The sequence below is a fragment of the uncultured Thalassolituus sp. genome, from assembly GCF_950066645.1.
Classification (GTDB): Bacteria; Pseudomonadota; Gammaproteobacteria; order Pseudomonadales; family Oceanobacteraceae; genus Thalassolituus.
The window spans coordinates 1-57671 of the sequence record NZ_CATMFB010000014.1; the positions used below are offsets into that span (position 1 = coordinate 1).

General features: G+C 52.9%; 42 protein-coding genes and 4 tRNA genes. 25 read left to right on the plus strand and 21 right to left on the minus strand.

Translation table 11 applies throughout. The annotated features are described in order from the left end of the window. Position 1: 1 nt before the first annotated feature. From Q1L85_RS12940 to Q1L85_RS12965, 6 genes are all read right to left on the minus strand, one after another. Positions 2-75 (minus strand) — tRNA-Asp (locus Q1L85_RS12940). Positions 76-80: 5 nt separating this feature from the next. Beyond that, positions 81-156 (minus strand) — tRNA-Val (locus tag Q1L85_RS12945). Positions 157-325: 169 nt separating this feature from the next. After that, positions 326-402 (minus strand) — tRNA-Asp (locus Q1L85_RS12950). A gap of 42 nt (positions 403-444) precedes the next feature. Further along, positions 445-520, minus strand: a tRNA-Val gene (locus Q1L85_RS12955). 90 nt (positions 521-610) lie between these two features. After that, a complete protein-coding gene (locus Q1L85_RS12960) occupies positions 611-3721 on the minus strand; it encodes an efflux RND transporter permease subunit (RefSeq protein WP_300427696.1) in 3111 nt (1036 codons plus the stop codon). Beyond that, a complete protein-coding gene (locus Q1L85_RS12965; protein WP_300427697.1) occupies positions 3718-4884 on the minus strand; it encodes an efflux RND transporter periplasmic adaptor subunit in 1167 nt (388 codons plus the stop codon). The genes Q1L85_RS12960 and Q1L85_RS12965 overlap by 4 nt, the downstream gene beginning before the upstream one ends. 206 nt (positions 4885-5090) lie before the next feature. Between Q1L85_RS12965 and Q1L85_RS12970 the strand changes: the two genes are divergently transcribed. Next, the gene (locus tag Q1L85_RS12970; protein ID WP_300427698.1) at positions 5091-6992 is read left to right on the plus strand and encodes an ATP-binding cassette domain-containing protein; all 1902 of its coding nucleotides are present in this window, start codon (positions 5091-5093) and stop codon (positions 6990-6992) included. Continuing rightward, positions 6989-7465: a hypothetical protein gene (locus tag Q1L85_RS12975; RefSeq protein WP_300427699.1), complete on the plus strand. Its 477-nt coding sequence runs from the start codon at positions 6989-6991 to the stop codon at positions 7463-7465. The genes Q1L85_RS12970 and Q1L85_RS12975 overlap by 4 nt, the downstream gene beginning before the upstream one ends. A gap of 9 nt (positions 7466-7474) precedes the next feature. Here the strand turns inward: Q1L85_RS12975 and Q1L85_RS12980 are convergent, their stop codons facing one another. Then, positions 7475-8263: a hypothetical protein gene (locus Q1L85_RS12980; protein ID WP_300427700.1), complete on the minus strand. Its 789-nt coding sequence runs from the start codon at positions 8261-8263 to the stop codon at positions 7475-7477. A 323-nt stretch (positions 8264-8586) separates the two neighbouring features. Between Q1L85_RS12980 and fadB the strand changes: the two genes are divergently transcribed. The 11 genes from fadB to Q1L85_RS13035 all read left to right on the plus strand — a co-directional run bounded on the left by fadB (position 8587) and on the right by Q1L85_RS13035 (position 19809). Then, a complete protein-coding gene (fadB, locus tag Q1L85_RS12985; RefSeq protein WP_300433360.1) occupies positions 8587-10734 on the plus strand; it encodes a fatty acid oxidation complex subunit alpha FadB in 2148 nt (715 codons plus the stop codon). Between the two features lie 23 nt (positions 10735-10757). Beyond that, positions 10758-11936: an acetyl-CoA C-acyltransferase FadA gene (gene fadA, locus Q1L85_RS12990; RefSeq protein WP_300427703.1), complete on the plus strand. Its 1179-nt coding sequence runs from the start codon at positions 10758-10760 to the stop codon at positions 11934-11936. A gap of 676 nt (positions 11937-12612) precedes the next feature. Further along, complete coding sequence (locus Q1L85_RS12995) at positions 12613-13164, plus strand: chlorite dismutase family protein (protein WP_300433363.1); 552 nt, start codon at positions 12613-12615, stop codon at positions 13162-13164. Between the two features lie 75 nt (positions 13165-13239). Next, positions 13240-13872 (plus strand): hypothetical protein, encoded by a 633-nt coding sequence (locus Q1L85_RS13000; protein WP_300433365.1) that lies wholly within the window; start codon positions 13240-13242, stop codon positions 13870-13872. 83 nt (positions 13873-13955) lie between these two features. Then, a complete protein-coding gene (locus tag Q1L85_RS13005; RefSeq protein ID WP_300433366.1) occupies positions 13956-14423 on the plus strand; it encodes a hypothetical protein in 468 nt (155 codons plus the stop codon). A 393-nt stretch (positions 14424-14816) separates the two neighbouring features. Beyond that, positions 14817-15812 carry a transposase gene (locus tag Q1L85_RS13010; RefSeq protein ID WP_300433367.1) on the plus strand — a complete coding sequence of 332 codons (996 nt, stop codon included), beginning with the start codon at positions 14817-14819 and terminating at the stop codon, positions 15810-15812. A 388-nt stretch (positions 15813-16200) separates the two neighbouring features. After that, complete coding sequence (locus Q1L85_RS13015) at positions 16201-16833, plus strand: hypothetical protein (protein WP_300426627.1); 633 nt, start codon at positions 16201-16203, stop codon at positions 16831-16833. A 231-nt stretch (positions 16834-17064) separates the two neighbouring features. Further along, positions 17065-17268, plus strand: a complete 204-nt coding sequence (locus tag Q1L85_RS13020) for a hypothetical protein (protein ID WP_300426629.1) — start codon at positions 17065-17067, stop codon at positions 17266-17268. Between the two features lie 697 nt (positions 17269-17965). After that, positions 17966-18775, plus strand: a complete 810-nt coding sequence (locus Q1L85_RS13025) for a hypothetical protein (RefSeq protein WP_300426631.1) — start codon at positions 17966-17968, stop codon at positions 18773-18775. A gap of 86 nt (positions 18776-18861) precedes the next feature. Next, the gene (locus Q1L85_RS13030; RefSeq protein ID WP_300426632.1) at positions 18862-19365 is read left to right on the plus strand and encodes an RNA methyltransferase; all 504 of its coding nucleotides are present in this window, start codon (positions 18862-18864) and stop codon (positions 19363-19365) included. Between the two features lie 75 nt (positions 19366-19440). Beyond that, complete coding sequence (locus Q1L85_RS13035) at positions 19441-19809, plus strand: hypothetical protein (protein WP_300426634.1); 369 nt, start codon at positions 19441-19443, stop codon at positions 19807-19809. A 56-nt stretch (positions 19810-19865) separates the two neighbouring features. Here the strand turns inward: Q1L85_RS13035 and Q1L85_RS13040 are convergent, their stop codons facing one another. The 3 genes from Q1L85_RS13040 to Q1L85_RS13050 are packed head-to-tail and all read right to left on the minus strand — an operon-like array spanning position 19866 to position 22206. Further along, positions 19866-20195, minus strand: coding sequence for a DUF3325 domain-containing protein (locus Q1L85_RS13040; RefSeq protein ID WP_300426635.1), 330 nt, complete (start codon positions 20193-20195; stop codon positions 19866-19868). After that, complete coding sequence (locus Q1L85_RS13045; RefSeq protein ID WP_300426636.1) at positions 20192-21928, minus strand: PepSY-associated TM helix domain-containing protein; 1737 nt, start codon at positions 21926-21928, stop codon at positions 20192-20194. The genes Q1L85_RS13040 and Q1L85_RS13045 overlap by 4 nt, the downstream gene beginning before the upstream one ends. After that, complete coding sequence (locus Q1L85_RS13050) at positions 21925-22206, minus strand: hypothetical protein (protein ID WP_300426638.1); 282 nt, start codon at positions 22204-22206, stop codon at positions 21925-21927. The genes Q1L85_RS13045 and Q1L85_RS13050 overlap by 4 nt, the downstream gene beginning before the upstream one ends. A gap of 281 nt (positions 22207-22487) precedes the next feature. On the opposite strand from Q1L85_RS13050, the gene Q1L85_RS13055 reads away from it, so the two are divergent. Beyond that, positions 22488-23792 (plus strand): hypothetical protein, encoded by a 1305-nt coding sequence (locus Q1L85_RS13055; protein ID WP_300426639.1) that lies wholly within the window; start codon positions 22488-22490, stop codon positions 23790-23792. A 90-nt stretch (positions 23793-23882) separates the two neighbouring features. Then, positions 23883-25988, plus strand: coding sequence for a TonB-dependent receptor (locus tag Q1L85_RS13060; protein ID WP_300426640.1), 2106 nt, complete (start codon positions 23883-23885; stop codon positions 25986-25988). Between the two features lie 53 nt (positions 25989-26041). On the opposite strand, the gene zigA is transcribed toward Q1L85_RS13060, so the two are convergent. The 3 genes from zigA to Q1L85_RS13075 form a co-directional block, all read right to left on the minus strand. Next, complete coding sequence (gene zigA, locus Q1L85_RS13065; RefSeq protein WP_300426642.1) at positions 26042-27286, minus strand: zinc metallochaperone GTPase ZigA; 1245 nt, start codon at positions 27284-27286, stop codon at positions 26042-26044. 259 nt (positions 27287-27545) lie between these two features. Beyond that, a complete protein-coding gene (locus Q1L85_RS13070) occupies positions 27546-29297 on the minus strand; it encodes a hypothetical protein (protein ID WP_300426644.1) in 1752 nt (583 codons plus the stop codon). A gap of 341 nt (positions 29298-29638) precedes the next feature. Then, positions 29639-30805 (minus strand): DAPG hydrolase family protein, encoded by a 1167-nt coding sequence (locus Q1L85_RS13075; protein ID WP_300426646.1) that lies wholly within the window; start codon positions 30803-30805, stop codon positions 29639-29641. A gap of 152 nt (positions 30806-30957) precedes the next feature. On the opposite strand from Q1L85_RS13075, the gene Q1L85_RS13080 reads away from it, so the two are divergent. After that, positions 30958-31572, plus strand: coding sequence for a TetR/AcrR family transcriptional regulator (locus Q1L85_RS13080; RefSeq protein ID WP_300426648.1), 615 nt, complete (start codon positions 30958-30960; stop codon positions 31570-31572). Positions 31573-31741: 169 nt separating this feature from the next. Then, complete coding sequence (locus Q1L85_RS13085; protein WP_300426650.1) at positions 31742-32524, plus strand: hypothetical protein; 783 nt, start codon at positions 31742-31744, stop codon at positions 32522-32524. Positions 32525-32529: 5 nt separating this feature from the next. Here Q1L85_RS13085 and Q1L85_RS13090 read toward each other — a convergent pair whose 3' ends face one another. Beyond that, positions 32530-33726: a DUF3089 domain-containing protein gene (locus tag Q1L85_RS13090; RefSeq protein ID WP_300426652.1), complete on the minus strand. Its 1197-nt coding sequence runs from the start codon at positions 33724-33726 to the stop codon at positions 32530-32532. 195 nt (positions 33727-33921) lie between these two features. After that, positions 33922-35058: an alkane 1-monooxygenase gene (locus Q1L85_RS13095; RefSeq protein WP_300426653.1), complete on the minus strand. Its 1137-nt coding sequence runs from the start codon at positions 35056-35058 to the stop codon at positions 33922-33924. Positions 35059-35226: 168 nt separating this feature from the next. Between Q1L85_RS13095 and Q1L85_RS13100 the strand changes: the two genes are divergently transcribed. The 4 genes from Q1L85_RS13100 to ligA all read left to right on the plus strand — a co-directional run bounded on the left by Q1L85_RS13100 (position 35227) and on the right by ligA (position 43146). Further along, positions 35227-35895 (plus strand): GntR family transcriptional regulator, encoded by a 669-nt coding sequence (locus Q1L85_RS13100; RefSeq protein ID WP_300426655.1) that lies wholly within the window; start codon positions 35227-35229, stop codon positions 35893-35895. Between the two features lie 93 nt (positions 35896-35988). Beyond that, on the plus strand, positions 35989-39492 hold the full coding sequence (gene smc / locus Q1L85_RS13105) for a chromosome segregation protein SMC (RefSeq protein ID WP_300433372.1): 3504 nt from the start codon (positions 35989-35991) through the stop codon (positions 39490-39492). A 235-nt stretch (positions 39493-39727) separates the two neighbouring features. Continuing rightward, positions 39728-41077 (plus strand): cell division protein ZipA C-terminal FtsZ-binding domain-containing protein, encoded by a 1350-nt coding sequence (locus Q1L85_RS13110; protein WP_300426245.1) that lies wholly within the window; start codon positions 39728-39730, stop codon positions 41075-41077. Further along, positions 41074-43146, plus strand: a complete 2073-nt coding sequence (gene ligA, locus Q1L85_RS13115; protein ID WP_373915037.1) for an NAD-dependent DNA ligase LigA — start codon at positions 41074-41076, stop codon at positions 43144-43146. Before Q1L85_RS13110 ends, ligA begins: the two co-directional genes overlap by 4 nt. A 15-nt stretch (positions 43147-43161) precedes the next feature. Here the strand turns inward: ligA and Q1L85_RS13120 are convergent, their stop codons facing one another. Genes Q1L85_RS13120 through Q1L85_RS13145 form a run of 6 tightly spaced genes read right to left on the minus strand, consistent with a single transcriptional unit; the run spans position 43162 to position 50111 of the window. Beyond that, the gene (locus Q1L85_RS13120; protein WP_300426247.1) at positions 43162-44811 is read right to left on the minus strand and encodes a BatD family protein; all 1650 of its coding nucleotides are present in this window, start codon (positions 44809-44811) and stop codon (positions 43162-43164) included. After that, a complete protein-coding gene (locus tag Q1L85_RS13125) occupies positions 44805-46763 on the minus strand; it encodes a VWA domain-containing protein (RefSeq protein ID WP_300426248.1) in 1959 nt (652 codons plus the stop codon). Before Q1L85_RS13125 ends, Q1L85_RS13120 begins: the two co-directional genes overlap by 7 nt. Then, the gene (locus tag Q1L85_RS13130; RefSeq protein WP_300426250.1) at positions 46760-47746 is read right to left on the minus strand and encodes a VWA domain-containing protein; all 987 of its coding nucleotides are present in this window, start codon (positions 47744-47746) and stop codon (positions 46760-46762) included. Before Q1L85_RS13130 ends, Q1L85_RS13125 begins: the two co-directional genes overlap by 4 nt. After that, a complete protein-coding gene (locus tag Q1L85_RS13135; protein WP_300426251.1) occupies positions 47739-48230 on the minus strand; it encodes a DUF4381 domain-containing protein in 492 nt (163 codons plus the stop codon). Before Q1L85_RS13135 ends, Q1L85_RS13130 begins: the two co-directional genes overlap by 8 nt. A 1-nt stretch (position 48231) precedes the next feature. Next, entirely contained in the window at positions 48232-49152 is a 921-nt protein-coding gene (locus Q1L85_RS13140; protein ID WP_300426252.1) for a DUF58 domain-containing protein, read from the minus strand. Beyond that, positions 49152-50111 carry a MoxR family ATPase gene (locus tag Q1L85_RS13145; RefSeq protein ID WP_300426253.1) on the minus strand — a complete coding sequence of 320 codons (960 nt, stop codon included), beginning with the start codon at positions 50109-50111 and terminating at the stop codon, positions 49152-49154. Before Q1L85_RS13145 ends, Q1L85_RS13140 begins: the two co-directional genes overlap by 1 nt. A gap of 208 nt (positions 50112-50319) precedes the next feature. Between Q1L85_RS13145 and Q1L85_RS13150 the strand changes: the two genes are divergently transcribed. From Q1L85_RS13150 to Q1L85_RS13165, 4 genes are all read left to right on the plus strand, one after another. Beyond that, complete coding sequence (locus Q1L85_RS13150) at positions 50320-55155, plus strand: NAD-glutamate dehydrogenase (protein ID WP_300433376.1); 4836 nt, start codon at positions 50320-50322, stop codon at positions 55153-55155. 89 nt (positions 55156-55244) lie between these two features. Beyond that, entirely contained in the window at positions 55245-56315 is a 1071-nt protein-coding gene (locus tag Q1L85_RS13155) for a hypothetical protein (RefSeq protein ID WP_300426255.1), read from the plus strand. Continuing rightward, positions 56312-56536 carry a DUF2835 domain-containing protein gene (locus Q1L85_RS13160; protein ID WP_300426256.1) on the plus strand — a complete coding sequence of 75 codons (225 nt, stop codon included), beginning with the start codon at positions 56312-56314 and terminating at the stop codon, positions 56534-56536. The genes Q1L85_RS13155 and Q1L85_RS13160 overlap by 4 nt, the downstream gene beginning before the upstream one ends. Positions 56537-56622: 86 nt before the next feature. Beyond that, positions 56623-57642: a quinone-dependent dihydroorotate dehydrogenase gene (locus tag Q1L85_RS13165; RefSeq protein WP_300426258.1), complete on the plus strand. Its 1020-nt coding sequence runs from the start codon at positions 56623-56625 to the stop codon at positions 57640-57642. Positions 57643-57671: the final 29 nt, after the last annotated feature.

A 57671-nucleotide genomic window follows, 5' to 3' on the forward strand; every position in this document is an offset into this window, starting at 1 on the left:
GCGGACTGGACGGGACTCGAACCCGCGACCCCCGGCGTGACAGGCCGGTATTCTAACCAACTGAACTACCAGTCCACATTTGGTGGGTGATGACGGGATCGAACCGCCGACCCTCTGCTTGTAAGGCAGATGCTCTCCCAGCTGAGCTAATCACCCACATTTGAGGTGCTTATCTTTTTCCGTACTGCTGCGTTGTTCCTCGTTCGCCCCTTCGCCTACCAGGTGGTATGTCTCAGGGTGCTCACTGCGGTACGCCTTGCATTACGAAAAAATTTATCGCACTTCGAAAGCGTTGTTGAGGTTAAGTACTCAACATATTGAAAGTTGGCGGACTGGACGGGACTCGAACCCGCGACCCCCGGCGTGACAGGCCGGTATTCTAACCAACTGAACTACCAGTCCACTTTCAAAAACTGAGTCTTTTCAGACTCTTGCATCAGGATTTGGTGGGTGATGACGGGATCGAACCGCCGACCCTCTGCTTGTAAGGCAGATGCTCTCCCAGCTGAGCTAATCACCCATGTCCTGAAGCGAGGTCGCATTCTACTCGTGTGACCTCGTATGTCAAACACTTATTAAATATTTTTGTACTTTTTTCAGTAACTTGCGCTCAGTCTTTGCGTTTGTCCCGCCACACCAGAAGCGACGGCGTCAGAATCAGTGTCAGGACGGTTGCGAAGGTCAGGCCACCGGCAATTGCGGTCGACAGTTGCGTCCACCATTGCGATGACGGAGCCCCCATACTGAACTCGCGATGCAGCAGGTCGATGTTCCACTGCATAACCATAGGAATCAGGCCAACGACGGTGGTCACCGCGGTAAGGAGAACCGGTCGCAGACGTATCGCTCCTGTGCGTAATGCCGCGTCAAAGGCGTTCAGGCCACTGCTGCGCATACTGTTATAGGTATCGATCAGTACAATGTTGTTATTCACCACAATGCCCGCCAGTGAAATCACCCCGACACCACTCATGACGATGCCGAAAGGTTCGCCACGGATCAGCAGCCCCATGAGTACGCCAGCAACTGAGAGCACAATCGCACTCATGATCAGGCCGGCCTGGTAGAAGCTGTTAAACTGAGTCACCAGCAGGGTGACCATCATAAAAATGGCGATAGAGAAAGCTGACATCAGGAAAATACCGGTTTCCATCTGCTGCTCGAAATCACCACGGAATTTCGGCATTACATTCTTTTCCTGCCAGTCGATGTCTTTCAGTTGCTCACCCAATTGCGCGATTTTCTCGTTGGAGTTTACTCCTTCGTTCACGTTGGCGGTGATCAGATAGCGCCGCTTACCATCTACGCGGACGATATCTCCGGTTTTTGGTATCGCGGTACGGGTAACAAACTGGCTCAGAGGGATCAGTCCCTTCGCCGTTTTAATATTTACATCGGTAAACAGATCAATGGTGCGCTTGCTGGCAGGGTAGCGCAGCAGTATATCCAGCTCTTCGTCAGAATAATCCGGTTGGAATTGCGTGATGATCTGACCACCCGTAATCATACGGACCAGTGAGCCGATTTCAGCAACGCTGGCGCCATAACGCACGGCTTCTTCCCGGTCGATATCAAGACGCCACTCAACACCATCTAAAGGTCGGTCATCACGCACATCTTTGAGTTCGTTGTCGGCTTTCAGCAAGGCCAGCATTTCATCGACGACAGGGTTCAGTTCGGCTTCGGATCGTCCACTCAGTTGCAACTGGATCGGAGGTCCGCCTGCTGGCCCGCCTTCTTTCTTACGGGTTTCGATAATAATACCGGGTAAGTGCGCTGTGCGTTGTTCAATTTCACGCAGAATTTCATCGGCGGTACGGCGTGATGACCAGTCGATGAGTTCCAGCTGAATACGTCCAACCAGATCAGGTGGGGAAGATTCCATGCCGCCCTGAGGTGGACGCACAAACACGGAGGTATAAATGGCATCGATTTCGGCGATGTCGAACAATTGGTATTCCACTTCGCGAACGATCTCTTCGCGTTCGGCAAATGACAGGTTGCCTCGGGCACGAACATCCACCATTGCGACGTCGACGTCCACATCCGGGAAAAATTCGGTGCCGTGTCCGGCCACCCAATAAACCCCAAAAGACATCAAAACGAACAACAGTACCGCGGCACAGGTTTTACCCGGATTTTTCAGGGCAGTGCGCAGTACCCTGACGTATGAAGCAGAAAAACCAGAGAGTTTTTCGAACTCTCCTTTTTCTGCGGCCAGAATTTTATCCAGAGCTTCCTGATCGTGATGGCCAGGTCGGCCAACCACTTTGCCCACCGCCGGTATAACAATCAACGCCATGATTAAAGAGCCAGAAAGCGTAAACAGCAGCGTCAGCGGCAGATATTTCATAAACCCGCCCATCACACCTGGCCAGAACAGAAGGGGGAGGAAAACAGCCAGTGTGGTCGCCGTCGATGCAATTATTGGCCAGGCCATACGGCTTGCCCCTTCCTTATACGCATCGCGTGGGCAGGCTCCTTCTGCCAGTCTGCGGTCGGCGTATTCCACAACGACAATAGCGCTGTCGACCAACATACCGACAGAGAGAATCAGAGCAAACAGAACAACCATGTTCAGGGTGTCGCCCATGCCATTGATGGCCATAATTCCCATCAGGAAAGCGCCAGGAATTGCCAGCCCCACTAATAACGAACTACGTACGCCGAGACTGCCGAGAATAATTATAAATACCAGCAGAGTTGCGACTAGCACGCTGTTAAACAGGTCGTTAAGCATGGTGCGGATCTGCTTAGATTCATCCTGAATTACGCCGATTTTTACGCCCTGCGGCAGCATGGCTTCCGCGGCTTTGGTGATTGCCCGCACTTCATCGAGTGTTTCAATAATATTTGCGCCAATGCGCTTTTTGATTTCCAGAGCGACGGCGCGTTCGCCATTAACGCGGGCACCCGTGCTGGGATCTTTGAAAGCAAGGCGACCGACGGCCACATCCTGAAATAACACAACTTCGTCGCCAACGCTTTTTACCGGCAGGCGTAATAAGCCCTCGATATCTTCGATACGGCCGGGAATTTTGACCGAGAAACGGCCTTCTTCATTATTCAGGTCTTCGGTGGCGACGAGCAGACTGTTGTTTCTCAGCAGGTTTCCGACTTCAGTCAACGACAGGCCATAGTTATCCATCTTGGCTGGATCAATAATTAATTCAGCCACCTGTTCGCGTTTGCCCTGAATATTGACTTCAAGAACACCCGGGAGTGACTCAATACGCTTTTTCAGTTCATCGGCAGCGAAATACAGAACATTTTCATTCACATCACCGGCAAGGGTGACCACCATCACCGGAAAAAGGGCAACGTTAATTTCACGTACGACCGGCTCTTTACTGTCGACCGGTAATTCACCCACGGCGTCATTTACTTTGTTGCGAACATCGTCGAGGGCGTCGTCAATATCAACGTTGCTGTAGAACTCCAGCTGAATCGACAGGTGACCAAAGGTCGCTGTCGAAATCATCTCTTTCAGGCCTTCAAGACCCTGCAGCTGGGTTTCCAGAGGCTCGTAAAGAAGGCTGTCGGCATCTTCTGGTGAAATACCATCGTGGGTGACAGACACATAGACGTTGGGGATGGTGACGTCCGGTGAGCTTTCTTTCGGAATGGTCATCAGGGTGACCGACCCAGTGATCAACAGCAGTGTAAACAGCATGATCACCGTGCGGTGACGGTTAATCGCCGCTTCAATCATGGCTCTCATTGGTCAGCGGCCTTTTTATCAGTATTATTTTTTTCAGAACTGGTTTCTTCGGAGCTATTTTCTGCTGTGCTGGTGTCAGCGGGTACATCTTTTTGCGATTTACCAGTGTCGACAGCATTCACCTGGGTGCCATCAGGCACAAAGCCCTGGCCGCTGGTGATCAGGCGCAGCTCGCCATGCGGTCCGATAATCCAGATTCCTGTGGTGCCAGCCTCCAGAATTGAAACGTCCACCACCTGTACGCGATCTTCGTCGTCCAGCACTTTAAGTCCCAGTCCGCCCTGGTCATTAACGATCAGCAGGGCCGGGGAGATTTCATAGGCATCGTGAGTCCCCTGAGGGATGTAAAGCGTGGCAGTCTGGCCGTCGAACAGGCGTGAATCCGGCTGGGCTACTTTCATCTCAACCGGGTAAGTACGGGTGTCCGGAGATGCCGAGCTGGCGACAAATGTCAGAGTGCCATCAATGCGGGTGCCATCGGTCAGCAGGGCATATGCCGGCGTGCCGGCTTCCACTGAGCGGATAATATTTTCAGACACCGCTCCTTTCACCAGCATAGTGCGGTTATCAATCACGCGGATAAGAGACTTGCCCGGAGACACGTATTCGCCAGCTTCGACGTAGCGCTGGTCATAAATGCCGTCAAATGGCGCGCGGATTTCTGTTGCCTCAAGATCAAGACGGATAGCCGTGAGGGCGGCTTCGGCTTCTGCCAGTTCAGATTCCGCAAGCACGACGGCTGACTGGTTAGTCAGATCGCGTTTGAACAGGTTTCGGGTGCTTTCGGTTTCCAGCTGGCGGCGTTTCAGTTGTGCCTGTGCCTGCTTCAGGCGCTCGGGCAGATCACGCTGATCAATTTTCAGAATCAGGTCACCTTTATTGACCTGGCTGCCACGGGATTTGCGGATTTCAGTGACTTTACCACTCACTTCTGCCACGACATCGACGGTACGGTTCGCAGCAACATGCGCAGAAATTCTGACGGAATGTGCTTTGGATTCGGGCTGCAGCGTCTTATAACCCACATTGAAAGCCGTGCTTTCCGGGGTTAGTGAGCGTTCAGTGCTGTCAGCATCAGGTGCACCACCGGAGAGTACCCAGAGAACGATCAGAAGTGCGATAACGATCGCTAACATGTGCGAGCGGTTCAGGGAGCGTGTCATTGTCATTGTTATCCTGTACTTGAGCGCAAAGTTCCGGGTTGTAACTTACTCTACTGACTAAAACAATGGCCTGTACGGCAGAGTTTAGTTACAGATTGTTGCAGAGTCAGAACAATCATAGCCTGACTGCCGGCATCTGTATGCGACATCCGGACTTTATCTGCGCGCCCTGATACTATGCGCCGCAATTATGAGGGTACCGAAACATGGCAATTTTACGTTTACAGCAGGTGGAGCTGGCTTTTGGTGACCACGTCCTGCTGGACAAGGTGGATCTTGATATTCAGGACGGTGAGCGCCTGTGTATTGTCGGGCGTAATGGCGAAGGCAAATCAACACTGTTGAAGATACTGCTGGGCGAAGTGTTGCCCGACGATGGACAGGTAGTACGCCGCGACCTGTTGCGTATGTCATCGTTACAGCAGGAGTTGCCGAAATCAGTCAGCAGTCGCGTCTACGACATTGTTGCTGAAGGTCTGGGAGATCTGGGAAGTGTCATCGCCGCCTACCACGATGAAAGCGCCCGTGGTGCTGACGCTGATCTGAAAAAGCTTGAGACGCTACAGACACGTATTGAGGCGTCCGATGGCTGGCGCTGGCAGCAGAAGGTTGATGCGATCATCCAGCGTCTTAACCTGCCTGCAGAGACCAGCTTTGCCGAGCTGTCCGGTGGTTGGCAGCGCCGGGTGATGCTGGCCCGGGCACTGGTGACCGAGCCAGAACTGCTGGTGCTCGACGAGCCAACTAACCACATGGACGTCGAAACCATTGAATGGCTGGAAGAACAGCTGAAACAGTTTAACGGCGCACTGGTATTTATCAGTCACGACCGGGCCTTCGTGCAGGCGCTGGCAACCCGGATTGTGGATCTGGACCGTGGCCACTTATATAACTGGCAGGGCGACTATCGCGGGTTTCTGGAGTTCCGTGAGAAACGTCTGGAAGACGAAGCGACCCAGAACGCGCTGTTCGATAAACGCCTTGCCGAAGAAGAAAAGTGGATTCGTCAGGGCATTAAAGCCCGACGTACCCGTAATGAAGGTAGGGTAGAGCGCCTGAAAGAAATGCGCAAAGAGCATCGCGCCCGGCGTGATCTTACCGGGACTGCCAACCTGGCCATGACCTCCAGCGAAAACTCGGGTAAGCAGGTGTTTGAGATCAACAACGTCAGCTACACCTGGAAAGACTCACCTCAGGTGAAAGACTTTTCGTCGCTGGTGATGCGTGGCGATAAAATTGGTCTTGTTGGTCCGAACGGTGTGGGTAAAAGTACACTGCTTAAGCTGCTGCTCGGTCAGATGCAGCCGCAGGAAGGTAACATCCGCACCGGTACTAAGCTCGAAGTTGCCTACTTTGATCAGTCGCGTAACGTGCTGGACGAAGACAAATCCATTGCCGACAACGTCGCTGATGGCAAAGATCACGTCATCGTGAACGGCCAGAGCCGTCACGTCATCGGTTATCTGGGAGACTTCCTGTTCCCGGCGGTGCGCGCGCGCACTCCGGTGAAAGCGCTGTCAGGGGGAGAGCGTAACCGCGTTATGCTCGCCAAACTGTTCCTGAAGCCATGCAACCTGCTGGTGATGGACGAGCCGACCAACGACCTCGACATCGAAACGCTGGAACTGCTTGAAGAAAAGCTGATGGAGTATGACGGTACTTTGCTGCTGGTCAGTCACGACCGGGAGTTTATAGATAATGTCGTTACCCAGCTCTGGGTGTTCGAAGGTGAAGGTCTGATCGACGAGCAGGTCGGCGGCTACAGCGACTGGCAGGCCCGTAAAGCCAGCCGTCCAGTCGCTAAGTCCGAAAACAAAGCGCCCGTAAAAGCCGACAAAAAACCTGCCGTCGCGCCTGAGCCAGTGGCCCGCCCGGTCGAGAAGAAAAAGCTGTCGTACAAACTTCAGCGTGAGTTAGACATGTTGCCTGATGAGATTGCCAAAGCCGAAGCAGAGCGTGATCGCCTGGTCGCGATTACTCAGGCCGGAGATTTTTACTCAGGTGATCAGGATAAGGTGCAGAAGACACTGGCCGAGCTGGCTGCTGTCGAAGAAACGCTTGAGGAGCTTGAAATGCGCTGGTTAGAACTTGAGGAGATGACCGAATGATCTGGCCTGTGATGCTTCTGGTCGGCCTGGTGGTGTTTGGCTCGGTGTATTGGCTGAAACCCAGCCCGAGAGACAAACGCCTGGCAGAGCTTCGTCTGGATGCGATTAAGCGCAAACTTCAGGTGCGGCAGTTTACTTATAAGCCCGACAGCGCAAAGACGGGTATCCGGGATGACATTACCGGCACCAGTTATACCCTGATGGACAACGCTAAGCGGAATGACTCCGGGTTGCGCTGGCGTGTTGCCGGGCAGGGCGGCTGGGATACCGAAGGCCTGCCGGAAGGGCTGGCCTGGCACAATCAGGGCACCGCTGACGACGCTGCGCGTCTGACAGCGGCTCTGGCAGAACTCAATGATGATCTGTTGCTGGTCGAAGTATTCGGCAACCGTGTGACTATGATTCCGGCCGAAAGAAAAACCGCGACCGCTGAATCCTATCAGCGGTTTCTGGAAGCCCTCCTGCCGCGTTGAGGCAGGAGGTTATTCGTAGTGCTCACCCAGCCCGGTCAGGCTGGAGATAATGCTGTCGTTGTAATTCAGCACCAGAAAAGGCACTGAGTTCTCGTTGTAGTTTTCGATGGAGCGACGCAGAAAACCCCATTTGCTGCGGATGTTGCGGACCGTGCGCTGATCGCGTTCAGAGACCTGATTGTCCAGGTTGCTGAGCAGAGTATCAAAACGATCTGCCATCTCGCTCGGTGTGTTCTTGTGGTAGCCGACAAATACCTGCCCAAGGTTGCTTGTGCCCCGTGCGGTGTACTGTGCGGTGATATTGGCCATCTGGAACGACAGATCGCGGATCAGCTGAGCGGTCTGTTCTTTTTTGTCTGACGGCGTTGTATGACTGCTGAGGTACACAGCGGCAGCTTCGTCTACCTTCAGGCAGGCGTCGCCCATCTCATCCACCAGTCGGATATCCGGGTAGCCACGCGAAACGATATCGCGGCGGTTGTCGGTCATCAGGCGGTTAAATTCATTCCAGGCTTCGGTCAGGGTTGTTGCCAGCGCCTGTTCTTCTTCCGATTCTGCACTATTCTGTACCCTCACCAGAGCCGCATAGACATTTTCGAGATTGAGATCGATCCGGTTCGCGTACTTAATATCCGCTTCCAGCCCGTTGTACATATAGAAGCTGGTCATAGCATCAGTGGTTTTCAGCCTGATGGTGTGCAGATCTTCCGGCGCAGGCGGAGCGGCCTGGACCAGAGCAGAATACAGACTCCCCAGGATTAAGGCCGCGTGCGCTAATGGCTTTATTATTGTTTTCATGAAAGTCACTTAACATCCTTAATACAGGTTTGATTGTATGGATCGGTGGCCTAATCGCCATAGCAGCTTACAAAGGTTAACAATTTTTTCCTGTTGCCCGGCAAAGTGCTGTTAAGGCCGTCACAGAAGTCGCCAGTCTGTCAGACGCGAAGAGGCCATCTATTGACTTTCAGGCCGCTTTCTAGGAAGGTGTGCCACTCAGATTCAAACGCCCGTATGAATTGTTTGAATTTTAAACAGCGGGCGTTGATTCACCAACCGGCAGTGTCCATCGGAAGACAGACACGGCAGCCAACAGCAAACCACCATGTGGAGATCAGTTGATGATTTACGAAGGTAAAGCCATCACGGTAACCCTGATCGACGGCGGAATCGCCGAACTGAAATTCGATCTGCAGGGCGAATCAGTAAACAAGTTCAACCGTGTAACACTGGAAGATCTGGACGCAGCTGTAAAAGCGATCCAGGGTAACAGCGATGTTAAAGGCGTACTTGTTACTTCAGGCAAAGACGTATTTATCGTAGGCGCGGACATCACCGAATTCGGCACGACGTTCAAAGGCAGCGAAGAAGAAATCGCAAGCTGGACTCTCGAAGCCAACCAGATCTTCAACGCGGTTGAAGACCTCGAAGTTCCTACTCTGACTGCGATCAACGGCATCGCACTGGGTGGCGGTTTCGAAATGTGTCTGGCGACTGACATGCGTGTAATGTCTGAGAAAGCCAAAATCGGTCTGCCAGAAGTGAAACTGGGCCTCATGCCTGGCTTCGGTGGTACCGTTCGTCTGCCACGCGTTATTGGCGCAGACAACGCAATCGAATGGATCTGCATGGGTGCAGAGAACAAGCCTGAAAAAGCTCTGAAAGACGGTGCGGTTGACGCAGTTGTTGCAGCTGACAAGCTGAAGGAGCAGGCCGTTGAGATGCTGAAAGCGGCAATCGCTGGCGAGATCAACTGGCAGGCACGTCGCGAAGAGAAGAAAGCAAAGCTGAAGCTCAACGCGATGGAAGCCATGATGGTATTCGAAACTGCGAAAGGTTTCGTTGCGGGCCAGACCAAAGGTCACTACCCAGCGCCCATCGTTGCAATCAAGACTATGCAGAAAGCTGCAAACTCTCCACGCGACAAGGCTCTGGAAGCCGAAGCAAAAGGCTTCGCGCAACTGGCTAAAACTTCAGAGAGCAACGCTCTGATCGGTCTGTTCATGAACGACCAGCTGCTGAAGAAGAAAGCAAAAGACTACGACAAGAAAGCCAAGCCTACTAACAAGGCTGCGGTACTTGGCGCAGGTATCATGGGTGGCGGTATCGCTTATCAGTCTGCACTGAAAGGCACCCCAATCATGATGAAAGACATCAACGAAGCAGGTATCGAGCTGGGCTTGAACGAAGCCAACAAGCTGCTGGCCAAGCGCGTTGAGAAGAAGAAAATGAAGCCTGCTGCTATGGGTGAAGCGCTGAACCGCATTCGTCCTACTCTGTCTTACGGCGACTTCGGTGACGTAGACACTGTGGTAGAAGCCGTTGTTGAAAACCCGAAAGTGAAGAAAATGGTTCTGGCTGACCTGGAAGACCAGGTAACTGAAGACACCATCATTACTTCTAACACCTCGACTATCAGCATCGACCTGCTGGCAGCAGACCTGAAGCGTCCTGAGAACTTCCTGGGTATGCACTTCTTCAACCCAGTGCACATGATGCCTCTGGTAGAAGTTATCCGTGGTTCCAAGACCTCTGAAGAAGCGGTTGCTACCGTGGTTGCTTACGCGAAGAAAATGGGTAAAACCCCAATCGTTGTAAACGACTGCCCGGGCTTCCTGGTTAACCGTGTTCTGTTCCCTTACTTCGCTGGTTTCGCTGGCCTGGTTCGTGACGGTGGTGAATTCACCAAGATCGACAAAGTCATGGAGAAGTTCGGCTTCCCAATGGGTCCTGCTTACCTGCTTGACGTTGTTGGTATCGACACCGGCGTTCACGCTAACGAAGTAATGGCTGAAGGCTTCCCTGACCGTATGAAGGGCGACTTCAAGTCAGCCATGGAAGTGATGTTCGAAAACGAACGTTACGGCCAGAAGAACGGCAAAGGTTTCTACGCATACGAAACCGACAAGAAAGGCAAGCCTAAGAAAGTTGTTGATCCAACAACTTACGAGCTGATCAAGCCTGTTGTTGCCGACGCGAAAGACTTTGACGCAGAAGAAATCATCGCACGCTGCATGATTCCAATGTGTATCGAAGTAGCACGTTGTATTGAAGAAGGCATCGTAGACACTGCTGCTGAAGCAGATATGGGCCTGATCTTCGGTATCGGCTTCCCTCCATTCCGTGGTGGTGCGTGCCGTTACATGGATTCCATCGGTATGGCTGACTTCGTTGCTCTGTGCGACAAGTACGCTCACCTTGGCAATCTGTACAAAGCAACCGATCGCATGCGTGAAATGGCAGCGAACGGCGAAAGCTACTTCGGTTAATAGCGCACAGGAGAATTTAAACCATGTCTTACAATCCAAAAGACGTAGTTGTAGTAGATGCAGTGCGCTCACCAATGGCTCGTTCCAAAGGTGGCGCATTCCGCAACGTACGTGCAGAAACTATCTCTGCAAACCTGATCAACGCTCTGTTTGAGCGTAATCCAGGCGTAAACCCAGCACTCGTAGAAGACATCATCTGGGGCTGTGTAAATCAGACTCTGGAACAGGGCTTCAACGTTGCTCGTCAGATCGGTCTGATGACTGTTGTGCCAAAAGAAGCAGGCGCACTGACTGTTAACCGTCTGTGTGGTTCTGCCATGTCTGCTATCCACACTGCCGCTCAGGCGATCCAGACTGGCAACGGCGACGTGTTCGTTGTTGGTGGTGTTGAGCACATGGGCCACGTGAACATGCAGCACGGTTTCGACCACAACCCACAAGCCTCTAAGTACTCTGCAAAAGCATCCAACATGATGGGCCTGACTGCAGAAATGCTGGGCAAAATGCACGGCATTACCCGTCAGCAGCAGGACGAGTTCGCAGCGCGTTCACACCGTCTGGCTCAGAAAGCGACTGACGAAGGCAAGTTCAAGAACGAAATCGTTCCTATGTACGGCCACGATGCAGATGGCAAGCAGGTTCTGATCACTCAGGACGAAACCATCCGTCCTGAAACCACTGCAGAAAGCCTCGGCCAGCTGCGTCCTGCGTTCGATCCTAAAGGCGGTACCGTTACTGCAGGTACTTCCTCACAGATCACCGACGGCGCTGCCGCTATGCTGCTGATGAGCTACGAAAAAGCTCAGGAACTGGGCCTCAAGCCACGCGCACGTATCGTGGGCATGGCCGTTGCCGGTGTTGACGCTGCAATCATGGGTTACGGCCCGGTTCCAGCGACTAAGAAAGCACTGAAGCGCGCGGGTCTGGACGTGACTGATATTGACTACTGGGAACTGAACGAAGCGTTCGCAGCACAGTCACTGCCATGTGTTAAAGACCTGAAGCTGACTGACATCGCTGAAGAGCGTATCAACATCCACGGCGGCGCAATCGCCCTGGGTCACCCACTGGGCTGCTCTGGTGCACGTATCTCCACCACGCTGATCAACGTTCTGGAACAGAACAACGGTAAGTACGGTGTGAGCACTATGTGTATTGGTCTCGGTCAGGGTATCGCGACTGTATGGGAGCGTATGGACTGAGCGCTACTGCGCTCGCCTGACCTTTGTTAAAGGCTCTGAGTATGTGACTGCCATGGATGGCAGGAATGGAGATTTTGCAGGAGCAAAAATCTGCCTCATGTAGGACAACTACACTCCGCATGCTCAGAGATCTTTGCCTCGGTCAGCCATCGCTCGCGACGCGCTCCTAACCCGAGACGTTGCATAAAGAACCGGCCACTTGGCCGGTTTTTTGTGGGTGGGATTTGGGTGAGGGTGGGGATCTGTAGGAGCGAATCAGCCGGAGGCTATTCGCGATATTGTTTTTACTCCCCCGGATCTTGATACTCAATGTCACATGAGAAATAACTGGGTATATAAACAGTATATTTCTCAGCAGGCCGCAAATCGTGCGCGTTTGAACGAACAGAAGAAAACGAGCCTGCTCAATATGAAATCTATCAATAAAGAATAACCTTTATAAATCAGATAGTTGAAAACACGGGTGGAGTGATAGTGTGCCAAATGTAAAGGCGACACCGGGGTGCAAACGAGCACGCACGTATTTACACTGACAAAAGGCGTCGCCTGAGGCACTTTTCATAGTGGTGGTGGGGAGTTATGCTCGGAACGTCAATAGGGACACAGGTGTGCAAATGAGCACGCTCACGAATAAACTGTTATGTGTTCGAATTCGAATCAAGCGGAGTTTCAACGTATGGGTAACTATTATTCGTTTGTTGGCGGTGAAGAAGGTCTGTGGGAAGTTACCAGTTGCGAAGCAATTGTTGGTGATCCACTAGAAAAAGTAAAAAGACTAGACATGGTAAACCTACCTGCTGCATCACTCACTGATCGTGGTGTATGGGTACTTCAAGGCTTCACCAGTAATCTACGGTATGCTGAGCGCCACGAAGTTGAAAAATTAAAAGCCATTCAGGAAGGGTTAAATCGGTCGTCAGCAACATGTGCTGCGCTCATTCCGATAAAGAAAAGTGCAGCATGGTGGGCTTTGTCTCAGGACGAGAGGCGAGAAATATTCGAAGCTCAGTCGCACCATACAGAAATCGGATTAGCCTATCTTCCTGAAGTGGCCAGACAGTTACACCATTGCCGAGATTTAGGAGAGCCATTCGATTTTGTTACATGGTTTGAATTTGCGCCTGAACATACTGATGAGTTCAATAAGTTGTTGGTCAGCCTACGAGCTACACCGGAGTGGGAGTTCGTAGAGCGTGAAGTAGATATACGTCTGATCAAGCATGGCTAACCTACAAAGACTTTTTGTTATCAACTCAGAAGTTAGACAGTCACATAACAAGTTGCTGCTGCGGACGTGGCATATTTGGCAACCTTTGTTGCGCTGCTTCGCAGGCAAAAAGGCCGCCAAATATGCCACGCCGTAGAGCAAGGCGTTACATTTATTGAGTGTCCAATGAGTCGAATTTACAAATCCAATCATTCGGATGGAATAACGATAAAGATAGGATCTACCAAGCCGGGAATACTAATAGTTATTTTTGGCGTTTTTTGGTTGACTGGTTGGTGGGCCGGTTTAGTTGCTGTATTGAGTAGCTTGATTGAGCAAACCGCAGGTATTCAGACACCTTTAATCCTTGTCTGGGCTGTGGGGTGGTTTTTTGCAGGATGCTTATTTGTTTTCCTGTCAGTTTGGCACATGTATGGTTACGAGAGGATTCGAGTCAAGAAGCATGGACTTGTTATTGATTACGTTCTTCTTGGGTTCTCTTTTGGGAGAAAGTTTAGGGATGATATAGAGAAGTGCACTAATCTACGTGCGGTTGGATACTTTGATGGTCACAAAAATAATTCTTCTTGGCTATACAATGTTATGGGAATTGGTGATGGCGTGATTACTTTCGAATACTTATCTCAAAGGTTTCGTTTTGGTAGGTTTTTGAGTGAGACCGAAGCAGACGAAGTAGTGTGTCTATTGAAACCCTACTTTAAAATGTAACAAGAAGTTGGTGTTTGCCCCTGTGGGGGCGGGACGCTTCGCGCCCCACAACTTAGCGTTATAGCTACAAGGAATATTCAGCAATGTATAAAAATAAATTTATAGCATTCATCGACATTCTAGGATTTGGGTCATTAGTTGAAAAAAGTGCTGACATTCCTGATATAGCAGAAAGTATTCAAGATGCTTTAGTCTCAATGAATCCCAAGCTTCTCCATCAAACAATGTTCGGTTCACTTCACGAAGAAAAAATACCAGAAGAGAGAATGGAACATGCACAAATGGTACTGGCCCGAATGAATCTTAATATGAGCAAAATGCACCCCGTCACTATTTCATATTTTTCAGATAGCCTAGTACTCTCTGCTGAAGCTGATGATGTGATTGCATCGCAGACTATTCTTGAACTATTAGCAAAGTTAAGCATCAAGTTATGGGATGAGCACTCGCTACTGCTTCGTGGAGGAGTGACATTGGGTAAGTTAGTACATATAGAAAACGGTCCTTTATTCGGTCCATCTATGAATAGAGCGTATTACCTAGCGTACTAATAGGACACCCACGTTAGTACCTTTACTAATAGGACACCCACGTAAAAACTAATACAAAAACTAATAGGACACCCACGTTAGTACCTTCGCCTGATTGTTCGAAAATTGACCTATGCTAGGCTGGCGGTTCATTCGTTGAAGGATCAACGCCATGCCTAAGCCTCGAAATCAGCAGATCTCCCTGGACGCTACCCCTTACTATCACTGTATTTCCCGTTGTGTTCGGCGGGCCTTCCTGTGCGGTACAGATACAACGACAGGGCAGAGCTATGAACACCGCCGTGGGTGGCTCGAAGAGAATACTAATAGGACACCCACGTTAGTACCTTCGCCTGATTGTTCGAAAATTGACCTATGCTAGGCTGGCGTTTCATTCGTTGAAGGATCAACGCCATGCCTAAGCCAAGAAATCAGCAGATCTCCCTGGACGCTACCCCTTACTATCACTGTATTTCCCGTTGTGTTCGGCGGGCCTTCCTGTGCGGTACAGATACAACGACAGGGCAGAGCTATGAACACCGCCGGGGCTGGCTCGAAGAAAAGCTACTGGCTCTGCCACAGACGTTTGCCATCAATATCGCAGCCTATGCGATCATGAGTAACCACTACCATGTCGTTCTGTATATCGACAAAAAGCAGGCTGATGAATGGACGGATATCGAGGTGGTTGAGCGTTGGCATTCTCTGTTCAAGGGGAATCTCTTTTCTCAGAAATTTCTCAGAGGCGATACTCTCGATTCGGCGCAGCGGGCTCGTTTGCAGATGATCATAGAAGAGTGGCGCTCACGCTTATGCGATATCAGCTGGTTTATGCGGATTCTGAACGAAGCGATTGCCCGTGAAGCGAATCAGGAAGACCAGTGTTCAGGCCGATTCTGGGAAGGTCGTTTTAAGTCTCAAGCTTTGTTGGATGATGCCGCTCTGGCGGCTTGCATGGCCTATGTTGATCTGAATCCAGTGCGTGCTCAAATGGCAGACACGCCTGAGCAGTCGGAGCATACGTCCATCAAGAAACGGGCAGAAAAGGCTAAGAGAGCGACGCAGGCAAATCATCCAAACCAACAGGTGAAGGAACTGCATCCTTTTGTAGGAAATCCGCGCCAGAATTTGCCAAAGGGGATTCAGATGCGTCTGACGGATTATCTGGAGTTGGTTGACTGGACAGGGCGGGTTCTCAGAGACGACAAGCGTGGAGCGATTTCTCAGAACGCTGAGGATATTCTCACGAGGCTTGGAGTGGATGATTCGCAGTGGCTGACAATGGCATCTGAGTTTGAACAGTGCTTTAAGACGTTTGCAGGAAATGAACAACGACTCCGCAGTGCCTGCGATGCGATGAACTACCAAAGAGCTTCAGGGTTAGGTGACTGCCGTAGGCTGCTTGGATAACTCTTTACATAATTTTCATTTGTGACCAGGCCAGCGGATGCTGGCTTTCTTCGTACCCTAACTATCATCAATCCCGCTGATTCTCAATGACGAACTATTCAGTTCGTAGAATTTATGACGTTGGAACTGAAGTTATATCGTTTTGGAACTGCTACGGATGTTTTCCCTAAAGTGGGTGTCCATGTAGCCCTGATGTAGCCCGTGTAGCTCCATGTAGCCCCATGTAGCCCCATGTAGCCCCATGTAGCCCCATGTAGCCCGTAGTCCTGCCCTGTAGCCGCTAAGAACTGTCATAAAGATCCGATAAAATGTATATTGGCAGAACAAACGTGGTTAACTATTAGGACATGCTCTCGTTCTGACGAGAATTAATCGAAAGGAATCGTATATGCGATTTAAATTATCTTTTTTGTTGTTACTCAGTTTGATTGTATCGGGTTGTGGTGGAGATAAATCCGACGGCTCATTGCCTGACATGGAGTTTGGCGGTAAATCAAACTATGTATTATCTGACTTTGACCTCAACAATGAAGTAAGGTACTGGGAAATAAGAATGGGTCCTCTCCCTCAAAGCGAATGGCGAGATGAGATCGGATATTTGTACGAGTATGATGTGCTATATCAGTTCGACGAAACAGGATTGGCATCACTCTCAGAACAAGAGGTGCAGAACCTAAATGATGTTGACTCCCAGTACGGTTTTTCATCTGAGTGTTTACCTGATTACTGTCCTATTTACGGCGTATCAGTCCAGGGTGGCTCGGTTGTTGTCATTGCCTCGGATCAAGAGCTTCTCGATTTTTTTGGTACCATTAATACGCATGCCGAGTTGGATGTTTGGTTGTGGGCGAAAAGTTATCAAGCTAGATATTATCAAGAAGTAGAGGGCGGCTATATGGTTGTTGTAGCTTGGGATAATTTGTGTGGTACAAGTGGAGAAGATCTGATTTTCGTGGATCATAATGGAGTTATAACTAAACAACGAGAAATTTCTAGAGAAAGTTATAGCGGCTGTGTTTAGCACCGAATACAGAATACTAATAGGACACCCTCGTTAGGATCGATAGCAGCCTTAATTATGTAGCTCGATAGGACATCCATAGTAGTACTGGTTTTGGAACTGCTATTGATATTCTAGGTAAAGTGGGTGTCTGATTAGCCCGTGATTAGCCCGATTAGTCCTTAGTCCTAGAGTGGGTGTCCATGTAGCCCTGTTGAAAACAACGCAACTCTTACTGATGGGAGTTATCAGATGATAGCATTAGATATTGCTACGCTTATGGCTGATGCAGCCTTCAAGAAACTATCTGTAGGAGTCTTTCTGATTTCAGAGGACTCGGGTGAAATATTAACTGTGAATATATTAAATAACTCTGCGAATTTTGCTGCAGACAGAATGATTACGGCTGATGATTGGAGATGTTGCCACTCTAATGATTATGGAACCGAAAAATGAAGTATCGGCCCGGATACCTACTTCTACTCGGTGGTTTTTGGATGATTGGTATATATATAATGACCAATTTTTCTAGCAAGATTGGAATATTTTATAGTATTGTAGGGTTGATGTTGATGATGGTGCATGTTCTATATTTGAATGCACAAAAGGCGATTTTTTATCAATTTTTTTTATATTCAATGCCTGTTTCATTAGTAATCCTTTGTGTGCTCTATTATTCCTCCCCTTTGCACAAGTTAAGAGAGCTGGTTGGAGAACATAAGTGGTTATGGTATTGGGCTACGATTTCACTCCCTTTGTCGGCTCTTCTCTATCCAAAAGATCGATGATAAATTTGTCTATTGATTCTTTCAGGGGGTTAGGTGGTAAATGCTTTTTCTTGTTGAGTGCCTAGTGGTCAATTTTGGGGCTTTTCGACTACAACTGGAAATCATTCCGTTTTTGCTTTGGGTTTAAAGGGTAGAGTAGTACCCCTGATAGGACACCCACGTTAGTACCTCCCACGTTAGTACCTTCGCCTGATGCTTCGATAATTGACCAATGCAAGGCCGGCGGCCCATCTGTTGAAGGATAAATACCAGCCTTTGGGAGGGGGCGACAAACACTACAAATCTCTTTGTCTCAAATCGTCACTGACGCTGCTATGATGGCTGGGCAGAATCCCGACTGAATCAAACTTATCGGAAGATTGCCTGTGAAAAAAATAATATCGCTCTCTCTTGTTCTCGCTCTGACTGGTTGTGGTGGTGAAACCATTTTTAATAGTGAAGCCGAAGATATGCAGGCCTGCATTGTTGGTACGTGGAATAATGAGGGCAATATTTCCTCTGTTCAGTACACTGAGGCCTATGCGGAGTTTTATGTTTACTCTGAAGATGGCACGTTTCAGTACGAGAAAAGGGCAAAGTTAGATTACGATCTGATATTGCTGGAGTTACTGGTAGGGGTAGAGCGTCCGGTGCCCAAATATCAGGTCATCCGCAAAGTCGGTCAATGGATATATCAGGACGATATGTTCTACACCCAGATCACAGATCATGTAGCGTCGCTCGCTGCGACTGAAGAAGAAGCGCTGAATGAATATCCCTGGGATTCTCTGTATGGTGGCACGCCTATTGATGACGTGACTTATGCTCAGGTCAGTGGCACAACCCTACACTGCGACGAAGCTTACCTGGCGGAACATGTTATGAAGCCGGTTAGCGAGAACCCTTTGACTTACCGGAGTGAAACTCAGTATGCCGTGCAGCCCAATACATCGGCAGGTACTGGATTCAGTGAGCTTGTCTTTAACAGCGATGGGACGGGCACTTACGAGAGAGTGACGGAAGGTGTATACACCAATGACTACTACAACTTCTATGATATGACCTATTCGTACGTCGGTAATATTATCCGTGTCGTTTACGCAGACGATGACGGCGAGGATACAACCCGACTATTTACCTACTATGGCCCTGTGATTAAAGACGGAACAAATCATTCTCTGTTTGTTCGTCAATAGACCGCGATTCAACCCCCGCGAACTGAAGACCAGCTCCACGAGTGCTGTGGTATGCTTCTCATTCAATTCCCGGCGGACAGTGCAGCATGATTCACATCGGTATCGTAAATCCTAAAGACGTGACCAATGTCGGATCTGCGCTGCGGGCTATCGGGTGTTTTCAGGCGGATGGCTTGTTTTACACCGGCACTCGTTACGACCGAGCCATGCGCTATTGCACTGATACACAGAGAGCAGCGGCAAATGTACCGGTTCAGAATGTCGAAGATATTCTGGCCGCCGTGCCAGAGGGCGCTGCTCTTGTCTGCGTTGAGCTGGTTGTCGGAGCAACGCCGCTGTCTGAGTTTGAACACCCTCAGAACGCTTTTTACGTGTTTGGCCCTGAAGACGGGAGCGTGCCGCAGGCGATTGTCGATGCTGCAGATGCAGTGGTGTATGTGCCTACTATCGGTTGTCTCAATCTCGCGGCGTCGGTGAATGTCGTGTTGTATGACCGTACCAGCAAGCTGGGGTTGCCTGATAATGCGAATGATCGGGATGATCTGATTCGTCGTAGTCGGGATAATCGTAACCGTCTTCGTCTGAAGTAAATGGATGACCCGAATATCCCAAGGATATGTGCTAGGCTGGCTTTCCTGCGATGTACAGTTAACAAGGATCAAGTTATGAAATCTTACATAAACAGCCTGATTGCCGTGATACCCGTTGAGAATTTTGATGTTGCTTCGAGTTGGTATGCGTCTCTGTTCGGACGTAAACCCGATCTTATTCCTGTGGCAGAGGTTGCTGAGTGGCAGTTAGCAGAGGGCGCCTGGATTCAGGTAAGTATCGATCCAGAGCGGGCGGGCTCGGGTGCTGTGGTTGTTGGAGTGGATGATCTCGAGGCTCAGCGCGGTGTTTGTAGTGAGTCAGGTATTCAACTCGATGAAACCCAGGAATATCCGGGCGTTATCAGAATGGCTGAGGTATGCGACCCGGATGGCAACAAAATTTCATTCGTACAGGATATTTCAGGCTTTGATCCGGCCGGATAATTCACCGCGCGATACTCTGCCTGCTGAGCGCAGCAGAGTAATACGCGCGGCTGACATTACGGCAGAAAAGGTTTGCCCAGGCGCCCAGCGCAGGCAAATTGCCACAGTCGTTTTACCGCCTCAGGCCAATACGTCAGCAGCAGGGTGAGGACAACCGCTCCGACGTGGAGAAGCCCAAGCCATATGACGATCGCCATTTGCGTATTCCAGGCCTGCAGGCAGGGAAGTAGTGCGACTGCGAGATACATGTATCCGACAACATGCAGCCAGTTACGCAGTTTGCTTGTGGGTCGGCCTCGTCCGAAAATCAGTTTATAAAAAACGCGGGTTGAGGCTGCAAAGTGAATAAATCCGAGCACAATCAGTATCAGGGCCAGAGCCGTCATGATGCAGTCTCCTGTTTATTCTGTGGACGCGGTGATGGGCGACGTTTATCCGGCCGGTTTTTTCTGCCCGGCGTTCTGGCTTTCTTATACAGATAATATACCGCGGTCCACAGGCCGGCAGCGGTGAGCAGTGCGACGATGTCAAAGCTGATTCTGACCCAGTCACCGGCGGCAATTGCATCCAGCAGACCTGCTGGAGAGGTGACAAAATCAAGCACGGGCAGGAATGCGAAGAGGGTTCCTGCGACAGCAAGCTGAATCAGCCAGCCGTGTTTTTTCCGTAAAAATACCGCATAGAGCAGACAGATAAGCCAGGCAATTAGGAAGGCCTGAATTTCCAGATCGCTGCGTCCTTCGGTATCTGCCGGGATAATCCGGTTGGCCCAGAAATACGCTCCCAGCGCGACAAACATACCTGCAATGCCCGCCAGGTTCAGTGCGCTGACAAGTTCATAGCCGCGCTGCCCGGCTTGCTGTCGTTCACGCTTCTGGCTCCACAACAATGCTCCGCTACCTACCATGACGGTGCCGAGTACACCCGAGAAAAACAGCAGCCAGCGCGTTAACGTGTCGGCAAAGTGGCCTTCGTGCAGAGACCTTAATACGCCATATACCTTGGCAACGATGCCTTCTGCGCCTTCAGGGGTGCTTTCTTCCGTGACTTCTCCAAGGGCATTAAATGTGACTTCTGGCGTGCCGCCGCGGAAATGGCTCAGGCTACTTTTTTCAGAGCCTCTGAAGGTAATGCTGGCATCGGCCGTCATAGGTTTTTCGATGCTGATGTCATGCACAGGCTGGCCCATAAGCGCCTGCGCTTGCTGGTACAGGTCTTCGAGGTCGATGGCGACCGCTTCTCTGTTATTGTCTTCCGCCCTGGTGCGACGTCGGGTCTGCTCTGGTTCGTCTCCTTCCTGTGCGGTTGTCATACGTTGTCTCTGGCCGCGCTCTTCCTGAGCGGTGTCTGGCGTTCGTCCCTCTCTTGCTCCGCGTTCCTGAGGGGCTCTTTCCGGAGCGCCACGTTCCTGCTGCGGACCTCCCTGGTTGCCTCCCCGTTCATTGCCGCCGCGTTCATTTCCTCCCTGCCAGAACAGCAGTGTGCCTGCGAGCAGAAATAATCCCGTAAAGGTAATCATGATGTGAAAGGGCAGTGCGAGCACACTGCCTACGACGTGCGCATCTACCCATGACGCGGTCTTTTTTCCGGGGCGGAAAGTAAAGAAGTCAGCGAATATTTTCCGGTGCATGATGATGCCGCTGATAATGGCAATAAACATCAACATAGAAGCCGCACCGACAATCCAACGACCTGCTTCCCGCGAGATTCCGTAGAGCTCATAGTGAAAGCGGAACAGGAAGTTTCCGCCTGCGGTTTCCCGTGCATCGTCGATGGCAGTGCCGCTGGCCGGATCAATCACGGCCCGGGCGCCCCGTCTGCGTTGGCGTTCTTCACCCTCTGCCTGCCAGTTGAGGCCGAGAACCGGACTGCGGCTGTCGGGCAGGCTGATCTGCCAGGTTTCCGCAAAGGGTGCGACAGACTGCAGATAGTCGGTGGCTGACACTAAAGGTGTATCGCTCTTTACTGAAAGGTGATGTTCCGGGGTCATCCAGTGGGTTATTTCTGCCCGGAAAAATGCTGTCGTACCAGTCAGGAACACCGCAAATAATACCCAGATAACGATCAGACTGCTCCAGGTGTGCAGCCATGTCATTGATTTACGCAGTCCACCTTTCACAGTTCGCCTCCTGCCAGATACCAGGCGCCCCAGAGAACCCCATTACCAGCGGCAATCAGGCCGATGGTCTTTTTATGTGACTGAATTGAGAATGCGACGATGACGATAGTCACGTAAGCGATGAAAAAAATCATGCTGGTAAACATGCGGGCTTCACGTCCTTCGAATCCGGTGACGAGAAGCAGAAGTAACGTAATTACCGTTGAGAGAGCGTAACCGCCGACGGCAGCAGTCAGTATTCGTGCCGTCAGTGGCCAGCGTCCGGAGAGAGCAGCCATAACAGGGTCCTCAGGCAGACCATAAGAAAGCGGCGGATAATAATGGTAATGGTTCTCATCCTCAATGATGTGAGGCGCTTTATGACATTACTTTACCCGCGGGGTGTCTGGCTCATCGATATCGGTGGCTTGCGGGTGGCATTGGCAGGAGTGTGACCGATTGATGGTGAAAGAAGGTTGCTTCGTTGCACTGAAGTTATGTTATATTATAACTATATTGGCCGCGGCACTTGTTCGCGGGCCTTCTCAATGTGGCAGTTAAATGTGAAGGAATTGGGACAATGGCTTTAAAAGTAGAAAACGAATTGAACAGATCTCTTCTGGTTCTTGCGATCACAGGCGCGCTTGTTGCCTGTGGCGGTGGCAGTTCTGGCAGCGATTCGGATGATCATGAGGAAGACCACACCGAAGAAGAACATGAGCACGCTGGGGCACGCCTGATCTACTCTCTGTCTGACGACTCCGGCCTGAATATGTACGATCAGACGGTGGAAGAAGCTGAAGCATTTCAGACGGATGTCGTGGCGACCTCAGTTGCAGGGGCGACGCTGGTGTTATCGACAAGCGGTCTGACCGCTGCTGTGCTTGATAACGGCGCCGTTTCCATACTGGACTCTGGCCTTGAGCATCTGGCCGACGAAGACGGACATACCCACGACGTGTCTGCTAACGCGACGTCACTGACCTCCGGTATTACCGCAGTGGTTGCCACGCACGAGTATTTTTCCGCATATGACGGGATGACGAGCACTGTTATTGATGCTGAGACGGGAGAGGCAGTGACAGCACCGGACTCCGATGCCTATCCGACATTGGCTCTGACGGGAGGGCATTTCCTGACCTTTAACGGGATCGATGGTGGCGTTGAAATGGAAGTCGTCGAGCCGGATGGCGAATCACTGGAGAGTCCGGTAACCATGACCTGTGCAACGGGCTCTGTGCTGACCAGTGCTCAGACAGAACATCTGACACAGGTTCTGTGTTCCAACGGTGCCTTGTTGAGTCTGATCGCCGGGGAAGGAGAAACAGAAACTGTGTTCACCACTGTTTCAGAAGCGGATTCAGGGCTTAATCGTCTCACTGCAACGGCGTCTGCACATGATGTGATTGCCGGCTGGAATACAGATTCGAAAGTACTGAAGCTGTTTAATGTTGCGGGGTCTGACGTGCAGAGCGCAGACGTTACCGCTGGCATTGCGTCCTCTTTAATTCTTGATGTTGCGGCACTGACCAGTGACGAGCACGACGTACTGGGCGTTCTCGGTTCGGATGGAAAATTCTTCGCGTTGTCCTTCCATGTCGAAGAATCCGGTGCAGAAGTCGAAAATAGTAACGCTTTTGCACTTGCAAGCGGTCAGACCTGGTCGGCGCAGAATAAAGTTCTGGCTGATAGCGAAGCCTTTATTGTCGTGAATACAGATAATCAGACGCTTTATTTTATTGATGGCCACGAGGGTGGTGACTATCACCTGCATTCGAGCTTAGTCGGTGATGCCAGTCTGGCGTCGCTTTCTGATGCTGTGCTTGCGCACGTCGGGGAATCTCACGACGAAGAAGGGCACGAAGAAGAGGGACATGATCACTGATCATTTTCCTGAAGCCCTGGCCCGGATACGATAAGTCTCCGGGCTTTTTCCGTTTATAATTTTGAGCAGTAATTATTTATCAGGTTATTTATGCGTCGCTATTTATCTCTCCTCCCGCTTGGGTTGCTGACCTCTCTGTCTCATGGGGAAACTCCCGTGACCCTCGATACGATTGTGGTAACAGGCGGTGGTGATCGTTCCGTGTACGATACCGCGCAACCTGTCACCGTTGTAGGGAGTGAAGAGCTCGATAAAAACGCGGGCGATAATCTGGGAAGTCTTCTGGAAAAACTTCCGGGCGTTTCTAATGCCGCGTTTGGTGCTGGGGTTGGTCGGCCAGTCATCCGGGGGATGAGTGGTAGCCGGGTAAAAATTCTGCAGAACGGCACGGATACGTCAGACCTGTCTGCCATGAGTTCAGATCACAGCCCAATGGCCGAGCCAAGTGCGGGCGAGCAGGTTGAGATCGTCTATGGCCCTGCGACTCTGCTTTATGGTGGTGGGGCGATCGGTGGGGTCGTTAATGTGATTGACGGTCGTATCCACGAAATCGTGATTCCGGGCATGAATGGTCAGGTTTCTTCTAAGCATTCGACGGTTGATGACGGGCAGCATCTGGAAGCGGTTGTTGATTTCGGAAAAGGAAACTGGAACCTCCATCTCGACGGCTTTACCCGTGAGGCATCAGATTATGCCAGTGGAGAAAGTGGCGATATTCCAGCGGGCAACAATTCGGGAACAATTGAAAACAGCGACACATCAGGCAGTGGTGGTGCCGTAGGCCTGAGTTGGGCGAATGGGCGCAACGGATTTATCGGTGGCTCCATCAGTACTCTGGAGTACGATTACGCCGTGCCTAATCTGGACGGCGAAAGCTTTAGGGTGATGCCGGAACAGATCCGCTATGATCTGAAAGGCGCCTGGACGCCGTTAACTGGCGTGATCGAAGAATGGCGCTCTGAGCTGACATTCAACGACTATGAGCACGCGGAAACAGGGCACCGGAATGACGATGCGAATGCTCCGTTTGTTGATATCGGTTTGTTCGATAAAGAAACCTGGGAGTTCGTTACCCGACTCCGTCACGCTGAAATTGGTGGCTGGCATGGTCACGCAGGGGTTCAGTACACCCGACAGAATCTTGAGTTGTGTCACGACCACAGCGGTTGTGAAGGTATTCCGTCTTTCAATGATGACTGGGACGGCAATATTGGATTTAACCTTGAGAACAGCGACCGCGAAGGGGATCTCTACGGGCACGATACTCCCATGCCTCTGACGGAGACCGAGCAGGTTGGCGTATTTATTGTCGAACACCGAGACACCTCATTCGGATCACTGGAGCTTGGTGCGCGTGTCGATCAGGTCACGGTCTCTGCGGATCCGTCATCCATCGATCCGCTATGGCGTCAGGATGACCGTTATTACGATGATTACACCTTTACGCCGACAACATTATCGGCGGCTGGCACCTGGCTTTTAGATGAAACGCAGAGAATCGGACTGAGTATTGCCCGTGCTCAGCGTGCGCCTGAAGCGCCGGAATTATTCTGGAATGGTGATCATCACGCGACCTTTGCTTTCCAGCTGGATAATCCGGATCTGGATGTTGAAACCGCGCACACGATAGACATTAACTGGATCTGGAATACTGACGATAGCGAAGTCCGCCTGGCGACATACTATTATCAGTTTAAAGATTATATTTATAACGACCTTAAAGGCGTGACGGATCCCTTCCATGGGAATGATGTTTATCGTCATGAGCAGGAAGACGCGACCTTTACTGGTGCTGAAGCCAGCTGGTCTCAGCAACTGTCTGAAAACTGGGCGTTCGATATGAGTGCGGATATCGTCAGTGCCCGGTTAGTCGACGGTGGTAGTTTGCCGCGAACGCCTCCCGCCAGCCTGTTGATGGGTCTTGACTGGATGAGCAGTCAGTGGGAGGCGCGTGCTGAAATACGTGCGGTGGCCGAACAGACAGAGACGGCAGAAAACGAAGACAACTCTGATGGTTTTTTGATGGTAAATGCGTCCGTGGGTTACCTGTTTATGATGCCATCGTCTGAATTAACTGTCAGTCTCGATGGACGTAATCTGACGGATCAGTATGCCGTTAATCACGTTTCTTATCTTAAGCGTGCGGCGCCGTTACCGGGGCGTGACATCCGCCTTGGCCTGCGTTGGGCGTTCTGACTCTACAGGTATCAGAAGACCTCTTCTGATACCTGTTTTTCCAGGCAGGAAGGTCAGTGTGCTTCCTGCTCTGTTTTATCCCAGGATGGGAATGGGTCGGGCAGGGTTTTCCAGAGGCTTTTACCCGCCAGCAGCTCGTCGTCACTCAGGAGGCAGTCGTCGAGTGCCTGAGTAAACCCCCGACGATCAAGATTCTGACCAATAAACACCAGCTCCTGGCGCATGTCTCCGAAAGGTTCTGCCCATTGCGACTGGATCGAGGCGAGATAGTCCGGGTCCTGAGGCCAGTTTTCTTGCGGCACTGCCTTCCAGAACATACCGGCGAATCCGTAGCGTGCGATGCCTCCTGCCTGACTCCACTGGCCTGCAAATTCAGGGCGGCTTGCCAACCAGAAATATCCCTTCGACCGGATCAGCTTTCCGTGAGATCGGGTATTGTGGAGAAAATCATAGAATTTACCCGGATGAAAAGGTCGGCGTGCGGTATAGGTAAAGCTGGTGATTCCATATTCTTCGGTCTCTGGAATATGCTCTCCGCGCATTTCTTTCAGCCATCCCGGCGCCTGCTGGGCGCGCTCAAAATCGAACAGACCGGTGCCCAGAACTTCTCCGATATTGATGTTGCCGTGGCGGATAGGTATTACCCGTGCCTGTGTGTTCAGGGTTGTAATAATGGCCTGCAGACGCTCCACATCGGCGGCAGGTGCGAGGTCGGTTTTGCTGATAAGGATAACATCAGCAAATTCGATCTGATCGACAAGAAGGTCGCTGACACTGCGTTCGTCGTCTTCTCCCAGTGATTCGCCTGTGTCGCTCAGAGCTTTGGCTTCGTCGTAATCATGAAGAAAGTTAACGGCATCAACTACAGTGACCATAGTATCCAGAGTGGCAATATCAGACAGCGATTCGCCATTTTCATCGGCAAAGGTAAATGTCTCGGCGACCGGAAGCGGCTCGGAGATACCTGTGGACTCGATAACGAGGTAATCGAATTTTCTTTCTTTGGCCAGCTTGCCTACTTCGATCAGCAGGTCTTCCCGCAAAGTACAGCAGATACAGCCATTACTCATTTCAACCAGCTTTTCTTCGCTGCGATTCAGCGTCACTTCGTTGCGTACGAAGTTTGAGTCGATATTGATCTCGCTCATATCGTTGACGATGACAGCTACCCGGCGCCCCTCCCGGTTGTTGAGGATGTGACTCAGCACGGTTGTCTTGCCAGCGCCCAGAAACCCCGACAGCACAGTGACCGGCAACTTTACCTGCACGGGCGGTTGCTCTTTGTTCGTTGTGTACATTATCTCATCTCACGTTGCTCATATTTCCTTTATGGTAATATATATTGTTATAACATAACAATAATGCTGGCGTGAGACGGCGCTGGGACTTGCCTCGTAAAATGAAGCGATGACGAGTCAGAGGGCAAGTGAGCGGAGAGGTAAGCGGAGAGGTAGGCGGATAAGTGAGCGGGTTGTCTTGAGTGCTGCCGCGAGGGGGATTTATAGTGCTGGTGGGCGTACAAAGAAATGTGCCGCCCAAGGGGCGGCACGGTGAAGATCAGTTGAGGAAGCTGTCCATAGCAGCTTCAAGCGTTGGCAGGGTGCTGCCCGTTCCTTCACTGAAGTAGTAGCTGTCTTCTTTTACTGATACATCAAACTTCTGTTCGTAGCTGTCAAACCCGGTCAGGTTGTCCGCGATTTCCGTGCGACTGATGGTGACGTTGTTACTGGCAGTCGCGGTATTCGCCGAGTTAATCCTGTAGCGGTTCGCAACATTGTTCTCGACGATGATGTTTTCAGGCAGGTACTTGCCTGATTTATCTTTCTCGGTCTGCACCCACATATAGCGTCCGGTGGCATCATCACTGACGGTCACCGTGTTGTTTTTGATCACACCGTCGCGACCCCAGAAAATGGTGATGCCATGCCAGTGGTTGCTGATCAGCGTGTTGTTAGCGATCTCAAAGTTGGTGTACAGACCATCGAACACCACGATACCTTGTCCGGCAGACTGATACGGTCTGGTTGGGTCGGTACTCGCCTGATAAAAGTTGTTGCTAATTTTCACGTTGTCGAATTCGGTGCCCAGCGGGTAAGCAAACCCCTGAATAAAGTCATCGTGATTAGCGTCGCCATCGTCACCGCTGACGTAGTGGTCCAGACCAATGTTGCCATCCAGGGTGATGTCTGAACCGAGAGGGCGCATAAAATCAGCCGAGATATTTTTAATCAGGTTGTTTTTAATCAGTGCTTTCAGTGACTGAATTTCCTGACTCATTGCGTTATCGCGTACGTAAGTCGAGATGCCCATACGCAGATTGGTCAGTTCATTTTTATAGGCGGTAGAGCACTTACCACGACGGAACATAATGCCGCTGCCAACTTCCTGCCATTTCTGAGCATCCCAGTATTCGTGATCATCGCCGCCACTGATGTGGTTGTGATCGAACATAATGTTGTGAGTATCGTAAGTTGATACCAGGAATCCACTAGTATCCTTGCCTATATCCAGACCAGTGAAGCGGATGTTCTTAACGTAAGACAGTGAAACGCTGCCAATTGAAGCACCTTCTTCGCCGATAATCGTTAACCATGGAGCATCGACGTCCATCAAGTTGCTGTGACGTGAACTCAATGAGAGAGAGTCTTCATGTCTTCTGAGTTTTACCGTCATGCCCGCTTTAATCGTGCCATCGTTAAACAGTTCCTGCAGGCTGCGTGGCTCTGAATCATCCAGCACCAGAACTTCGCCATAGCCTTCCTGCGAGTATTCGCGACAGGATGGATACACGGGCAGTGCTGGCATAGCCGACTCAAGTGCGATCGGTGCTTCAGGTTCTTCTACTTCGACAGTGCGGTACGCCGCGAACGCTGAAATATCGAACGGAGCATAATCTTTGTTGTGGTAGCGGCAGAAACCGACCGAAACCCGAGTGGTGTCGAATGTCAGTTCGTGGCTCAGGGCGCTACCACCTGCACGGCCGCCGATGCCTTTGTATTGCCCATTGCCCCAGGTCAGCAGGCGGAGTGATAGTTTATTTTCGAGAGCTTCCTGTGGGTCGATCTGAAGGGTGACGTGTTCACCAGTTTTGAAATCGACGTTGATATTTTTCACTGAACAGTAGTGTCCGCTTTCCGGAAACTGATAGGTATTGCCAGTCAGAGACGCATTACTGCCTTCCAGTTTAAAGCCCACAGAAGACAGGTCGTCTGTATTAACGATGTCTTCATTGACGTACTTTGCAGACGACAGGGCACTGAGGGTTGAAAGTGCGATGACTGTAGTCAGTTTCCCAGGATTAAACTTCATATGACCTCCACAAGGACAAGCTGATTCGAAGCAACTCGATATTAGCAGTGAGAATTTCGTGAGGAGGGTGGGCACACAATTTAATACAGTGTTAAAAACTGAAATTAATGTATTTTTTAGGTTAATTGATAGTTTTAAAAATATAATAAAATCAATTGGTTATGGTTTTATGAATTGCAATAAATTACATGCCGGAAATGAAGGTTTACAGTAAGCTCGTTGCTGTATTGTGATGGCCATCACAGGGGGATTTTTCTTAACAGGCCCGGTATATCGCTGGTGAGAGGAACAGGAAGGCATCAGAGCAGAGGCCGGTGTTGCCCGCCTCTGCTCTGCAAGGCTCAGTCGAGTTCCTGTTCGGCGAAGAGCGCAGGCAGGAAGTACTGCAGCATCTGCATTTCCTGAAGCGCGTGTTTACCCAGTTCGTCGGTAAAGCCAGGCATTACCCAGTTGAGGAAGAACGGCACGTTGAAAGTTGAGCGCATCACAATGCCATCGCCTGTGGCGTTCATCTGGTATTCGTGAATCATGTCCTGAGGCATGATCCCGCTCAGGCCATCAAGGTCTGTTTTTGCATACAGCCAATGGTTGTATTCAACGCGTTCAGCAGCATCTTCTTTTGGTAGCCAGGTGATCAGCAGGGCGTTTTTGTAGGGCCCCAGATATTCGACAACCCGCTGGACCGCACCCACTGAGTAGGTGGTGTTGTTTGGGCTGGATGGCGCCTCGAGCCATTCAAAGCTGAGGTGAGCGGTCGGGTGCCAGCGTTGGTAGCGGTAGGTGCTGTCAATGTTATCCCACCACCAGTTCATCATGTCGGGAGTCAGGCCTTTAATTTCCTGGTCGACAATCACTGTACGGAGCCAGAAGCCATTCTTCTCTACACGATAGGTGCCACGGGATTCGAGTTCTTCTTCAATGAATTCTTCCTGAAACATATCCGGCAGGAAGTCAGTCATATTGTTCAGGTCAGTACGCAGGTGTTCGGTGACTGTGGCGCGGATACCCGGGAAGGCAACAGCAACGACATCAGGGAGAAGCAGCGTTGCATGAACATCGGTCCCGGTCAGGCTTTCATCCGGGGCATAGTCGTACACCAGCCAGCCATTGCCCGGCACTGAGAGATCTTCAAGGCCACGGAAGCGGATTTCCGCGACCAGCTGATAGTCGCCTGCGGCGGTGTTAAAAGGCTCGTCCCAGGTCACCTGAGTGTCTATGGTAAAACCACCCAGGTATTCCGTCAGGTTCTGAACTGTACCTGTGGCCAGTTCCAGGGTCGCTGCATCTGCAGGGGGAACGACCAGCTCGTAGCCCACATGGTGTTCTGGATTCCAGTCAATAAAGCGCTCCTCGGTGCGGATGTTATTCCACCACCAGTCGAGCATCTCCGGAGCCACGTCTTCAATATTCTGATCGAACTCCAGGGCGATGCTATAGCCTTCCGGGAGTCCGGCCTGAGCATTGCCAGCCGCAATCACCAGCGCGAGTGTAGTCAGGGTTTTTTTCATGTTCAGATCCTTTTGGTATTTTTATAGTACGATTGGATTATATTGGTAGGACGCCCCTTTGCAACCACATCTGAGGCCAGAATTCGTCAGGAAACATGCATAGGAGGGGCAGGGAAGGTATGATCAGACTAACAATAAGAGAGTGAATTGCAGTGAGAGAAGCCAGAAGCCCCGGCCGTCGCAGTGCCGATGAAGCCGCCCGTACCCGCCGGGCTATCCTTGATAATGCGTTGCGCCTGTTCTCAGAGAAGGGCTTTGATCTGACCAGTGTGCGTGAAATTGCCGCAGCGTCCGATATCAGCCATGGTGTTCTTCGTTATCACTTCGGGTCTAAGATGGATATCTGGATCAGTGTGATGGATCGCGCCTTTGATCTGTATCGCGAAGAGATGATGCCCGTGGTTGAAGCGGCGGTAGATTCTGATAACGCCCTCGAAGCCTTCCGTAAGGTGGTCTCAGTTTTTATCCGCCTGACGTGTGAACGACCTGAGTTCGCACGGTTATTCATTCGTGAAACCAGCCAGCAGGGGCCGCGTGCAGATTACTGTCAGGCAAACTTTTCGGCCCTGCACCTGGCCATTGGCGAGCTGTTCAATCGAGCGCGGAGTCAGTCGTCAGCGTTAGAGTTTCATTCTAACGACTCGTTCTTTTATGCCCTGATGAGTCTTACTCACTTCCGTCTGTTACATCCCGGAGTGGCGTTTGCGCCTGAGCTGCAAGACAGTGAACAGGTTCAGGCCCTGGTCATGAAGGTGCTTTTCCGCTGAAAACATTGCCTGATCCCTTAAATAATGCGGGCAAGGTCACATTACCGATCTTCTTTGTAGGACATTTCTTACACAGCATTGAGTAGTGTCTCAATAGCGTCTAGGCTGGTATTAACTAACCGGATGTTCACAGTACAGGGTGTTGTACGTCATTCAGAGGAAAAAACGCATGAACCTTACTTTGCTGAGGTCTCTGGGAGTCGCTGCTGTCTCTGTTATGAGCCTCACGTCACTGAGCGTATCTGCTGCTGACGAGACTGCTCCTGAGACAGAAAGCCCGGTAGTGATTGCCATTCCGAATTTTGATGATGACCCTGAGAACGGCATAGAACATCCGTTAGTAGAATTCATCCGCACCTGGGAGGGGCTCTCGGGTCGCGAGCTGTTGATTGAGCGCTTTCCTTTTAAACGTTCAATGAAAATGGCTACCTCCGGTCAGGCCGACTTTCACTTTCCTCTGATCAGAGATCCGGAAGTCGATGCCGCGGGTCTGCCGTTTGATTATTCAAGCACCCGTATTACTACCGTGAATTTCGTGCTCTACACCCGTGAGGGTGAGACGATTGATATGGAACATCCGGAGAACTACCGGTTGACGACCCACGGTGGACACGGAAATCTGTTTCCGTTCCCGATTGAGGAAGATTACTCAGTAGAAGGGTCGCTGATGAAGCTGAAGACTGGCCGTATCGACGGGTATATCTTTGCCGACAATGCTGGCGACCCGGTGATTCTTGAACTGGGTCTGACAGGTATTCAACGCAGTCTGTACAAAGTGTACGACGTCCATGCAGTGATTGAACGGGGGCCGCGTGGAGAAGCTGCCGATCAGTTCATCACCGACACTATGAACAAAGCCCGCGAGGCCACTCTGCCGGCGGTTGTTCAGGGTATTCCATACAACGACTGGCAACCACGCGAGCATGTGACGCCCGCGGTGGTTCAGAAGTAAGACGTTTACTGGCTGAGCCAGTGGTTGATCTGATCTGAGGCAAGGCGGATCAGGTCGCCCTGTGCCAGATTTACGTCGATCAGATGCAGGCCCCATCCTTTCACTACAATCAGCTCTCCCCGATATTCGTCGGCCCTTGGGTCGTCGGCATCAATCTCTATGCTTACCTCAAGATAATGAGTGCCGTCGCTGTTGCGGATACATTGACCAGAGAACTGTCCGGGAACGCTGTAAAAATCCGCTTTATTGCGGGCCGACAGGTTTTTCCACCAACTGCGGTACGGGCCACCACTGCCTTTTATTGCCAGTAACACATCAAATGCATAGGGCTGATCAAACGGCAGGCGCACGTCCAGAGCTTCTTCACCTCCGGCGAGCGCAGCGGGATGGGTGCAGGCCATCTCAAAACCTTCTGATGGGGCTGCGCCGAAGCGGGGTGTTGCCAGTTCCGGGTCATCCTGACGGAAGCTGGAGTAAGCAACCACACAGCCACTCTGGCCTCCATGAGAACAGAGTGGTGTTTCGCTGAAAGTACCGCCGATGGTGCCGCCGACCGGTACTTCAATACCGGTACCGATCAGATGCGCAGCGACCAGGCGGGACTGCCGCTCGGGTTGACCCTCAAACTCTTCCTGAATCAGTCGCGCCAGCAGGCGGGCCCCCTGGGAGTGCCCGACGAGCAGAACGCCGCGTCCCTGATTTTCATGGGTCAGATAATGCAGAAAGGCATTACGGACATCGGCATAGGCGGTTTCGTTAGCTGCGGCCAGGGTGTCTTCTGACACAAGACCGTCACCCAGAGCGCCTATACCCAGATAGGTAAGAGTCCGCTGACGGTAAACCGGAGCGTACTGGCGACAGATTTCTCCGTAACGACCGAATTGAATGGCGGTGGTGTCTTTTTCCTGAGCATCCGGACGCAGGTTGCTACTGGCTGTGATATCCGTCGAGGCCGTCGGGTACACATAAAAGCAGTCGATCGCCGGAGAGGATTCGATATATCCCGGCATAACCGAGCTGCTGCCGTTGGCTGCGACCGAAATAAACGACTGATCCCGCTGGCAGACGTTGTTGTTGTCAGCCAGTTGCGGATGGCAGAGCCACAGGTCGTTGTCGCTGTAATCCGGATCTTCGGCTGCGTTCAGCAGTGCAGACGGTGTCAGCAGCAGAGCAACGAGTATCAGCTGAAAAATGCGCATCATGATTCCTTATTATTTTTTCAGAGCATTCTACGCGGTGGATTCCTGCAGTCACTGACCGAACTGACAGGGTTACGAACTGGCCTGCAAAGCGGCGTTGCTTTAAGAGGGAGCAGAAGAGGGACAGAAGAGAAAAACAAAGACACAGGGCACGAAGAAAGCGTGCCCTGTGTGATCAGAATTGCAGGTTGGTCGTGATTACTGAGAGGTCAGCTGATCCTCTTCGCCCTTATAGTAGGCCTCGACGCGTGGATTCATCACTTTAAACCAGAGTGAAGGAATCAGAGCGAGAACCACCATGGTGGCGTAACCGCTTGGCAGCTGTGGGCTTTCGTCGTGGTGACGCAATACCTGATAACGACGTTTCGGATAGGCGTGGTGATCTGAGTGACGCTGCAGCTGTACCAGGAAGAGGTTGGTCAGCAGGTAGTTGCTGTTCCAGGAATGGTGGATCGTCGTACGCTCATAGCGACCGTTCTCCAGCTTGCGGCGATGCAGACCGTAATGTTCGATGTAGTTGACGATCTCCAGCAGAGTGAATGCGAAGAAACTCTGAGCGAAGAAGTAAGCCACGCCTTCCCAGCCCCAGATCAGACCGCTGGCAACGGCCAGCAGGGCCGAAATGCTGTACCACCAGATCAGCTCATTGCTCAGGCTGAAAGGTGACTTACCCTTACGACGCAGTTGTGCCGCTTCAAGCTTCCACGCATTAAGGAAGTTGTGCAGGTAAGCGTGTGGCAGAAACTGATAAAGAGTCTGGTTGTAGCGTGATGACGAGGCGTCTTCAGGCGTAGAAACATGCACGTGATGGCCACGGACGTGCTCCACTTTAAACCCGGCGTAGCAGACGGTAGACAGCAACAGACCACCCACCCACTGCTCAAGACGGCTGTCTTTGTGAATCAGCTCATGACCGACATTGATTGCCACAACGCCGCCCAGTGTACCGATGGACATGGCCAGGCCAATCTGTCCCAGCAGACCGATCTCAGGGCTGGTAAACAGGAAGCCCGCGTAGGTGATCGCAGCGACCTGGAAGGGCAATGTCATGATCGTGAGAAAACGGTACCACTTCTCTTCAGACATGGCTGGCACGTCGTCTTTTTCGTCAGGGTTAAACGGGTCCTGACCAACGATGTGATCAAGCACCGGAATCACACCGAATACAAATACGATTGGAAAGAAGAACCAGAGGTCGTTCATGCCAGTGTAGCGCCAGATTTCGCCCACCAGAGGTACCAGCAGTGCTGGAATCAGTACCAGCAGGTAACCCAGCTTCTTCAGCTGCATACGCCAGTCATCAGCACGGATGGTTTGAGCAGTAGCCTGTGTCATACGTTGATCCTTGTCAGGGTTTTTATAGTTTGATTGTTATATTGTCCTACAATCTAACAGATCCAGATCTGAGTAACAGGTGCGACTGAGACAAATGACGGCTGAATTCCGTGGCAGTTTGGCCTGATGTGTTACTATGCGCGCGGATATGGCCTTCCTGAATGTTTTATGAAATTTGTTGCACACGAAAGTCTGGCAGAAAAAATCGCAGCGCATCTGGCTGAAAGGATCATTAAAGGTGAGCTGGTCTCGCGTGAGCGGATTCAGGAAGCCCGGGTGGTTGAAGAGTTGCAGGTCAGTCGCGGTTCGGTCCGTGAAGCCCTGTTATTGCTGGAATCCAGGCACCTGGTGACCATACTTCCGCGTCGTGGTGCTATGGTGGCCGAGTTGACCCCAGACCGGGTGCACGGGCTTTACGACGTCTATGAGGCACTGCTGACACTGCTGGCAACCCGCGTGGCAGAACTCTGGACCGAAGAGAACAAAATGCCACTGTTAAATCAGGCCATGGCACTTCAGGCTCCTGAACTTCAGCGTGACAAGTACCGCTTTATGTTGGCGGGCTTCGACCTGATGCGCGCAGCCTGTGAACTGATCGATAATTCCTACCTGTCGACAATGCTCAGTGATCTGCAGCCGGCGATTCAGCGCACCTACGCGCTGTCTATCCGTTTTTCTGAACAGGGTCTGGAAAAGAGCCGGCAGTTTTTTGCCAAAGTAGTCGAGCTGATTCTGGCGCGCCGGACAGCCGAACTTCAGCCGGTTTTCCGTGAATTCAGCCAGTATCAGCGCCAGTTAGTGCTGGACGCCATGGACAACGCTGCACAGGCTGACTGAGCCGGATTCACCCGGGTTCAGCCCCGGAGTAACTGTGATACTATCGGAGCATTCTGTTGCCCGCGGTAGATTACAAGGAAACCGGCTCCGACTATGCGCCTCAAAGCGATCCGCCTCTCCGGATTTAAATCGTTCGTCGACCCGACGACAGTTCCCTTTAATACCAATCTGACCGGTATTGTCGGACCCAATGGCTGTGGTAAATCCAATACCATTGATGCCGTACGCTGGGTGATGGGCGAGAGCTCTGCCAAGTACCTTCGTGGCGACGCTATGACCGACGTTATTTTTAACGGTTCGTCAGAGCGTAAGCCGGTAAGTAAAGCCAGTGTTGATCTGGTTTTCGACAATTCCGATAAGACCCTGCGTGGCGAATATGCCCAGTACAACGAAATCAGCGTACGCCGCCAGGTTACCCGCGACGGTCAGTCGACCTACTACCTGAACGGCACAAAATGCCGGCGTAAAGACATTACCGACATCTTCCTGGGAACCGGGCTCGGCCCGCGCTCATACGCCATTATTGAGCAGGGAATGATTTCGCGGCTTATTGAAGCCAAACCTGAAGAACTGCGTGTGTATGTTGAAGAAGCGGCGGGTATTTCCAAGTACAAAGACCGCCGTCGTGAAACCGAAAACCGCATGCGCCGGACGCAGGAAAACCTGGAGCGCCTCAGCGACATCCGCGATGAGCTGGAGCGACAGCTCGCTCATCTGCAACGTCAGGCTCAGGCCGCCGAAAAATACAAACTTCTGAAGGCCGAAGAGCGGACTAAAAAGGCCGAACTGCTGGCTATCCGCTGGACCGGACTGAATAAGGAATACGAATCGCGGGAGCAGACCATCCGCGAGCATGAAGTGCGCTTTGAAGCCCATATGGCCCGACAGCGTGCTGCTGATGCCGGCATTGAAGAGCTGCGACTGGATCATCAGGCCAGAACCGACGCGTTTAATCAGGCTCAGGGGCGTTTCTACGAGGTGGGTAACCGCATTGCCCGCCAGGAACAGAAAATCGAGCACCAGTCGCAACTTGCACTGCAGCTGGATTCTGATCTGGCTGAAGCTGAGAAAACCCTGCTCGATAATCAACGTCAGCTGGAGCAGGATCAGCTTCAGCAGGAAGATATTGCAGAGCAGCGGATGTTGCTCGAACCGGAGCTTGAGATGCTTCAGGCCGGCGAAGAAGAGCAGGCTGAAGCCTTGCTTGAAGCCGAAGAAGCGCAGCGTCTGTGGCAGTCCGAGTGGGATACCTTTACGCAACGGGCCAGCGAGCCAACGCGCCGGGCCGATGTTGCCCAGAGCCGCATACAGGCAACTGAACAGCAGTTGCTGAGGCTCGAACAACAGATCCAGAAACTGCAGGCGGAAAAAACTCAGCTGACCGAAGACCCGGACGCCGAAGAGTTTGCCATGCTGCAGGAAGAAGTCAGCGAAGCCGAGCTCAAGGCCGAAGAGCATCAGGGCCGGGTTGAAGAGATACGTCATCAGCTTGAAGAAGTGCGTGAAGATACCGAGCGCCGTCGCAAAGAGCTCGATGAAGGTCGCCAGCGCCTGCAGCAGATGCTGGGCCGTAAGGCAACGTTAGAAGCGCTGCAGAAAGCGGCGTTGGGGCAGGGCAGCGAAGGCGTCAGCCACTGGCTGGAGAGTCATCAGCTGGCTCGGCGGCCAAGACTGGCACAGCAGATCAGTGTGAGTGAAGGTTGGGAAGCCGCTGTTGAAACCGTGCTCGGTGATTATCTTCAGGCGGTGCTGATGGATACGCTGGACCCGGTGTCGTCCTGGTTGTCTGGTTTTACCGACGGCACCCTGACCTTGTGGCAACAGAGCCCTGCAGAGCCGGCGCCTGCTGGCAGCCTTGCCGATAAAGTGAACTCCAGTGTTAACCTCAGCAGCCTGCTCGCTAATGTTCGTACAGCAGACGATCTGCCGTCAGCTCTGGCGTTGAGAGGCAGTCTGGCCCCTCATGAATCAGTGATTACTCCGGACGGCATCTGGATTGGGCCACATGGCCTCAGGGTCGCCCGGGATCAGGACAATGAAGGCGGCGTACTTGCCCGTCAACAGGAACTCGAACTGCTCGACGCCGAGGCAGACGACCTTGATATGTCGGTGGAAGAGTGGGAAGCAGATCTTGATTCGGCCCTGATGCGTCAGCGTTCCCTCGAACAGCAGCGGGAGCAGGCGCAGCAGGAGTGGCAGGCAGTGTCCCGCCGCCTGGTCGAGCAGAAATCACGCTTGTCTGCACAGCAGGCAAAAGCCGAGCAGTTGCGCCTGCGCACCGATAAACTTGAGCAGACGCTGGCAGAGACACAGGAAACCCGCCAGCTGGAGCAGGAATCTCTCGCTGAACTCCGTCTGGAGTGGCAGGAGGCGATGAGCGCAGTGGACGATGATGCTGGCGAACGTGAGCGGCTGCAGTCACGCAAAGTATCCATCAGTCAGGCTCTGCAGCAGGCCAGATTGGCAGCAGGACAGCAGAAAGACCGCCTGCACCAGCTTCAGCTTCAGGTGCAGACACTCAATAGCCGTGAAGAAGGTATCCGTCAGGCCATTGAACGCCTGAGTGACTCCATTCGCAGAGCGAAGGAGAGGCGCGAGCAGATCGTCGCAAGCCAGAACCGGGATCATTCTGCAGACCTCGAATTGCTGCGGGCTGAAATGGAAGCGCTGCTCGAAGAGCGGCTGCAGGCAGAACAGGTGATGACAGAGGCCCGCCATGCTCTGGAGCAGGCGGACACCCGACTCCGACAGCTTGAGCAGGAGCGTTCAGAAGCCGAGCAGGAGGCTCTGGCCGAGCGCAATACTCTGGAGAAAGTGCGCATGGAATGTCAGGCGCTGGATATCCGTCGCAACGCTCTGGTTGAGCAGTTGAGCGAAGATCGTCTGAGCATGGCAGAAGTGCTCGACAGTCTGCCTGAGAACGCGGAAGAAGACGCCTGGGTCGCAGAGCTGGCGCGCATTGGTGAACGCATTCAACGACTGGGCGCGATCAACCTGGCGGCAATTGAAGAGTATAAGCTGCAGTCTGAGCGGAAAGTCTATCTGGATGCACAGAACGAAGATCTGGAGAAGGCGCTTGCGACACTGGAGGGGGCGATTCAGAAAATCGACCGCGAAACCCGTAACCGTTTCCAGGAAACGTTTGAGCGCATGAACTCCGGGCTGGCCGATCTGTTCCCGAAAGTGTTTGGTGGCGGACACGCGTCACTGGAACTGACGGGTGATGATCTGCTCAGCACCGGGGTGGCGATCATGGCGCGCCCACCCGGGAAGAAAAACAGCACGATTCACCTGCTGTCCGGCGGCGAAAAAGCACTGACAGCGATTGCTCTGGTGTTCTCCATCTTTCAGTTAAACCCGGCGCCTTTCTGTATGCTGGATGAAGTGGATGCCCCATTGGACGATGCCAACGTCGGGCGCTACGCCCGTCTGGTGAAAGCCATGTCGGAGAAGGTGCAGTTTATCTACATTACCCACAATAAAATCGCCATGGAAATGGCCGATCAGCTGATGGGCGTCACCATGCACGAGCCGGGTGTATCCCGCTTGGTATCTGTGGATATTGAAGAAGCTGCAGACATGGTGGAAAGCGCCTGACGGCCCGATGACAAATAATCCCGGGAACTTTGTCCCGGGAGTGTTCTCTCTGTCATATAGAGACTAAAATACGCCCGGCGGTTTCAGGAATGAGATTGCCATGATCTAATACCGATTTGCAGCAGAGTGTCATCGCTGTAGTTACTTTTTTTGATACACGCTTAACAGGCAGAGATCCGAGGACAATATGGAGTGGAGCTGGCGCACCGTCTTAATACTGATAGGGTTGTTAGGGATGGCAGCCATACTGGTAGATGGTTTCCGCAGAATGCAACGGAACCGGGCAGAAGCGCTGAAACTGGACGTGGGTCCGGTCGCGGATGTTACCGAAGAAGATGAATACAACCCGGAACTGCCAGGAAAAGTCCGCGTAGTAAAACCGGCGGATGACAGTTACAACAGCCGTTTCCGCGATGCTCAGCCGATCCGTCCCAAGGTGTCTGCCGAAGAAGCAGTGTCACAGAAAGAAGCGGTGTCACCGAAAGAAACGACACAACAGAAAGAAACGACACAACAGAAAGAAACGACACAACAGAAAGCAAGCTCCTCCCGGGCAGAAGACACCGATGCGGCAACTGTGTCTGTGGTAGCGGCACCTGAGAGCACTGCAGTAGTAGCCCCATCTGTCACTCCCCCAGTGGCGGACGTTGAGGACGAAGACGATCTGGATCTGCAGCCGATGCGCGCCGCACAAGACGATGATGATATCGAACCTGACAGTCTGTCCACCGACACTGAGATGCCGGTCATTCCTCAGTCGCCTCTGATTCCGACGCCCAAGCCTGTGAATCTCGATGAGAAAGTCCCGGTACTTCTTGATGTCGAAGAGCTTGGGGACGAAGAGTCATTTGCCGAGGGAATCATCTCTGCGCCACGGGTCGTCAGTAACGCAGACGCTGCTCGGGTACCTGCGCCAGAAAAGAACACTACGCCGGCGGCAGAGCAGAGTACTGCCAGGGTCGAAGACAAGAACGAAGACGACAGCGCGGACGACGAGCTTCCGGTTGTTGAAGACCCCGAGACCATCAACGACCCTCACCTGGAGCAGGAGCTTGAAGATCTGCCGCCGGATGAGACGGATACCCCTTATAACGTGATTTACGCGGGGCCGGGCGCTGAAGTACTGGCACGTCGTCCTGAGCCTGAGCTGGTATTGGTCATCCATACCATTGCCCGCAACCCTGAAGGTTTCCGTGGTGAAGATCTGCTGATGCTGTTTAACAGCTGCGACCTGCGCTACGGCGAGAAAGATATTTTCCATCGGTTTGAAGAAGCGGGCGGCGAAGGCTGTATCCAGTTCTCGGTCGCGCAGATGCGCAACCCCGGTGTGTTTAATCCGGCGACCATGGCAGACGAAAGCTTCAGTGGATTAAGTTTCTTTATGAGTCTTCCGGGGCCTGCACGGCCGCTGGAGGCTTACGAAGCCATGTCAGAAATGGCGATGGCGGTATCACGTAACCTGAAAGCCGATGTGCTTGATGGCAGTCACAGCGCCATGACTCCGCAGACGATGGAGCATGAGCGTCAGCAGATTCTGGATTTTGAACGTCAGCGTCGTCTGGCGGCGAAAAAGAAAAAACTATGAGCCAGCAGGAAGACATGTTTTCAGAAGAGCCCGTTGCGGGCTCTTCTGCTTCTGTAGCCACGCAGATCGACGAACTGCGTGAGCAGATCAATCATCACAATCACCTTTACTACGTGCTCGATGAGCCTGCGTTGCCTGACGCTGAATACGATCGCTTAATGCGGGAACTGCAGCGCCTGGAGGCTGAACATCCGCAGCTGATTACTCCTGATTCTCCGACTCAACGGGTTGGTGGTGCGCCACTGGCAGGTTTTCAGGAAGTCCGTCACGAACGCCCTATGTTATCTCTGGATAACGCGATGAACGCCGAAGAGTTTTCAGCGTTTTATCAGCGCGTTCAGGATCGTCTGAAATCGGACAATGATATTGAGTTTGCCTGTGAACCTAAGCTGGATGGTCTTGCGATCAGCCTGCTTTATGTTAACGGCGTACTGGAGCGTGCTGCCACCCGTGGTGATGGTGAAACCGGCGAAGATGTTACCCAGAACGTACGGACAATTAAAAATATCCCGCTGCGTCTTCGCGGAAGTGCGATTCCGGCCCGGATCGAAATCCGCGGTGAAGTGTATATGCCGAAAGCGGGGTTCGAAGCGTACAACGAACGGGCGCGTGCAGACGGTACAAAACTGTTTGCTAACCCCCGTAATGCTGCTGCAGGGTCGTTGCGCCAGCTGGATTCCCGCATCACAGCGCAGCGCCCACTGGAATTCTGTGCGTACAGTCTGGGTGTAGTCAGTGATGATTTTTCATTGCCTGCTACCCACAGCGAAACCTTGCAACAGGTTCAGGCCTGGGGCGTCCGTATTAATGAAGAAATGCGGGTGGTTTCGGGGCTGGACGAGGCTGAGAAATTTTTCACCGCTCTGGGTGAAAAACGACATTCACTGGCCTACGAAATTGATGGCACCGTATTTAAAGTAAATTCACTGGCGCTTCAGGAAACTCTTGGTTTTGTTGCCCGTGCACCTCGCTGGGCGATTGCTTATAAGTTTCCGGCGGTGGAAGAGCTGACAGAACTACTTGATGTCGATTTTCAGGTTGGCCGCACAGGCGCATTAACGCCTGTGGCGCGTCTGAAGCCTGTGCATGTGGCGGGTGTGACCGTGAGCAATGCCACACTGCACAACATGGATGAGATTGAACGTCTGGGCGTAAAAATTGGCGACACTGTGATTATCCGTCGTGCAGGAGATGTTATTCCTCAAGTTGTTTCCGTGGTGCCGGACCGTCGTCCGGCAACGGCCAGAGATATTGAGTTACCGCCTGTCTGCCCGGTGTGTGAATCTCAGATTGAACGGGTTGAGGGGGAGGCTGTTGCGCGGTGTACCGGTGGACTGGTGTGCTCGGCTCAGCGTAAAGAAGCGATTAAACATTTTGCTTCCCGTAAAGCTCTCGATGTCGAAGGGCTGGGCGACAAACTGATCGATCAGATGGTGGATGCCGGACTGATTGATACGCTCGATGATCTGTTCCACCTGACCCAGGAAGACGTTGCGGGTCTGGAACGGATGGCGGAGAAGAGTGCAGCCAATGTACTGAACGCTCTGGAAAAAGCGAAAGAAACGACACTCAGTCGCTTTATTTATTCTCTGGGAATTCGTGAAGTGGGTGTCGTTACGGCCAATAACCTGGCGTCACACTTCGGGTTTCTTGATCGCATTATGTCGGCGTCGCAGGACGCGCTGATTGCCGTGCCGGATATTGGCGATATTGTGGCCGCGCATGTCGTTAATTTCTTTTCTGAAGAACACAACCGCACAGTGATCGAACAACTGCGTAAAGCCGGCGTTCACTGGGCAGAAAGTGAACCACAGCAAGCCTCAGAAGATGGCCCTCTGGCAGGCAAAGTCGCAGTGGTCACCGGAACTCTGTCCGGCATGACCCGGGACGAAGCTAAAGCGGCACTGGAGTCACTGGGAGCCAAAGTCACAGGCAGTGTTTCTGCTAAGACGGATCTGCTGGTGGCAGGGGAGAAGGCCGGATCAAAGCTGGCTAAAGCACAGAACCTGGGTGTGGATGTGCTCGACGAAGCTGCTTTTATCGCGCTGCTGAACGAGCATAATCTCTGATACGTCTGCCAGAGCTTAAGAATAAAGCTCTGGCAGTGATTCTTCCTGTGTGCGCTCCGTATTCTGACGGAGCGCTTTTTCAACGAGATTCAGGATTCCCTGACCATTAAATGCACTGTTGCTCTTATTGCTGTAGAGAGTGGCATCCAGCTCGGCCAGCGCGGCACTGAGACGCACGTCGTTTAACCATACCTCCACTTCGGCGACGGAGCTGATGTTCCAGCCAGACGCTGCAGCTGCCCAGGCGATCAGACTGCTGCGGATGGCAGCAGGATCATTATTCTGACAGGCACGACGGAAATCGCGCCAGAGGCTTCGCGTATCGGTCTGGGGTACCAGCTCTTCCCGGGGTTCTGTGCGGGCGGGGGACCGCCGACGGAACAGCAGGACTAAGGTTATGAGGTTGGTAATCACCAGCAGGGCGACCATAGCCATCCAGTAACGGCTGTCACCCTCGGGCAGGGTGAGTGTCACCGCGGGAGTATCAGAGGCGGTCTGCAGTGGTTCTGGCTGATTCCCTGATATTGCCGGTGCTTTGGCTTCCGCAACCACCACCGAGCGGGCGGGTAATACCGCATATTCGATGGTGTTGGTCAGGGTATTCCACCAGGGGATACGGATTTCTGGCAGCGTCATTTTTCCGGGCTGTGTCGGTACCAGAGCAACGCTCTGAACCACATTCGACACCATGCCCTGTTCCGTTACCTGGGTATCATCCTGGGTCTGATCCGGGTAGTAACGCAGTGAGTCGATTTCGGGCATCGGAATCGGGGGAATCTGGCCTTTGCTCAGTCCTGTCGCCTGAATGGTCATGGTCCGGGTGACCGGTTCGCCAACGCGCCATTCGCTGAGGTCGCGGCTGAACTCTTCACTGATGTCGAATTTGCTGGCGGGTATCCAGGGCGCCTGAGGATAGTTTTTCGGGATAGGTTTGATGTCCAGCTCAATGGGTTTGCTGATGACACTGTCGGAGGTTCCCCGGAAGCGGTCATACCGGTTGGGAATGCGTGCAGTAAAGCGTTGCCCCGGAATAACAATGGTGCCTGCCTTTTCCGGAAAAATGGCATAGCGACGTTCGTAAACGCCGACGCGTTTGCCGTCGACAACAGTCACATACTGTTTGGCGTCCATCAGCGGCTGAACCCGTGCCCCAACCACCGTGAATTCAGAGAGGTTGGCGTCGTCGTGATTGACGGTGTAATACAGCCTTTCGATGTACAGCAGTTGCTCCTGCACGTAGTGAGTGCCGCTCGACACTTCTACTTCGAAATAGAAATTGTCGCTGCTTTTCGCTTGCGTATTTGCCTGCTCGCTTACCTGGATACGGATAGGCTCGCTTTTTGCGCCTTTGAATTCGATCGGAGGTATCAGCAACTCGCCGCTGCGGCGGGGAATCAGTGTGAGCGTCCAGTCGGTGTAAGAACTGTTTTTGCCATTATTAAAGCTGATCTGCTGGCTCTGATTTTTACTGACGACGTCCCACTCCCGGTCGAGCGGACGCCAGTCTGGCGATGAAAAGCCCGCCATATCGGTGTAGCGAACCTGAAGCGTTACGGCATCTGAGCGACCAATCTCTTTCCGGTCTACGCTCGCAAGCAGTTCTGCCGCCCAGGTCGCAGGCGCAGCAAGCATAATTAAGAGTACTAATCCGATCTGCCTTACCATAAGACATCCTCTTCACTGGTGTCGCCACTCTGACGGTATTGATACAGAAACTTCCGTTGCATCAGTAAGCCCGGGTTGTCCGGAACCTGATTCAGCAATGAATCCATGGCTGCCCGCTCTTCGCGGGACATAGTGTCAGCGTCTGCAGGACGCGCCCGCGTCTGTTGCTCTTTCTGATCGCCGGTATCATCGTTATCTCCGGCATCGGACTGTTGAGTAACGCTTTGTGTTTCTTCTTCGCCGCTTGGCTGATCCTGGTTGGCCTGGGCCTTCTGGGCCGCCTGCTCGTCAGCGTATTTGTCGTCCTGCTGTTTCTGATTCTGCTGGCTTTGAGAATCCTGACTCTGCTGGCTTTGAGAATCCTGATTCTGCTGGTTCTGAGAGTCCTGACTCTGCTGGTTCTGAGAATCCTGACTCTGCTTGTTCTGGGAGTCCTGATTCTGCTGGCTCTGGGAATCCTGATTCTGCTGGTTCTGAGAATCCTGACTCTGCTTGTTCTGGGAGTCCTGATTCTGCTGGTTCTTAGAATCCTGATTCTGCTGGTTCTTAGAATCCTGATTCTGCTGGTTCTGTGAATCCTGCTGCTGTTGTTCCTGTTGCTCTTTCAGCTGTTTAACCGTGTCCAGATTCTGCTGAGCCTGCGGAAACTCAGGCTGTTTCTCCAGTGCTGTTTCGTAGGCCTCGATAGCATCCTCCAGGCGGCCGGCCTGGGCGAGTGCGTTCCCGCGGTTGTAGTCAGCTGTCGCAGTATCGGACGTACTGAAATCTTCCGCAGCGGCTTCAAAATTGCCAGCGCGATAATTCGCGCTCGCACGCCACTGCGGGTCTTCAAATTTCTGAGCGGCGGCTTCCGGGGCGCTCTCCAGTAATGCCTGCCCCTGCTGATCCCGGGTTTGCCAGAGGTCCTGAAATTCAAAGGCGTAGGAAGGCTGAGGCAGGCTCATGACGGCAATCAGCGCGACACCGAAAAGCACACCCCGGCGGAAGCTGAACAGCGCCACGGGAAGAATCAGTAAGATCAGCCAGAAACCGTTATCACTCCATTCGACGATGGTCCGCTCGTCCTCAACGTTTGCCTCCGGACCCGGCCCACTGAGAAGGCTTTTCCAGTCGCTGTCGTCGTAGGTAAGGGTACGCCAGCGGCTTCCTGTTGCTGTATAAAGAGACTGCAGAGGTGCTGTGTTGAGTTGTGGAATCACGATATTGCCCGACCCGTCTTTCAGGAAGCCCTGGTCACCTAAAGGAACCGGAGCCCCTTCCGCCGTGCCAATGGCAATGACAGACAGCGCAGCACTGGCAGGCATGGTGGCCTGAATCCGCGCGACATCTTTGTCCTGAATTCCGTCAGTCAGCAGCAGTATCTGTGCCTTCGGCAAACCCGAATCTGTCATCAGTTGTGCGGCCAGTTGCAAGGCTTTATCCGGGCGACTGCCGGGCTTAGGCATGATTTCCGGAGAAAGCGATGTCAGCAGATGCTCAATGGTGGCGTTATCGTCAGTAAAGGGCACCACCGTATGTGCATCTCCTGCGTAGGCGATCACGGCGGTCACTCCGTCCTGACGACCCCGCAGAATATCGGTCGCTTTGCGTACTGAGCGTACTGCGCGTGTCGGAGCGATATCCTGCGAGCCCATCGACAGCGACATATCCATCAGAATGACCAGAGCGTCGGGGTTACTCATCACTGGCACGGCTTTGCGTTCCCAGGCCGGGCCGGCAATGGCGAGGCTCGCCAGTATCCAGCAGACAATCACTGCCCACAGGCCCGCGGTGCTCTTACGCCCCGGAACGTTATCCAGCATGTAGCCACGCAGATGCTCGTCAATATGCTGCTGCCAGTCGCCGCGCTGCAGCGTCTGCCGGAACAGCACAATGGCTGCTATTAGTGCAGGCACCAACAGCAGAAGCCATTCAGGGCGGAGGAAATGAAACTGTGTGATAAATGCATTCACCGGCGTCGCCCTCCATACACAAAGGCAATCACAAAGCTGATCAACAGTGCGGCCAGTAGCGGCCAGTGAAAAAGGCTGGTTTGTGGACGGTAGACTTTCTGTTCCCGCTCTGTGGGTTCAAGCTGATCAATCAGACCATAGATCTGACTGAGTTCACTGGTGTCCCGGGCGCGATAGAAACGTCCTGCGGTCAGGTCTGCGATTGTTTGCAGGCTTTCCTCGTCCAGTTCGCGGGACGGGTTAATAGTACGGCTGCCGAAGAATGACGGTACTTCCATTCTGTCGGCGCCCATGCCAATGGTGTAAATACGGATACCGGTCTCGGCTGCCAGTTCGGCCGCACGGATCGGGTCAATGGTACCTGCCGTGTTTTCACCATCGGTCAGCAGCACCAGCACCTGGCTTTCGGCGGGGGTATCGCGCATGCGTTTTGCGGCCAGCGCAATGGCGTCACCGATGGCGGTCTGCTTGCCCGCAAGGCCCAGTGCGGCCTCGTTCATAAACGTACGCACTGTTTCGCGGTCGAAGGTTAGCGGTGTCTGCAGGTAAGCGTTGGAGCCAAAAAGAATCAGTCCGAGACGATCGCCTTCACGCCGGCTGATAAAATCGTTGAGCACATGTTTTACGATCTCCAGGCGGTTTACCGGGCGCCCGTTGAGTTCCATGTCTGCGGTATCCATGCTTCCGGAAATATCGACCGCCAGCATCAGGTCACGGCCTTCGGCGGGCAGTCGGACGGGCTCTCCGATCCAGACCGGGCGGGTGAGTGCCGCCACCAGACAAAGCCAGAGAAGCGTTGGCAGCAGAGCGCCCAGAGTCGAGCGGGAGGTCACAGTCGCGTGATTCTCTGTGCCTGTCTGCCAGAATCCCGTATCGGCGACTTTCAGTGCCGCCTGCTGGCGCGTACGGGCAGGGAGTAACCAGCGGAAAATCAGCGGCAGGGGCAGAAGCGCGAGCGCGTACGGCCAGAGCAATTCAGGCATGGTGCTGCTCCTGTCTGAAACGGGCTTTACGAATCCAGAGCTTGGCCGCTGCTTCAAGCTGATCAGGGTCCAGGTCGGGCAGTGGACGATAAGGGCCTTCGGCAACAGCGAGGGCTAATGCTTCTGAAAATACCGGCCTCGACACCTGCGCATTGAGCCAGTCTGCCCAGGGCTGGCCGGTCAGAGCGAGTGGTGCATTGCCTGCACCCGCGGCACGTGCATAGCGTTTCAGAGTCTGGTTGATATCACTGCAATATGCGCAGAGATCCCCATGGGAGGCGTAGGTTTTCTGAGCCTGCGCGACCAGTGCCTGTGCCAGTGTTTTTCTCCGCCGTTGTTTCAACCAGCGGCGGGTAAACCAGACTCCGGCAATCGCCAGTCCGATACACAGAATCAGCAGCAGCCACCATCCCGGGGCAAGCGGCCATACACCCACGTCGGGTGGGAGAATAATGTCGTTAATCGGAAGCGCCTGACCATTCATATCAGCGACGCCCCCCGCCACCAAGGCCAAAGCCCTGACGGAGCTGATCCAGCGGATCGTTTTCGGTGGTAATAAACGTCAGCGGTGCGCGCAGACGCATTAACCGGGTCTGAAGATCGGCCACTGCCTGTCTCCAGTGCTGCTGGTGTTCCTGCCGTGATTTGTCTGAGACGTGGAGTGACCGCCGTTGGTTGCCATCGGTGACATCGAAGTGCCCGGCAGGCAGGTCGCGCTCAAATGGATCACTGACATGCACTGCCAGCAGGTCGCAGTGGCGGCTGAGTGGATAGAGCACGCGCTCGCACTCATCATCGAATCCTGACCAGTCACTGATGATATAGACTGCGGTCCCGGGGCGGGCGATCCGGGCAATATGCCGGCAGATATCCAGCATTCTCGGAGCCGCTTCTGCCGGCTGTGATACCGGAGTGCTGGCCAGCTGATGAAGATATGCCATCAGCGTTTTGCGGCCGGTATGTGGGCGCAGATCAAATTCGTGAGTGTCGTTAAACACCAGACCTCCCACCCGGTCGCCATGGCTCATGGCCGACCAGGCGAACAGCGCTGCGATGTCGGCGGCAACCACACGCTTCAGAGCCCGGCGGGTGGCGAAATTCATGCTCGCTCGCAGGTCACAACAGATTAAGACCGGGCGTTCCCGTTCTTCGCGGAATACTTTGATATGCGCATCGCCGGTCCGCGCGGTGACCCGCCAGTCCATACTGCGGATGTCATCTCCGGGCTGGTATTCCCGCACTTCCGAAAAGTCGATACCGCGACCGCGCAGGCGGGAAGTATGCGTGCCAGCCTGATCGTTCAGAATTTTTTTCTGACGATGCAATGGCAGAAGGCCCGCCAGAACACGAAGTCCGGCGAGGCGTTCCGCATCAATCTCTGTCCCTGTCGAGAATTCCTGGTGCATCAGGCTACCGGTACGCGCTGTAGTAACTCATCAATGATTGTCTGGGAAGTCATACCACGGGCTTCCGCCTCAAAGCTCAGCAGTATCCGGTGGCGCAGAACATCGTGCGCTACAGCCCGGACATCGTCGGGGCTGACATAGTCGCGACCCGCCAGCCAGGCGTGTGCCCGGGCGCAGCGATCGAGCGCAATGGTGCCACGCGGGCTGGCGCCGAATTCAATCCAGCGATCCAGATCTTCGCTGTATTTACCGGGCTCGCGTGTGGCAATAATCAGTTGCACCAGGTATTGCTCGACGGCATCACTCATGTGCAGTGCCAGCGCTTCCTGACGGGCTTTCAGTATGTCTGCCTGAGTCAGCGGATCAGCGTTGCTGAGCGTCGGGGCCATGGCCTCACCGCGGGCAAGGCGCAGGATTTCCTGTTCTGCAGACGCGTCAGGGTAGTCGATCTTAACGTGCATCAGGAAGCGGTCGAGCTGCGCTTCAGGCAGCGGGTACGTGCCTTCCTGTTCGATCGGGTTCTGAGTCGCCATCACCATAAACACCTGAGGTAATGGGCGGGTGACACCGCCAACTGTCACCTGACGCTCAGCCATGGCCTCAAGGAGTGCGCTCTGAACTTTTGCCGGAGCACGGTTGATCTCGTCCGCGAGAATCAGGTTATGGAAGATCGGACCTGCCTGAAAATCGAAGGTCTGTGTCTGAGGGCGGTAGATCTCGGTCCCTGTGATATCACCGGGCAACAGGTCAGGCGTGAACTGCACCCGTTTGAATTCGCCTTCGATACGTTCGGCCAGTGCATTGATCGCTTTCGTCTTGGCAAGGCCCGGTGCGCCTTCTACCAGAAGGTGCCCATCGGCAAGCAGAGTGAGTATCAGACGTTCGACCAGACGGGGCTGGCCAATGATGCTCGCCTGCAGACTCGTGCGCAGTTGCTGAAATCCTTCCTGTAAGCTCATGTTTATCCTGTCCGGCTCGTTGTTTTTAAAGGGATTTTAGAGGGTTGGTGGGCGGGGTCAATCCTCAGATGGGGCGCGGAAGACAAAGTTTCGGTGAGGTTCGTAAAGGAGAGTCAATCAGACCCGGTAACAACAATGATCTTTATCAGGCTGGCAAAGTTGACGAATGGGCTAAGCTGAAAGTAGGACTACAGCCAGAGGCGGCATCATGCTAACCACCCTACACACCCTGATTGAGGAGCGTAACAAGGACGCTCAGGCAACACAGCTGAAGAAATTTTCTGATGTTTACTATTCGGGCGCACCGGCAGAAGAAGTGCTGGCGCGCGCCGTAGAAGATCTGTACGGCGCGACACTGTCGTGCTGGCAGTTTATTCAGACCCGTAAAGCGGGTGCGCCTAAGGTGCGGGTTTTTAACCCGGATCATGAGAACCATGGATGGCAGTCACTCCACACTGTGATTGAAATCGTTTATGACGATATGCCGTTTCTCGTTGATTCTGTGCGGATGCAGCTCAACGCCCGTCTGATGTCGCTGCATGCTATCCATTATTGCGTATTACACGCTGAGCGGGACAAAGCCGGTAAGCTGAAAACAAGCAGCGACTGGACTCAGCCATCCGACAAGTCGGTCGCTGAAGCCATCATCTATATCGAAGTTGATCATCATTCTGACAGCGCCCTGATGGATACGCTGGCCGCAGAGCTGGAAGATATTCTCAGTGAAGTTAACCGCTGTGTCAGAGATTTCCCTGCCATGCTGCAGAAAGCCCGGGATGTCGCTGTAGAGCTTGGCCGGTCCTGTACCCATCCGGATTCGGATGAATGTGCCGAAGCGGCAGATTTTATGGTGTGGCTGGCAGACAACCATTTTACCTTTCTTGCGTACGACGAATTTACAGTCACAACGACCAAGGGCGAGAAACATGTGGTTCGCGACCCGGCGAATGACCTCGGGATTTTCCGCGATGTCGATACCAGCCGCAGCAGTGTCCGCCTGAACGACCTCGAACCAGAGACCCAGAATTTTATTACCGGATCTGAACTGATCAGTTTTATGAAATCCGGCAACCGTAGCCGGATTCATCGCCCCGCGTATCCGGATTATGTCGTTGTGAAGCGCTTTGATAAAAAAGGCAATGTTGTGGGCGGCGCACGTTTTATGGGCCTGTTCACTTCGATTGTGTATATCGAAACTCCGAACAATATCCCGATTGTACGCCGCAAGCTTGATGCCGTTCGTGACATGGCCGGCTTTGAAAAAGGCAGTCACAGCGGTAAAGAGCTGGACCGTATTCTTGAGGTGTATCCTCGTGATGAGCTGTTCCAGTCGGAAGCAGCTGAGCTACAGCGGACCTCCGTCAGTGTTCTGAATATTCAGGAGCGTCGCCAGACCCGGGTATATCTGCGCAAAGACTCGTACAGTAAATTTATTTCCTGCCTGGCGTACACCCCGCGGGACGTTTACAACACTGAGCTGCGCCAGAAAATGGAGGAGGTGTTACGGCAGGAATTTTCTCCGCTGGATATCGAATTCAATACGCACTTTTCTGAGTCTGTTCTGGCGCGTACTCACTTTATGGTTCGTCTCAACCCTGAGGTTGATCTCGAATTTAATGACGAACTTGTGGCCAGTAAGATCCGTCAGGTGGTCCGCTCCTGGTCTGACGACCTGCACAGCGCACTGATTGAGCAGGTGGGTGAAGAGAAGGGGAATACTCAGTATCACGAATACCGTCATGCGTTTCCGGCCGGTTACCGGGAAGATTTCTCAGCGCGGACTGCCGTTGCAGATATCCAGCATATGGAGTCTCTGCGGGGGCTGAAAGACGGTGAGCTGGCGATGACCTTCTATCGCGAGCTGGAAGAAGATGAAAACCAGCTGCGTTTTAAACTGTTCAACGCAGAGACTATTCTGCCGTTGTCGGACGTGATTCCGGTTCTGGAAAACTTTGGTCTGCGGGTACTGGGCGAACATCCCTATGAAATTGTCTGCGCTGACGGCCGTCGCGTGTGGATTCATAATTTCAGTCTGCGTTACACCCTGGCCGATAAAATAAATATCGCTGAGGTGAAGAAGGTCTTCCAGGATGCCTTCCGTGCCATCTGGGCTGGAAAAGCAGAAAACGACGCCTTCAACCGCCTGGTACTTGGCGGGCAGCTGGGTTGGAAAGACATTGCGCTTCTGCGTGCCTACGCGCGCTATATGAAACAGATCCGCTTTGGTATTTCTGAAAGCTACATCGCCGACACCCTCAGTCGCTACATTCCTGTGGCGGCCCAGATTACGCAGTTGTTTCATCTGCGCTTCGGGCTTGCTGAGCAGAGCACTGACAAACGTCAGCAGGCTTTTGATGCGTGTGAAGCGTCGCTGCTGGAAGCACTGGACGATGTCGAGCAGCTTAACGAAGACCGAACGATCCGCCGTTATATCGAGCTGATCAAAGCTACGCTGAGAACGAACTACTTTCAGACCGATGCTGACGGGGCCGATAAATCGTATCTCTCGTTCAAACTGAATCCGGCCGCCATTTCTGATATGCCGCTGCCGCGCCCTATGTTTGAAATTTTTGTTTATTCGCCACGGGTAGAAGGTGTCCATCTGCGTGGTGGTAAGGTCGCCCGCGGTGGCCTGCGTTGGTCGGACCGCGTGGACGATTTCCGTACCGAAGTACTGGGCCTGGTCAAGGCTCAGCAGGTGAAAAATGCGGTGATTGTGCCTGTAGGAGCGAAAGGTGGCTTTGTTGCTAAATGCCCTCCGAAAGAAGGAGGCCGCGATGCCTTTATGGCAGAAGGCGTAGCCTGTTATCAGACCTTTATCAGTGCATTACTCGATGTCACCGATAATCTTGTGGAAGGCAGCGTTGTACCGCCCGAAAAGGTTGTGCGCCACGACCCGGATGACCCGTATCTGGTTGTCGCCGCGGACAAAGGGACCGCGACATTCTCAGATATCGCTAACGAGATTGCGGTGAATCGTGGTTTCTGGATGGGCGATGGTTTTGCTTCTGGTGGCTCAGTCGGTTACGACCATAAAAAAATGGGTATCACGGCTCGTGGCGCCTGGGTGTCTGTGCAACGACACTTCCGCGAGCAGGGGCATAATGTTCAGGAACAGGATTTCTCCGTTGTCGGCGTGGGTGACATGGCGGGGGACGTGTTTGGTAACGGCATGCTTCTGTCAGAACATATCTGCCTGGTAGCAGCCTTCAACCACATGCATATTTTTATCGACCCTGAGCCTGATTCCGCCAGCAGTTACAAAGAGCGTAAACGCCTCTTTGAACTGCCCCGCTCAAGTTGGGAAGATTACGATAAATCGCTGATATCCAAAGGCGGTGGCATCTTCCTGCGCTCGGCGAAAAAAATCAGTATCACGCCAGAAATGAAGAAACGCTTTGATATCTCTGAAGATACACTGGCCCCCACCGACCTGATAAAAGCCGTGCTTAAAGCGCCTGTGGATCTCATCTGGAACGGCGGTATCGGTACTTACATCAAAGCTAGCAGCGAACGTCATTCGAATGTCGGAGACAAAGCGAACGACAGCCTGCGGATTAATGGCAACGAAGTCCGGGCCAGAGTTGTCGGAGAGGGCGGTAACCTTGGTATGACGCAGCTGGGTCGTATTGAATATGGCCTCAACGGTGGCGCGTCATACACTGACTTTATTGATAATGCGGGCGGTGTCGACTGCTCCGACCACGAAGTAAATATCAAAATTATGCTGAACGAGGTGATGGACAACGGTGACCTCACCCGCAAACAGCGTAATGAAATATTTATGCAGCAGACCGATGCGGTGGCTGATCTTGTTCTGCACAATAATTATCGCCAGACACAGGCCATTGCGCTTGCCTATCGTGACTGCATTGAGCGACTGGATGAATATGCCCGCTTAATGAAAGATTATGAGCAGCAGGGAAAACTCAATCGGGCACTGGAGTTTCTGCCGAACGAAGAAGAGTTGCAGGAGCGTCGCAATCAGAGCATTGGCCTGACCCGGCCTGAGCTGGCGGTGTTGATTTCTTACACTAAGGCCGACCTGAAAGAGCAGCTGAATAAAGCCGTGATCACCGGCGACGACTACATTTCTGATATTGCCCGGACGGCTTTCCCGGATGCGCTCAGCGAACAGTTCGCGGAACCCCTGAAACGTCACCGCCTGCGGAAAGAAATCATTGCGACTCAGCTGGCGAACGACCTGGTGAACTTTATGGGCATTACGTTCGTTAATCGCCTGAAAGATTCTGCCGGGGCCTCGGTGACCGATATCGCACGGGCCTATGTGACCGCTCGGGATGTGTTCTCGCTTGCGGATTACTGGTCGAAAATCAATGCGCTGGACTATCAGATTGATACTGACGTTCAGGAAGAAATGATGGCCGAGCTGATGCGCCTGGTCCGCCGGGCGGCGCGTTGGTTCCTGCGTAATCGTCGGGTTAATGTCGATATCGAACATGAGGTCGCGAAATTCCGTCCGGAAGTTCAGAAGATAGCTGCGAACCTGGGTAACACCCTAAAAGGCGCGGCACTGGAACGTTGGCAGGCGCTCTACCAGAAGCGTTGTGAGCTGGGCGTGCCAGAAGATCTCGCCGCCTTCAGTGCGGGGGCAAGTGAACTCTACGCGGCACTCGGCGTTATTGAAGCTGCATCGCAGAGTGATTGTGCCGTAGAGCAGGTCACTGAAGCCTACTTCGGGGTGGGTGAGCACCTCTCCCTCAGCTGGTTCCTGGAGCAGATCAATGCGCTGCCCGCGGGTAATCACTGGGAGGCAATGGCTCGTGAAAGCTTCCGTGATGATCTCGACTGGCAGCAGCGCTCTCTGACCGTAGGTATCCTCAAAGGGCATCCTGATGATGCCTCCCTTGAAGAGGCGATTGCGCACTGGCAGGAAGAGCAGGAGTTACTCGTCAGCCGCTGGCAGAAAATGCTGGACGAGTTGAAAGCAACCGAGCAGATGAACTTCCCTATGATTGCCGTGGCCCTGCGTGAGCTGCTGGATCTTGCACAGGCCAGCCGTCACCGTCGTGAGACGGACTAAGCGTCACAGCGTCTTCTGAATCGGCCTTCTGGTTGAACCCATGAGCGACCCGGTGTAAAACTGCAGCAACTTTTACACCGGATCGCTCCATGAGCTGCTTCAGATTCATCAGTGCTGCAATGCTGGTCTTACTGCTTTCGTTGTCTTCCCGGGCGGCAGAGGTGGACCAGTTTTTCGGTATTGAGAGCACCCGACTGACCGACGCCACCCCGGCGCTTGATCGAGAGGTCAGATCCCGGCTCAAGCGTGCACTGAAGCGGGCCAATCGTAACGAGCCCCATCTCAAACCCAGAAAAGTTCAGCGGGTCCCCAAACAATCACACTGTTCGGTACCCCGTCTTTATGACTCGGTGGAGCTGTTGCTTGCCCGGCCGATCGTTGGGCAGCTGGAAAGCTTCGCAGAAAAAAGCCCGGATATTTCCCGGGTCCGCGTTGCACTCAGTGATTCGGTATACCGGGACTTTACCTGGCCTCAGTCTCCTTCGCTGGTGCTGTCGGAGCGCGTTGCGTCTGTGATCCGGGTCGGAGATACACTGATCGGTACAGATAAACTCGGGCATTTTTTTACTGAAGGGTTCAGCTACTTCGACGAAACCCGCTATCTGGATCGCCCTGTCGATGATGCCCTGCTGTTTGGGGAGTGGACTGAGTCGGTGTATTTTGGCGCGCAGACCACCGGTGTTTATTCCTATGCTGATCTGGTCGCCAATTTTAATGGCCTGCGTTTCTGGAACCGTCTGCTAGTTCATCATCCTGATCCGTTGACGAAAAAGCTTCCTGAGCCTTATATCCGCTGCGAGAATGACGACTGGGTGCTGGCGGCGCCTTTCACTCTGGCAGGCTATGTCGACCCCGCCTGGAACGAAAGCGTGAACTGTTCTTCTTTCCGCACGCTGCGACTGCTGGAGTCTGTACTCAATTACGGCCCGGCATGTCGTGCGGAATTCCTTCCGTGGGATAAGTACGATGCCTTTGCTGCGCGCCTGTTTAATACAGCAGGGCCTGGAATTATGCCTGATTATCTGCAGCCAGAAGTGATTCTGCGGCAGAGAAACCCTGACTTTGCCACCAACCGCGTGATGCGCTGGATCCGGGATTTCCGCGAAGGACTGGAGCGCTGGCGTCTGCGCCGGGAATTGTCGGGAGACAAGGCGCCATGAGCCAGGAAGTCATCGTCGATATCTACATCAGCGCAGATGAATACCAGCGCTATTACCGCGGCTCAGCGTCGCGGGTGGTTGCAACCACATCAGATGGCCGCACCGTGCAGTTTCCCGCGGGTGTATTACAGCGAGTCGTCGGGCATGACGGTGTCCGGGGACGTTTTGCTATCCGCTTCAGTCAGGCAGGAAAGTTCGAGTCGATTGAACGCCTTGGCTGATTTTTTTGTTACGGATCATCTACATACCTGGATGAAATCCCTATAATGCGCGCCATTCTGAGATTTTTACTCCCCAAGAGGTAGCTATGAACTGGTACGGCCTGGCCCGGAAATTCTTATTTATGATGGACGGTGAAACGTCCCATGAAATCGGGCTGAACATGCTGGGCACGGCAGAGCGTCTTGGATTACTGAAATTTCTTGTGAAGCCAGTGGCTGACTCTCCGGTGACCGTGGCAGGAATTCAGTTTCCGAACCCGGTTGGGCTGGCTGCCGGACTGGACAAAAATGGCGATTATATTGATGCCTTCGCCCGCCTTGGGTTCGGTTTTATTGAAATCGGAACCATCACTCCGCGCCCACAGCCCGGAAATCCTAAGCCCCGTCTGTTCCGTCTGCCGGAGCAGCGCGCCATTATTAACCGCATGGGCTTCAATAATAAGGGCGTTGACCATCTCGTTGAGCAGGTAAAAAAGGCGCGTTTTAAAGGGGTTCTCGGCATCAATATCGGCAAGAACTTCGACACTGCCGTGGAAGATGCTACGTCGGATTACCTGATCTGCCTCGATAAGGTGTATCAGTATGCGACATACATTACTGTGAATATTTCCTCGCCGAACACACCGGGGCTGCGTACGCTCCAGTACGGTGATGCCCTGCGTGACCTGCTGTTGCCGATCAAGAAGCGTCAGGCAGAGCTGGCGCAGAAGCATGGCTACAAGCCTGTGTTTGTGAAAATTGCGCCCGATATGACGGAAAGCGAGGTGGACACGGTCGCCGCGACACTCGTTGAATGTGAAATGGATGGAGTGATTGCGACGAATACCACGCTCTCCCGTGACGGAGTTGAGGGAGCAGAGCACGGTGGCGAGGCTGGTGGGCTTTCAGGCGCTCCAGTAGAAGCGCTGTCGACGCTCACTATTCAGCGCCTGGTCAGTGCGCTGGAGGGCAGACTTCCTGTGATTGGTGTCGGTGGCATTCTCGATGGGTGTTCAGCGGCCGAAAAGCTACGTGCCGGCGCAAGCCTGGTGCAGGTATACTCGGGTTTTATTTACCGGGGACCGGAGCTGGTCGGCGAATGTGTCGATTCGCTGCGTAACGCCTGAGGTTGATATAAAGAGGCCCGGCAAAGTTT

Excerpts from the sequence above, each read along its gene's own strand:
- Q1L85_RS12960 (WP_300427696.1), bottom strand. The coding sequence starts at position 3,721 with ATGAGAGCCATGATTGAAGCGGCGATTAACCGTCACCGCACGGTGATC.
- Q1L85_RS12965 (WP_300427697.1), bottom strand. The coding sequence starts at position 4,884 with ATGACACGCTCCCTGAACCGCTCGCACATGTTAGCGATCGTTATCGCA.
- Q1L85_RS12970 (WP_300427698.1), top strand. The coding sequence starts at position 5,091 with ATGGCAATTTTACGTTTACAGCAGGTGGAGCTGGCTTTTGGTGACCAC.
- Q1L85_RS12975 (WP_300427699.1), top strand. The coding sequence starts at position 6,989 with ATGATCTGGCCTGTGATGCTTCTGGTCGGCCTGGTGGTGTTTGGCTCG.
- Q1L85_RS12980 (WP_300427700.1), bottom strand. The coding sequence starts at position 8,263 with ATGAAAACAATAATAAAGCCATTAGCGCACGCGGCCTTAATCCTGGGG.
- fadB (WP_300433360.1), top strand. The coding sequence starts at position 8,587 with ATGATTTACGAAGGTAAAGCCATCACGGTAACCCTGATCGACGGCGGA.
- fadA (WP_300427703.1), top strand. The coding sequence starts at position 10,758 with ATGTCTTACAATCCAAAAGACGTAGTTGTAGTAGATGCAGTGCGCTCA.
- Q1L85_RS12995 (WP_300433363.1), top strand. The coding sequence starts at position 12,613 with ATGGGTAACTATTATTCGTTTGTTGGCGGTGAAGAAGGTCTGTGGGAA.
- Q1L85_RS13005 (WP_300433366.1), top strand. The coding sequence starts at position 13,956 with ATGTATAAAAATAAATTTATAGCATTCATCGACATTCTAGGATTTGGG.
- Q1L85_RS13010 (WP_300433367.1), top strand. The coding sequence starts at position 14,817 with ATGCCTAAGCCAAGAAATCAGCAGATCTCCCTGGACGCTACCCCTTAC.
- Q1L85_RS13015 (WP_300426627.1), top strand. The coding sequence starts at position 16,201 with ATGCGATTTAAATTATCTTTTTTGTTGTTACTCAGTTTGATTGTATCG.
- Q1L85_RS13020 (WP_300426629.1), top strand. The coding sequence starts at position 17,065 with ATGATAGCATTAGATATTGCTACGCTTATGGCTGATGCAGCCTTCAAG.
- Q1L85_RS13030 (WP_300426632.1), top strand. The coding sequence starts at position 18,862 with ATGATTCACATCGGTATCGTAAATCCTAAAGACGTGACCAATGTCGGA.
- Q1L85_RS13035 (WP_300426634.1), top strand. The coding sequence starts at position 19,441 with ATGAAATCTTACATAAACAGCCTGATTGCCGTGATACCCGTTGAGAAT.
- Q1L85_RS13040 (WP_300426635.1), bottom strand. The coding sequence starts at position 20,195 with ATGACGGCTCTGGCCCTGATACTGATTGTGCTCGGATTTATTCACTTT.
- Q1L85_RS13050 (WP_300426638.1), bottom strand. The coding sequence starts at position 22,206 with ATGGCTGCTCTCTCCGGACGCTGGCCACTGACGGCACGAATACTGACT.
- Q1L85_RS13055 (WP_300426639.1), top strand. The coding sequence starts at position 22,488 with ATGGCTTTAAAAGTAGAAAACGAATTGAACAGATCTCTTCTGGTTCTT.
- Q1L85_RS13060 (WP_300426640.1), top strand. The coding sequence starts at position 23,883 with ATGCGTCGCTATTTATCTCTCCTCCCGCTTGGGTTGCTGACCTCTCTG.
- zigA (WP_300426642.1), bottom strand. The coding sequence starts at position 27,286 with ATGTACACAACGAACAAAGAGCAACCGCCCGTGCAGGTAAAGTTGCCG.
- Q1L85_RS13070 (WP_300426644.1), bottom strand. The coding sequence starts at position 29,297 with ATGAAGTTTAATCCTGGGAAACTGACTACAGTCATCGCACTTTCAACC.
- Q1L85_RS13075 (WP_300426646.1), bottom strand. The coding sequence starts at position 30,805 with ATGAAAAAAACCCTGACTACACTCGCGCTGGTGATTGCGGCTGGCAAT.
- Q1L85_RS13085 (WP_300426650.1), top strand. The coding sequence starts at position 31,742 with ATGAACCTTACTTTGCTGAGGTCTCTGGGAGTCGCTGCTGTCTCTGTT.
- Q1L85_RS13090 (WP_300426652.1), bottom strand. The coding sequence starts at position 33,726 with ATGATGCGCATTTTTCAGCTGATACTCGTTGCTCTGCTGCTGACACCG.
- Q1L85_RS13095 (WP_300426653.1), bottom strand. The coding sequence starts at position 35,058 with ATGACACAGGCTACTGCTCAAACCATCCGTGCTGATGACTGGCGTATG.
- Q1L85_RS13100 (WP_300426655.1), top strand. The coding sequence starts at position 35,227 with ATGAAATTTGTTGCACACGAAAGTCTGGCAGAAAAAATCGCAGCGCAT.
- smc (WP_300433372.1), top strand. The coding sequence starts at position 35,989 with ATGCGCCTCAAAGCGATCCGCCTCTCCGGATTTAAATCGTTCGTCGAC.
- Q1L85_RS13110 (WP_300426245.1), top strand. The coding sequence starts at position 39,728 with ATGGCAGCCATACTGGTAGATGGTTTCCGCAGAATGCAACGGAACCGG.
- ligA (WP_373915037.1), top strand. The coding sequence starts at position 41,074 with ATGAGCCAGCAGGAAGACATGTTTTCAGAAGAGCCCGTTGCGGGCTCT.
- Q1L85_RS13120 (WP_300426247.1), bottom strand. The coding sequence starts at position 44,811 with ATGGTAAGGCAGATCGGATTAGTACTCTTAATTATGCTTGCTGCGCCT.
- Q1L85_RS13130 (WP_300426250.1), bottom strand. The coding sequence starts at position 47,746 with ATGCCTGAATTGCTCTGGCCGTACGCGCTCGCGCTTCTGCCCCTGCCG.
- Q1L85_RS13135 (WP_300426251.1), bottom strand. The coding sequence starts at position 48,230 with ATGAATGGTCAGGCGCTTCCGATTAACGACATTATTCTCCCACCCGAC.
- Q1L85_RS13140 (WP_300426252.1), bottom strand. The coding sequence starts at position 49,152 with ATGCACCAGGAATTCTCGACAGGGACAGAGATTGATGCGGAACGCCTC.
- Q1L85_RS13145 (WP_300426253.1), bottom strand. The coding sequence starts at position 50,111 with ATGAGCTTACAGGAAGGATTTCAGCAACTGCGCACGAGTCTGCAGGCG.
- Q1L85_RS13150 (WP_300433376.1), top strand. The coding sequence starts at position 50,320 with ATGCTAACCACCCTACACACCCTGATTGAGGAGCGTAACAAGGACGCT.
- Q1L85_RS13155 (WP_300426255.1), top strand. The coding sequence starts at position 55,245 with ATGAGCTGCTTCAGATTCATCAGTGCTGCAATGCTGGTCTTACTGCTT.
- Q1L85_RS13160 (WP_300426256.1), top strand. The coding sequence starts at position 56,312 with ATGAGCCAGGAAGTCATCGTCGATATCTACATCAGCGCAGATGAATAC.
- Q1L85_RS13165 (WP_300426258.1), top strand. The coding sequence starts at position 56,623 with ATGAACTGGTACGGCCTGGCCCGGAAATTCTTATTTATGATGGACGGT.